The sequence below is a fragment of the Micromonospora wenchangensis genome (genome assembly GCF_002210435.1).
In the GTDB taxonomy this organism is placed as follows: Bacteria; Actinomycetota; Actinomycetes; order Mycobacteriales; family Micromonosporaceae; genus Micromonospora; species Micromonospora wenchangensis.
On the sequence record NZ_MZMV01000013.1, the window covers coordinates 1 to 56,517 of the forward strand.

The window sequence follows — 56,517 nt, forward strand, 5'->3', positions numbered from 1 at the left end:
ACCGACCCCAACTCCCCAGAAAATGATCACCAGCGACCCACACACCCAACACAAGACCCATAAATATGACTGCTGGGCATATCACTTCGCGCAGACATGTCGGCCGCCCCGCGACACGCCCGGCCACCGCAGAGATCGTGGAAGGGAACGGCCTCCAGAGGGGCCACTTCCGCCAGGGTCTCGCGGAGGGCGGCAGCGGGGTCAGTTGGCGCGGGTGAGGGAGGCGTAGATGGCCAGGTGCCGCTTGAGGACCACGTCGGGGTGGAACGTCTGCTCGTACCGCAGCCGGGCCGGAGCGGACAGCAGCGCGGCACCGGCCCGCGCGACCGGGAGCGCGGCGGCCAACGCGGCCGGGTCCGGCGGGACCACCCAGCCGGCGGTGCCGCCGAGCAGCCCGGCCGGGACCGCCGGCGGACCGGCCGGCGGCGGGGCGTGACCGGCGACCGCCGAGGCGACGGCGGCCGGGCCGGTGCCGGCGGGCTCGTGCGCGACGTCCGCGCCGACCAGGTACGGAATGCCGCCGAGCGCGGTACCGAGCACCGGCCGCCCACTGGCCAACGCCTCGATGATCACGGTGGGCAGCACGTCGTGCCACATCGAGGCGGCGATCACCACGGCGCTCGCCTCGACGGCGGCGCGTACCCCGGCCCGGTCGAGCTGGCCCAGGTAGACGACGTCGGCGCGCTCGGCGGCGGCGGCCTCGACCAGCGGGCGCAGCTCGCCGTCACCGGCCACCCGCAGCGTGCCGAGGCTGCCCACCGGGTGCCGCCGCCAGGCGTCCAACAGCAGGTCGAGGCCCTTCTCCGGGGTGAGCCGGGCCAGATAGAGGAAACCGTCGCCGAGCGGGGTAGGTGCACCCGGGTCGGGCACCGCGTTCGGCTTGACCACGATCCGCTCGGCCGGGATGCCGTAGTCGGTCAGGTGGTCGGCGATGGCCGAGGTGAGCGCGATGAACCGGTCCACCGAACGCCAGGTGCCCCGGTGCACGGCCAGGGTGGCCGCCATCAGCGCACTCTGCGCCCGGGAATCCCGGTAGCAGCGGTGCACGATCGACGGCACCGCCAGCGCCCGGCCCTTGCAGTCCTGGCAAATGACGCCGTCGCGGAAGTAGATCCCCGACGAGCAGACCTGCCGATAGTTGTGCACCGTCTGCACCACCGGCACCCCGTGCCTGTGCGCGGTCCGCACCACCCAGGGCGAGAGCAGCGGGTACGGGTTGTGCAGGTGCAGCACGTCCGGCCGGTGCTCGGTGAGCAGCCGGGACAGGTCCTGCTGGGCGCGCGGGGCGTAGATCGGTGAGATCGGCAGCAGCGCCTTGGCCGACTTCGGCATCGACGGGATCTCGTCCGAGCTGCGGATGAACGGCAGCACCTCGACCCCGGCCGCGGTGAGCTGCCCGATCTCCGAGTCGACCATCGTGTTCTCACCCGACGGCTGGGCTTCCCGGTACCGGTTGTGCGCCACCACGATTCTCACAGAGCTTGCCTTTCGATCGCGACTGCGGGACTCGCAAGCTCATTCCTCGCGCTCACGGGAACGAAGGCTACCGTGATGTGATGCCCGAACTACCGGAGGTGGAGGCGCTCGCGGGGTACCTGCGTGAGCGTGCCGTGGGGCGACGCGTCGACCGGGTCGAGGTCGCCGCGATCAGCGCCCTGAAGACGTACGACCCGGCGCCCACGGCGGTGTCGGGCCGGGCGGTGGCCGACGCCCGGCGGCACGGCAAGTTCCTCGACGTGATCTTCGACGGTGACCTGCACCTGGTGGTGCACCTGGCCCGCGCCGGCTGGCTGCACTACCGGGAGGCGTTCCCGTCCACCACTCCGCTGCGCCCCGGCAAGGGCCCGATCGCCCTGCGGGTACGCCTCGACGACGGCTCCGGGTTCGACCTCACCGAGGCGGGCACCCAGAAGAAACTCGCCGCCTACCTGGTGACCGACCCGGCGCAGGTCCCCGGGGTCGCCAAGCTCGGGCCGGACGCCCTCGACGCCGACCTGGCCACCTTCACCGAACGGCTGCGCAGCCGACGGGGGCAGGTCAAGGGCGTGCTGACCGATCAGGCGGTGCTCGCCGGAGTCGGCAACGCGTACTCCGACGAGATCCTGCACGCGGCGAAGCTGTCCCCGTTCGCGATCACCGACCGGCTCACCGACGACCAGCTCGCCACCCTACACGCCGCCACCCGGACGGTGCTGGGCGACGCGGTACGCCGCTCGGCCGGGCACCGGGCGGCGGAGCTGAAGGGGGAGAAACGTTCCGGGCTGAAGGTGCACGCCCGCACCGGGCTGCCCTGCCCGGTCTGTGGCGACACCGTACGCGAAGTCTCGTTCGCCGATTCGAGCCTCCAGTACTGTCCGACCTGCCAGACCGGCGGCAAACCGCTCGCTGACCGTCGGTTGTCCCGACTCGTACGGTGAGTCACATCGCGCCATTGTTACGGAGAGGTATCGTCCCTGGCGCGCGGAACGTCCCCGTCCGCGCTCTACCCCGGTGGCCGTCCATCGGTATAGTGGCTCGGTCCCCGGCTTCGAAAACTGACGTGAAGTCGGCCGGTTCCTCGTCGGCAACGCCAAACGCAAAGCCCCCCGGCTCCGCGTTTGACCCGCTGCCAGCGTGGGAGACTGGAACGGTGGGCGACCCGGGCCCCTCACGGCGAGTGAGCGGCGCGTGTCATGCGGGAGGACATGGGTTGAGGTGACGACAAGCCTCCAGCGCCCGGTAACCAACACAGGCCGGAGCAAACTCGTGCGGCACGTCGACAGCTTCGAGATCCAGCCGCCGACACCGCCGTCACACAACGGGGTGCCCCGGTCGGCATGGGCCCGCGCCCGACGCCGGGTCTCCACCTGGCACCGCCCGTACACGGCGGCGCTGCTGCTGCTCGACTTCGCCGCCGTGGTGCTGGCCGACTGGATCGCCCAGGAGGCGTTCGGTCAGGCACGGGCCGGCTTCTACAACGCGCAGGCGGACCCGACCTGGTTCTACACGGTGGTCTTCCTGCTGGTGCCCCTCGGCTGGCTGGCGGCCCTGTGGGGCAACCGGGCCTACGACAGGCGTTACCTCGGTCTCGGCCCGGAGGAGTACAAGCGGGTCATCCGGGGCGGCGTCGCGGTCACCGCCACCGTCTCCTTCATCGCCTTCGCCACCAAGACCGACCTGTCCCGGTACACGGTCGGTTTCGCCCTCGCCGGGGCGTTGGTGCTGGTCCTGTTCTTCCGGATCTCCGCGCGGTTCGTGCTGCACCGGGTCCGGGGTCGCGCCGGGCACGCCGGGCACCGGATGGTGCTGGTGGGCACCCTGCCGGAGTGCCTGGAGGTCTACGTCGCGGTCACCCGCAATCCGGCCGCCGGCCTGGTGCCGGTGGCCATCCACATCACCGACGGGTACGCCGCCGCCCGGGGCATCCAGACCCCCGTCCCGGTGTACGCCGGCCGGGACGTGCTGGCCCTGGTGCGGGAGGTCGGCGGGGACACCATCGCGGTCTGCGGCTCGGCCAGCGCGGAGCCGGGTGAGCTGCGCCGGCTGGCCTGGCAACTGGAGGGCTCCGGCGTCGACCTGGTGGTCGCCCCGCAGCTCACCGACATCGCCGGCCCCCGGGTGCACATCCGCCCGATCGAGGGTTTGCCGCTGCTGCACGTGGAGGAGCCGACCCTGTCCGGGCCGGCGCTGCTGGCCAAGAACCTGATGGACCGGGTCGCCGCCGGGCTGGGCCTGCTGCTGCTCGTCCCGGTCTTCCTCGCCATCGGGCTGGCCATCCGGCTGTCCGACCCCGGGCCGGTCTTCTTCCGCCAGCCCCGGGTGGGCCACGAGGGGCGGACCTTCCGGGTGTGGAAGTTCCGCACCATGTACGTCAACGCCGAGGAGCGGCTCGCCGGGCTGGTCGACCAGAACGAGACCGACGGCATGCTGTTCAAGATGAAGCAGGACCCCCGGGTGTTCCCGGTGGGCCGCTTCCTGCGGGCCTCCTCGCTCGACGAGCTGCCCCAGTTGATCAACGTGCTGTGGGGGGAGATGTCGCTGGTGGGGCCGCGTCCGCTGCCCGCCGACGACGGCGACTTCCTCGGTGACGTACGGCGGCGGCTGCTGGTCCGTCCCGGGATGACCGGCCTGTGGCAGGTGTCCGGCCGTTCCGACCTGTCCTGGGACGAGGCGGTCCGGCTCGACCTGTACTACGTCGACAACTGGTCGCTGGCGTACGACCTGAGCATCCTGTGGCGCACGGTCGGTGTGGTGCTGGCCCGCAAGGGCGCGTACTGAACCCCTTGGCGTGGCGGGCCGGACAGGCCAGGATCGCGGGGTGGGTGGCAACCTCTCCGCCGTGGCCGGCGTCGTCTCGCTGGTGACCGCGCTCGCCGCCGCGCTCTGGGCGGCGCTGCGGCTGCGCGGTCGACGGGGCATCGCCACCGCCACCCAACGGGCCACCTACGAGGTGCTGCACACCGCCGGTCTGGCCGCCGAGCCGCTGCGTACCGGGCTGCACCCGGCGGGCGCGGCGAAGGCCGTACGCCACCTGCGGGCCCTGGTGGGGGCGGCCGGGCTGGCGTTGACGGACGCCGACACGCTGCTCGCCCTCGACGGGCGCGGCGGGCACCACGGCGACCAACTGCTCGCGGCGGCCCGGCGGGTGGCCGAGACCGGCCGGTCGACCGTGCTGGGCGAGTCGGAGCTGCACTGCGACCGGGTGGACTGCCTGGTCCGGGGGGCGGTGGTGGCACCCCTGTCGGCCGACGGCCGGGTGGTCGGGGCACTCGTCGCGGTCGCCGACGGGCCGCCCGCGCCGGGCCTGGTGCAGGCCACCCTGGAGACCGCGCACTGGGCCGGCAACCAACTCTCGCTGGCCGAGCTGGACTCGTCCCGGGCGCGGCTGGCCCGCGCCGAGATCCGGGCGTTGCGGGCGCAGATCAGCCCGCACTTCATCTACAACGCGTTGACCGCGATCGGGTCGTTCGTGCGCACCGACCCGGAACGGGCCCGGGAGCTGATCCTGGAGTTCGCCGAGTTCACCAGGTACTCGTTCCGGGCGCACGGGGAGTTCACCACCCTCGCCGAGGAGTTGCGTTCCATCGATCGCTACCTGACCATCGAACGGGCCCGGTTCGGTGACCGGTTGCAGGTGCGGTTGCAGATCGCCCCGGAGGTGCTGCCGGTGACCCTGCCGTTCCTGTGCCTGCAACCGTTGGTGGAGAACGCGGTACGACACGGGTTGTCGCGCAAGCCCGGTACCGGCATGGTGAGCATCGAGGCCCGGGACGCGGGTGCCGAGTGTCACATCACGGTGGAGGACGACGGAGTGGGGATGGACCCGGCCACGCTGACCGCGGGGATCGCCGAGCTGACCCGGGCCGGCAGCGACCCGACCGACGACCCGGGCCAGCACGTCGGCCTCTCCAACGTCGACGAGCGGCTCCGGTCGGTCTTCGGCGACGGGTTCGGCCTGGTCGTCGAGACGGGCCCCGGCTCCGGTACGAAGGTGAGCCTGCGGATTCCGAAGTTCCACCCGGGCGTACGGGCCGGCGCGTGAGCGAGCGGACCGGCGCGGTGAACGCCTCCGGGTTCCTGCGGGTGCTGGCGGTCGACGACGAGCCACCGGCGCTCGACGAGTTGGCGTACCACCTGCGGGCCGATCCCCGGGTGGCCCGGCTGCACACGGCCGGTGACGCCACCGAGGCGCTGCGGGTGCTGCGGGACACCGACGTGGACGTGGTCTTCCTGGACATCCGGATGCCCGGCCTGGACGGGATGGAACTGGCCCGGGTGCTGCGCCGGTTCGCCCGGCCCCCCGCGATCGTCTTCGTCACCGCGTACGACGACGGCGCGGTCGACGCGTTCGACCTGGGTGCCACCGACTACGTCCGCAAGCCGGTACGCGCCGAACGGCTGGCCGAGTCGCTGCGCCGGGTGATGGGCTCCCGGGTGGTGCCGTCGCACCCGGCGGCGTTGGCCCGTGCCGAGGAGGACCCGACGATCCCGGTGGAGCTGGCCGGGACGACCCGGATGCTGCCCCGCTCGGCGGTGCGCTGGGTGGAGGCGCAGGGCGACTACGCGCGGCTGCACACCGCCGACGGGTCGCACCTGGTCCGGGTGTCGCTGGCCACCCTCGCCGAACGCTGGGCGGACGCGGGGTTCGTGCGCATCCACCGGTCGTACCTGGTGCAGTTGCGGCTGATCGCGGAGCTGCGCCTGGTCAACTCGGGGTACGTGGTGCTGATCGACGCCGCCGAGTTGCCGGTGAGCCGCCGGCACACCCGGGAGCTGAAGGACAAGCTGGTCCGCGCCGCCAAACAGGACTGGAACCGCTGAGCCGGGCGCGGCCATGATCGTCGCGGTGCCGGCGCGCTGGCGGTGCGTCGACGGTCATGACCGTCGCAGTGTCGGCGACGTTGCGGTGACCGGGCGTCCGGATGCCGCAACATCGGCCCCCCTGGCGCGGGAACGGCGAAGGGCGTCCCGGCCTCGGCCGGGACGCCCTTCGCCGCAGGTGGCGGGTCAGCGTGGGGAGGGGGTGCCCACGCCGGAGTCGATCACCTTGAGCCTGCTGCCGGGGGACGTGGCCCGGCCCGTGGGCGGGGCGGCCGTACCCGGGTAGACCCAGAGCGTGCCGACCACGTCGGCGACCACGTGGGTGTTACCCGAGTGGTTGTAGACGTTGAAGCCCTGGGTCGGGCCGAGGATGCCCAGCACCGCGTTGGAGACGGTCTGCCCGGCGGCCGGGTTGAGGTTGCTCGCCGTGGGCCGGGTCATCGCCGAGTCGGCCGGCCACACCGTGAGCACGGTGTTGCTGGTCGGGGTGACCGCGGTGACGTTCATCGCGAGCACCTGCGTGCTGGGGGTCAGCATGCTCGCCGGTGCGGTGACCTTGCCGACCGCGGTCGGCCCGAGCACGCTCGGCAGGCCCTGGCCGATCCGGCTGTCCGCGATCCGGGTCGGCGACATCGGGGTGAACCGCAGGCCGTCCGGAACCGTGCCGTCGTCGATCACACCCACCACGTCCACCACCAGGTGGGTGGTCTGCGAGGTGTAGATCGAGAACTCCGGGGCCCGCCTGCCGCCGCACTCGGTGCACTCGACGGTCTCCACGATGGCGAGGTTCGGCACCACCTTGCCCGCCGGGTAGTTGACCGTGGACGCGCTCGGGACGTTCCCCTGCCCGTTCCAGGCCGTCAGGTAGCCGGCCTTGCGGGGCGAGACGGCGGTGATGTTGACGACCAGCGCCTTGACGTGGGTGTTGAGGTCACCGAAGCTGAGCCAACTCCACATGATGTAGTCGGCCTTCAGGGGACCGCCCTCCTTCCGGGTGTCGTAGAGGCGGTACGGCTTGATCCACTGGTACTGACCGCCCTGTCCCCGGCTGGAGAGCGAGTTGTTCCCGGCCCAGACGCCCGCCACGTCGACCACGACGTCCGTCGACCCGGCGTGGTTGTAGACCGACACCTTGCCGCCGGAGCCCACCTTGACGGTGACGCTGTTCGAGCCGAGCCACGACTTCGCGAAGTTGACCGAGGACGCGGTCGGGCGGCTCTCACCGGCGGGGTAGAGGGTCAGGAAGCTCCCCGCCGTCGGGCCGACGACCGTCACGTTCAGCACGACGGAGCCGACACCGCTGCTCGGCACTCCACCCCGGCCGGTGACCTGGAGGTCAACCTTCTTACCCGGGCCGATCTTGGCCTTGGGCGCGCCCAGCCCGGAACGGGTGTCCATCAGCCGCTTCGGCGCCAGCGGGTAGTAGCTGCCGGTGACGCCCCGGAACCCCTCGACGGCCAACTGCACCCGGCGGGTGCCGGAGGCGCTGTCGTCGGCGAGTAGCAGACTCGCCTGCTGCACCCCCTCCCTGGTCGGGTTGGCCGCGACCGAGACCGTGCAGGTCTGCCCCGGGGTCAGCGTCCGGCCGGTGCAGTTCGAGCCGAGCAGCGCGAACGCCTCGGGCGTCGGGCCGCCGAGGCTGGCCGCCCCGAAGGTGACCGGGGCGCTGCCGACGGACCGGAAGGTCACCGTCCTGGCCGCGCTGGGCACCGCGATCTCCTGGTAGTTGAAGCTGACCGGGTTGGGCTCGCCGTGCGCGACCACGTAGTCCACTGACGAGTTCCAGCGCAGCTCACCGCTCACCGTGCCGGTGTAGTAGGTGCTGTCCCGGCAGCTGTACTCGTAGGCGGCGGCGAAGGCGTCGACCCGGCCGGTGTCGCTGTCCCGGTCGGCCTGCCGGACCTTGATCCAGCCGGTGACGTGGCCGCAGCCGCGCCCGTCGGAGGCCAGGTCCATGGCGGCGGTGCCGCCGTCGCCCTGCCAGGTCGCCTGGTAGGTCTGACCGGCAGCCCACTGCTCGCCGGCCGGTGGCTGGATGGTGAGCCGCACGTAGGAGCCGGACCGGTTGGTCTCGACCGCCAGCCGGTCGTTGCTCTGCGCGACGACCGAGACGGTGGAGTTGTCGCGGTCGAAGACGTCGGACCGGTAGATCGGATAGCCGCCGGTCTGGTCGCCGACGTCGACGGTGAGCACCGTGTACGGCGCGGTGGGCGCGGCCAGCGCCATCCCCGGCAGTACGGCCAGCGCACAGGCCCCGGCAACGCTCATGCCGAGTAGAGCGCGAAAAATGCGCATGCATTACCCCGTGAAGAAGGAAGAGTGATTGTGGACCACACACTATGAGCGGTGATCACGAGCGGCAAGGCCATATCGATGGAATGCCAAGAAAGGGCAATGCACCCTTACCGGATCGACGACCGGCACGTGAGCCGGGCCTCCGCCGGAACCACCGCTACCTTCGCGCAAACGCGAGAGCGCCCCGACCGCATGGTCGGGGCGCTCTGCGGTGACGACTGACGGTCAGCCGTCGTGGCGGTTGTCGGTCAGCTCCGGTTCGCGGCCGGAACCGCGCTCGGCTTGGCCTTGCCGCCCTTGAGCGACGTGGCCGACTTGGCCGTGGACGCCGGCGGGTAGTAGAACGTGCCCACCACGTCGGCGACCAGGTGCGTGGTGCCGGACAGGTTGTTGACGTTGAACGCGTAGTTCGGGCCGATGACACCCAGCACGCCGTTGGAGACGACCTGGCCCGCGTACGGGTTCAGGTTGCTGGTGGCGGGCTTGCCGACGCCGTCGAAGTCCGCCGGCCAGGTGGTGATGACCGTGTTGTTGGTCGGGGTGACGGCGGTGACGTTCATCGCCAGCACCTCGGTGTCGGGCGTGACCAGCGCGTCCGGGGTGGTGACCTTGCGGGTGCCGTTGGCCGGGATGGCCCCGGAGATGCCCAGGTTGGAGCGGCTGTCGACGATCCGGGTCGGGCTCAGCGGGGAGAACCGCATGCCGTACGGGGACTCGCCGTCGTCCACCACGCCGACCAGGTCGACCAGGACGTGCGCCGCCTGCGAGGTGTAGATGCTGAACTTCGGCGCACCCACGGTGCACCACCCGTTCAGCTCGGTGCCGGTGCAGGGGGTGGTCTGCACGAAGGTCAGGTTCGGCACGTTCTTGCCGGCGAGGTAGTTCACCGTCGACGCGGCCGGCCGGGTGCCCTTGCCGGACCACGCGGTGAGGAAGCCGGACTTGGCCGGCGACACCGCGGTGACGTTGAAGACGAACGACTTGACGTGCGGGTTGTAGTCGTCGCCGAAGTTGAGCGAGTATTCCAGCACCTGGCCGGCCGGGGGCTTGCCCTCCGGGTCCTCGCGGCTGTCCCACATGCGCTCCGGCAGGTACCACTCGTACTGGCCGCCGGCCCGGTTGGTGAGGCTGTTGTCGCCCGCGTAGAAGCCGACCACGTCGACGATCACGTCGGTCGAGCCGCTGTTGTTGTAGACCGAGACCTTGCCACCGGAGCCGAGCTTCACGGTGACGTTGTTGGAGCCCAGCCAGCCCTTGGCGAAGTTCACCGAGGAGGCGGTGGGGCGGGACTCGCCCGTCGGGTAGGCGGTGAGGAAGCTGGCGGCGCTGGGACCGGTGACGGTCACGTTCAGCACGACCGCGCCGACGCCGCTGGCCGGTACGCCACCACGGCCGGCGACCTGGAGGTCGACCTTCTTGCCGGCGCCGATCTTGCCGACCGGGGCGCCGGTGCCGTTGCGGGTGTCCAGCAGCCGGGCCGGGGAGACCGGGTAGTAGGCGCCGGTCACGTCGTCGAGGGCCGCCGCCTTCTGCAGCGGCGCGGAGACGGGAGCCGCGGAGGCCGTACCCGGCACCACGGCGAGTGCACATGCTCCGGCGAGACCGACGCCGAGGAGAGTGCGAATTTTGCGCATAGAAACCCCGTGTTCGAAGAGAAAGGGATTGGCTGCCCCAGCGTAGGGGCCTGGGTCAATGCCGGCAAGGCCGTTACAGATGATCTCCGGGTGACGTTCCGGTGAGGACGAATCAGACGTAACGCCATGGTGGTCATCAGGTCGCCCACCGTCGTCCACAGGCCGGTCGCCTTGTCCACAGGTTGTCCACACCCCCGGTGGACGACACTTGACATTCGGGTGGGGCGGACGAGACTGCCCGGGTGACCGCCGACCACGACCCCGAACCGCCACCGGTGGACCCGGGGCCGCCGGCCGTCCGGTCGACCGGACGGGTACGGATCGTGCTGGCCGGCGTCTCCCGCCGGGACACCCAGGCCGCCCACACCCGCACCGAGCTGACCCAGCAGACCCGGGTCGGTGAGGCGCTGGTCCGGGGCCTGGTCCGGGCGCAGCTCACCCTCGCCCTGCGGCTGAGCCTGCTGGTGCTCATCGGGTTGGGCGGGCTGCCCTGGCTGTTCGCCGTCGCGCCCCCGGTCGGCCGGGTCACCGTGCTCGGCGTCAACCTGCCCTGGCTGCTGCTCGGGGTGGTCTCGTTCCCCTTCCTCATCGCCGTCGGCTGGGCGTACGTGTGGCTCGCCGAACGCAACGAACAGGACTTCGTCGACCTCGTCCAGCGACCGGAACGCTGAGATGGGCAACGGGTACGTCGTACCGGCGATCGTCGCGGTCACCCTGATCACCGTCGGCATCGGCTTCTACGGACTGCGCCTGGCCCGGACCACGTCCGACTTCCTGGTGGCGTCCCGGACGGTCAGTCCGACCTGGAACGCCGCCGCGATCGGCGGGGAGTACCTGTCGGCGGCGAGCTTCCTCGGCATCGCCGGGCTGGTCCTCAAGTACGGCGTCGACGTGCTCTGGTACCCGGTCGGTTTCGCCGCCGGCTACCTGGCGCTGCTGCTCTTCGTCGCCGCGCCGCTGCGCCGCTCCGGGGCGTTCACCCTGCCCGACTTCTGCGAGCTGCGGCTCGGTTCCCGCCGGCTGCGCACCCTGGCCACCGTCTTCGTCATCTTCATCGGCTGGCTCTACCTGGTGCCGCAGTTGCAGGGCGCCGGGCTGACCCTGGCCACGGTGGCCGGCTCGCCGTACCCGGTGGGGGCGCTGCTGGTCGCCGCGGTGGTCACCGCCAACGTGGCGTTGGGCGGGATGCGGGCGATCACCTTCGTGCAGGCTTTCCAATACTGGCTGAAGTTGACCGCGCTCGCCGTACCCGCGATCTTCCTGGCCCTGCAGTGGCAGGCCGACGCCCGCCCGGCGGTGACCCCGCCCGACGGGCCGGCGTTCCGCACCGCCACCACCGTCGTGGTCGAGCACCGCGCGGCCCTCACCTTCCCCGACGGCACCACCCGTGAGGTACGCCCCGGCGACGAGCTGAGCTTCGCCGCCGGCGACCCGGTGCCCGAGGTGTCCGGGGTCGCCACCGGGGCCGCCGACTGGCTGCTGCCCAGCGCCGCCGGGGACGACGACCGGGGCCTGTTCGCCACCTACTCGCTGATCCTGGCGACCTTCCTCGGCACCATGGGACTGCCGCACGTGCTGGTGCGCTTCTACACCAACCCCGACGGCGCGGCGGCCCGGCGGACCACCCTGGTGGTGCTGGCCATGGTCGGCGTCTTCTATCTGCTGCCCACGCTGTACGGCGTGCTCGGCCGGATCTACACCCCGCAACTGCTGGTCAGCGGGCAGACCGACGCGGTGGTGGTACTGCTGCCCGAGGCGGCGCTCGGCGACGGCGTCACCGGGCGGCTGCTCTCCGCACTGGTCGCCGCCGGGGCGTTCGCCGCCTTCCTGTCCACCTCGTCCGGGCTGCTCACCAGCGTCGCCGGGGTGATCTCCACCGACGTGCTGGGGCACGGCTCGGTACGCGGCTTCCGGCTGGCCACGGTGATCGCCGGCGGGGTGCCGGCGGTGCTCGCCCTGAACGTCTCCGGGCTGGACGTCTCCCAGGTGGTCGGGCTGGCCTTCGCCGTCGCCGCGTCCAGCTTCTGCCCGCTGCTGGTGCTCGGCATCTGGTGGCGCGGCCTGACCGACCTCGGCGCGGCGGCCGGGGTGCTGGTCGGTGGCGGCGCGGCGATCGGCGCGGTGCTGGTCACCGTGCTCGGGCCGCCGCTGACCGGCTGGCCGGCGACCCTCACCACGCAGCCCGCCGCCTGGACGGTGCCGCTCGCCTTCACCGTGATGATCGCGGTGTCGATGGCGACCCGCCGCCGCACCCCGGTCGACGTCGGAGCCACCATGCTCCGCCTGCACGCACCCGAGTCGCTCCGTTCCTGACGGTTCGTCCCGATCGGTGGGCGTAATGGCCCACGTACTCCCGGAACCACCCCTGCCAGGTCGTCCGCCTGCGGGATGATCCGGGATCGTCCCCTGGCGGGAGCGGCCCCTCGCCCGGTCCGGATACGGTCGAGGCATGACTGGTGAACACCCTGCGCTGGCACTCCGTGGCCTGGCCAAGCAGTTCGACGGCAAGGTGGCGGTCGCCGGGGTGGACCTGGCCGTCCCCGCCGGCTCGTTCTACGGCCTGCTCGGCCCCAACGGCGCCGGTAAGACCACCACCCTGTCGATGGCCGTCGGGCTGCTGCGGCCCGACCACGGCAACGCGTGGGTGCTCGGGCACGACGTCTGGGGCGACCCGGTCGAGGCGAAACGGCTGCTCGGCGTCATGCCCGACGGCGTACGCCTGTTCGACCGGCTCAGCGGCGCGGAGCTGCTGGCGTACCACGGTCTGCTGCGCGGCATGGACCCGGCGGTGGTCGACCAGCGGGCGGCGGAACTGCTCGACGTGCTGGCCCTCACCGACGCCGGCCGGACACTGGTGGTCGACTACTCCGCCGGCATGAAGAAGAAGATCGGCCTGGCCTGTGCGCTACTGCACGGCCCCCGGCTGCTGGTGCTCGACGAGCCGTTCGAGGCGGTCGACCCGGTGTCGGCGGCGCTGATCCGCGACATCCTGCACCGGTACGTGGTCGGCGGCGGGACGGTCGTCTTCTCCAGCCACGTGATGGAGGTCGTCGAGCGGCTCTGCTCACACGTGGCGATCCTCGCCGAGGGCACCATCAAGCGGGTCGGCACCCTCGCCGAGGTGCGCGGCGACCGGTCCCTGGAGGACGTCTTCGTCGAGGTCGTCGGCGGCCGGACGGCGACCGGTGAGGAGCTGGCGTGGCTGTCCCGGTGACCGTGGCCGAGCCCGCCGCGCGGGTCCGCGCGGTCTCCCCGCGCCACTTCGTCCGGCTCAAGCTGCGGGTGATGGGCAACAACTTCCGGGGCCAGGGCTGGCGGGTCGCCCTGTTCGTGGTCGGGATCCTGGTCGGGCTCTGGTTCGCGGCCGGCGGTTTCCTCATGTTCGCCGCCCCCGGCTTCGCCGACGAACCCCGCTACGCGGTGATGGCCGCGGCCTTCGGCGGCGGGGTGCTCGTGCTCGGCTGGCTGCTGCTGCCGCTCGTCTTCTTCGGCGTCGACGAGACCCTCGACCCGGCCCGGTTCGCCCTGCTGCCGCTGTCCCGCCGCACCCTGGTCACCGGGCTGTTCGCGGCGGCCCTGGTCAGCGTCCCGGTGTTCGCGGTGCTGGTCGCGGTCACCGGCCTGGTGGTCAGCGCCGCCCTGCTCGGCGGCGCGGTAGCCGGGGTCGTCGCCGCCCTCGGCGTGGTCGCCGGGGTGCTGCTCTGCGTCGCCGCCAGCCGCGCGGTGACCAGCGCGTTCGCCACCATGCTGCGGTCCCGCCGGGTGCGCGACCTGGCGGCCGTGCTACTCGCCGTGGTCGCCGCGCTGCTCGGCCCGTTGCAACTCGTGGTGCTGGCTGCGGTACGCACCGCCGACTGGGACCGGCTCGTCGGGGTGGCCCGGATCGTCGGCTGGACCCCGTTCGGCGCGCCCTGGACGATCGGCCTTGACGTGGCCGAGGGTCGGGCCTGGGCGGTACCGGTCAAGCTGCTCATCACCGCGGTCACCATCGGGGCGCTGCTGCTCTGGTGGTCCCGGTCGCTGGAGTCGGCGATGGTCGGCGCGGCCAGCGCCGCCCCGGCCAAGGCCCGCCAGGCACCGACCGGCGGCGCGGTCGCCCAACTCTTCCCCCGGGCCGTCGGCTGGGCCCGTCGGGACCGGTTCGGCGCGCTGGTCGCCCGCGAGTGCCGCTACTGGTGGCGGGACGCCCGACGGCGGGCCAACCTGATCACCATCGCCGTGGTCGGGATCTTCGTACCGGTGATGGTCAACCTCGGTGGCGCGGGGTTCGCCGTCGGCGAGGAGGGCTTCGAGGCCACCGGCGACCCGTCACCGGTGCTGCTCAGCATCTCGATGCTCTTCGTCGGCGTGCTCGCCTCGGTGACCCTGGCCAACCAGTTCGGCTTCGACGGCAGCGCCTACGCGGCAAACGTCGTGGCCGGGGTGCCGGGTCGGCTGGAGCTGCGCGCCCGGATGACCGCCTTCTCCGTATACGTGGTGCCGATGCTCGGCGTCGTCTCCCTGATCATCAGCGGGGTGCTCGGCCGGCCGGAATGGTTCGGGGTCGCGGCGGGCGCGCTGCTCGCCTCGTACGGGGTGGGGTTGGCGATCAACGGGTTCATCTCGGTGCTCGGGGCGTACTCGCTGCCGGAGACGAGCAACCCGTTCGCGATGAACACCGGTTCGGGGATCGCCAAGAGCATGCTCACCCTGCTGTCCATGGTCGGCTCGGCGGCTGCCGCCGTCCCGATGGTGGTGGCCGCCGGGCTGCTCGGCGACGTGTGGCTCTGGCTGGCCCTGCCGGTCGGCGCGGCGTACGGGGTGGGGGCGGCGCTGCTCGGGGCGTACCTGGCCGGGGACGTGCTGGACCGCCGGATGCCGGAGCTGCTGTCGACCGTCACCCCCCGCCGCTGATGCCCGTCGTCGAGGCGGTGACCACCGTCGCGGTCCCGCCGGAGGTGGCGTTCGCGGTGTCGCAGACCGTCGCGCCGGTGCGCTACCGGTGGGACCCGTTCGTCCGCGAGCAGCACTTCGTCGACGGGGCCACCCGCCCCGGCAAGGGGGTGCGTACCTTCACCCGGTCCCGGCACGGCCTGGCGATGATCAGCGAGTACGTCTCCTTCGCCCCGCCGACGAACGTCGGGATGAAAATGGTGCGCGGCCCGTGGTTCTTCGAGATGTTCGCCGGTGGCTGGCGGTTCGCCCCCGCACCCGAGCCGGGCCACACGGTCGCCACCTGGCGGTACAGCTTCCGCTGCCGGCCGGCGTTCCTGCGCCCGGTCGCCGACCGGGTCGGCGTCTGGCTGCTCACCCGGGACATCCGCCGCCGGATCGCCGGTTACGCGACCGGGTGCGCCGACCCGGAGGTGCTGGCCGCCGCCCGCGCCACCCTGCCCGGCCCCACCGGCACGGGTACGGCATGACGCCGCGCCGCCGTCACGGGCCGCAGCGGTCCTTGCCGGCGTAGACGATCGTGGAAGCTCGGCCGACTCTCGCCCCGACCGGGCAACGCGGGACGGGGCGGGGGCCACAATGTTTCACGTGAATCCAGAACCGGGTGCCGAGATCCACCACACCGACCCGTTCGCGGTGCCGACCGGGCAACGCTCGCCGGCACGTCGGCTGCGGGGGCGGCTCGCCGCGCCGGTGACGCTCTGGACCGCTCCCGGCCCGGCCGGGCTGACCGTGTCGTCCACCCTGGTCGCCGAGGGGGAGCCGGACCGGCTGCTCGGCCTGATCGACCCCGAGGCCGACCTGTGGCCGGCGATCGAGGACGCCGGTCGGTTCGCGGTGGCCCCGCTCGGGCCGTCCCACCGGCAGCTCGCCGACCGGTTCGCCGGGCTCTTCCCCTCGCCGGGTGGGCTGTTCGCCACCGACGCGTGGACCGACACGCCCTACGGGCCGGTGCCCGCCGACGCCGGGAGCTGGGCCGGCTGCCGCCTGGACACCGCCCGGGAGTACGGCTGGGCCCTCCTCCTCGAGGCGACCATCGAGACGGTCGAGATCGTCGGCGACACCCCGCCCCTCCTGCACCACCGGGGCCGCTACCACCAGCTTCCCTGACCCGTCGGGGGTGGTCGGGTCGCAATGTCACCGAAATAGCGGTGTCCTGGACAGCGGATACCGCTATTTCGGCCGAGGCGGGTGGATCACCGCCCGGTCAGCCCGGTCCGCCCGGTCCGCCCGTCCGTGCCGCCCGGCCCGCCCGGTGAGCGGGTGACGTGGGTCACTGGGCGCAGGTGGGGGACCGTTCGGCGCAGGGGACTGCCGGGATCGATCTGCACCTTTTCTTGCCGGCGGGCCGCTCTCTACGGTGCGCGAAACTCCCGATGCCTGTGAAGGTGGTGATCCACAGATGTCCACGGACACACCCACGCCCGCCCCGGCCGACTCGGCGGCGGAGCGTTATCTGGCCGTACAACGGTCGGACGAGTTCGTCGGGTTGCGCCGCGCGCTGCGCAGCTTCGTCTTCCCGATGACCGTCGCGTTCTTCCTGTGGTACGCGCTCTACGTGATCCTCTCCGCCTACGCGCGGGACTTCATGGGCACGAAGCTGTTCGGCAGCAACATCAACGTGGCGTTGATCTTCGGGCTGCTCCAGTTCGTCTCGACGTTCCTCATCGCCTGGCTCTACTCCCGGTACGCCGACCGCAAGCTCGACCCGACCGCCGACCGCATCCGCGCCGAGATCGGGGAGGTGAACCGTGAACACGGTCCTCGCGGTTGAGGCGGGCGGCGGCACCGCCCGCAACCTGACCATCACCCTGTTCCTGGTGTTCGTGGCGGTGACGCTGGCGATCACGATCTGGGCCAGCCGGCAGACCAAGACGGCCACCGACTTCTACGCCGGCGGCCGGTCCTTCTCCGGTTTCCAGAACGGCATGGCGATCGGCGGCGACTACATGTCGGCCGCGTCGTTCCTCGGCATCGCCGGCATCATCGCCCTGTACGGCTACGACGGCTTCCTGTACTCCATCGGCTTCCTGGTCGCCTGGCTGGTGGCGCTGCTGCTGGTGGCGGAACTGCTGCGCAACTCGGGCCGCTACACGATGGCCGACGTGCTGGCGTTCCGGATGCGCCAGCGGCCGGTGCGTACCGCCGCGGCGGTCTCCACCATCACCGTGTCGATCTTCTACCTGCTGGCCCAGATGGTCGGCGCGGGCGCCCTGGTCGCGCTGCTGCTGGGGATCAAGCCGGGCACGACCTTCCTGGGCATGGACGCCGACACCGCCAAGGTGGCCACCATCATCATGGTCGGCGCCCTGATGATCATCTACGTGACCGTGGGTGGCATGAAGGGCACCACGTACGTCCAGATCGTCAAGGCGTTCCTGCTGATGACCGGCGCGCTGGTGATGACCGTGCTGGTGCTGGCGAAGTACAACTTCAACCTGTCGGCGCTGCTCGGTGACGCCGCCGCGACGTCGGGCAAGGGCAGCGCGTTCCTCGAACCCGGACTCCGGTACGGCGTCGAGGTGGCCGGCAACTCGACCCAGACCTTCTACAACAAGATGGACCTGCTGTCGCTGGGCATCGCCCTGGTGCTCGGCACCGCCGGCCTGCCGCACATCCTGATCCGCTTCTACACGGTGCCGACCGCCAAGGCGGCCCGCAAGAGCGTGCTTTGGGCGATCGGCATCATCGGCACCTTCTACCTGTTGACGCTGGCCCTGGGCTTCGGTGCGGCGGCGCTGGTCGGCGGCAAGGAGATCATCGCGCAGGACAAGGCCGGCAACACCGCCGCGCCGCAGCTCGCCGAGGAGCTGGGCAGGTCCTTCCTCGGCGGCGACCTGGGCGGGGCGACCCTGTTGGCGATCATCGCGGCGGTCGCGTTCGCCACCATCCTGGCGGTGGTCGCCGGCCTGACCCTGGCCTCGTCGTCCAGCCTGGCGCACGACTTCTACGCCAACGTGATCAAGAAGGGGCAGACCTCCGAACGTCAGGAGGTCCGGGTGGCCCGGATCTCGGCCCTGGTCATCGGCGCGGTCTCGATCGCCCTGTCGATCTACGCGCAGAGCCTCAACGTGGCCTTCCTGGTGGCGTTGGCGTTCGCGGTGGCCGCCTCGGGCAACCTGCCGGCGATTCTCTACAGCCTGTTCTGGAAGCGGTTCAACACCTCCGGCGCGGTCTGGGCGATCTACGGCGGCCTGGTCTCGGCCGTGTTCCTGGTGTTCTTCTCGCCGGTCGTCTCCGGCGCACCCACCTCGATGTTCCCGGACCACGACTGGCAGTGGTTCCCGCTGTCCAACCCGGGCCTGCTGTCCATCCCGTTCGGGTTCCTCTGCGGCTGGATCGGCACGGTGATCTCCAAGGAGCACGACGAGGACAAGTACGCCGAGTTGGAGGTGCGCGCCCTCACCGGCGCGGGCGCGCACTGAACGACCGGCACCACGGGCCCCCGACGCGACCGCTCGCGTCGGGGGCCCACCCGTCGGTCACCCCGCGGAGACGCCCACCGGGCAGGGACGGGCAGGGTACGGGCCACGCCGGGGCCTCGGGTCGACCGGACCCCGGCCGGCGGGGAGAAGTAGGCTGGCCGCCATGAAGGTTGCCCAGCGGTTCGGAAACGGTCACCGTGTCCTGGTCACCGGCGGTGCCGGGTTCGTGCCGTCGCACCTGGCGGACGCCCTGATCGAGCGCGGGTGCACGGTGGTCGCGCTGGACAACTTCGTCACCGGTTCCAAGGACAACGTCGCGCACCTGGCCGAGCATCCCCGGTTCACCCTGGTCGAGGCGGACATCTCCGACGGCCTGCCCAACCACCACCCGGCCCTGGCGCAGCGGTTCGACGCGATCATGCACATGGCCTCCCCGGCCAGCCCGACCGATTTCGAGAAGCTGCCGGTGGAGATCCTCCGGGTCGGTTCGGTGGGCACCCTGCACCTGCTCGACCGCGCGGTCGCCGACGACGCCCGGTTCCTGATGGCCTCCACCTCCGAGGCGTACGGGGACCCGAAGGAACACCCGCAGCGGGAAACGTACTGGGGCAACGTCAACCCGATCGGGGTGCGCAGCGTCTACGACGAGGCGAAGCGCTTCTCCGAGGCGGCGACCATGGGTTACCGCCGCAGCCGGGGGCTGGACGCGGCGATCGTCCGGATCTTCAACACGTACGGCCCGCGGATGCGCCCGGACGACGGCCGGGCGATCCCCACCTTCATCTCCCAGGCGTTGCGCGGCGAGCCGATCACCGTGCACGGCACCGGTGACCAGACCCGGTCGATCTGTTACGTCGACGACCTGGTGCGCGGCATCCTGCTGCTGCTCGACTCGACGCAGAGCGGCCCGATCAATTGCGGCACCGAACACGAGATGTCGATGCGGCAACTCGCCGAGACGATCGTGTCACTCTCCGGCAGCACGTCACAGGTGACCTACGTCACCCGCAGCGCGGACGACCCGGAGATGCGCCGCCCCGACCTGACCCTCGCCCGGGACCTGCTGGGATACCAGCCGGAGGTCTCGCCCGAGGAGGGCCTGCGACGCACCATCGACCATTTCCGCGACCGGCTAGGGTAGCTCCCCCGCGCCACGCGGGACGGCCGGCGGGCTTCACATTCAGCGAACGCTCGACCCGGCTACGTACGCTGAAACGCATGTCAGCGACCTCGTCAGCCGGCGCCTCGCTCCCTTACCTGCACCGCAGCGCGGGCCGGGCCTCGGTGCCCGGTGCCGACCGGGCCCCCACCGGGCGCGCCCGGCAGTCCGACGCGCAGTGGTACCCGTCGCACCAGGAGAGCCAGCCCCGCTCGGGCGGACCGGGCGGCCCCGGCACACCGTCGGGGCCGGGCGGGCCGGGGAACTACGGCCGGCGCGGGCCGCGCCCGCGCTGGGGGCGGATCGCCCTGGTGGCGGGCGTGACGGTGCTGGTGGTGGCGCTGCTCGGCGGGATCGGGGCCTGGTTCTACACCCGCAACCTCAACGAGGACCTGGCCCGCACCGACCCGTTCTCGGAGATCACCGGTGGCCGGCCGGCGAAGGCGGTCGACGGGGCGCTCAACATCCTGCTCGTCGGCACGGACTCGCGGGACCCGGACGCGGCGGTCGACAAGCCGGGCGAGTGGCGGGCGGACACGCTGATCGTCATGCACATCCCGGCCGACCACAAGTCGGCCTACCTGGTCTCCGTCCCGCGTGACCTGTACGTGCCGATCCCCGAGAACGCGGGCGCGGCCTGCGACTCCGGTCAGCGTGCCAAGATCAACGCGGCGTTCGCCTTCGGTGGCCTGCCGCTGGCGGTACGCACCGTGGAGTGCTTCACCGACGTCCGGATCGACAACGTGATGGCGATCGACTTCGGCGGCTTCAAGGAGGTCACCGATGCGCTCGGCGGGGTCGACCTGAAGGTGGAGCAGAGCATCACCTCGATCCACAAGCCGTACCGGAAGTTCACCAAGGGCACCATGCACATGGACGGCGCGACGGCGCTGGACTGGATCCGGCAGCGCAAGCAGTTCCCCCAGGGTGACTTCGCCCGGATGCGCCACCAGCAGGAGTTCCTGCGGGCGCTGATGGACAAGGCGGCGAGCACTGGCACGCTGACCAACCCCAAGAAGCTGAACGCGTTCCTCCAGTCGGTGACCGACGCGGTGACCGTCGACAACGACTTCTCCCTCGGCGACATGGCGATCCAGTTCCGCAACCTGCGCGGGGAGAACCTGACGTTCCTGACCAGCCCGAACCTCGGCAGCGACACCATCAACGGCGAGTCGGTGGTGGTGTCCGACCGGGAGAAGGCGCTCGCGATGTTCAAGGCGATGTCGGCCGACACGATGGCGGACTGGGTGGCGGCCGACAAGAAGGCGGCCGCCGGCAACGGCAACTGAGACGTCGCCGGGGCGGGGGCGGGCCGGCGCGGTCCGCCCCCGTGTGTCAGGCAGATTTCGACGGACGTCATCAGAGGTCGTTTCCGGACCGCTTGATCATCGGACGCCAACAGCCGTCCGGTCGCATCGATTCGCCCGAACGGATGAATCATGGGGCTAAAGGTCAGGTTGTCTGGGATTTGTGCGTGTGACGACCTCGCCTTGCCGGGAAGCGGTACGTAAAGTGGTCCCGCCCCCCGATCACGCGAGCTGGAGCACGCATGCCGGTTCAGACCAGCCCCCGCCCATCGTCGCTGAGCGCCGACCCCTACCGGGCGTCGGCCGCCGTCCCGTCACCGGGCGGTCGCGGCGGTCGGCCCTCCGCCACGGCCCGCAAGCGCGCCCGGCGCAAGGACCCGCTCTGGGCGCGGCTGACCGTGGTCTTCGGCGCGGTGCTGATGCTGACCAGCGGCGTGGCGATCGTCGGCAGCAAGGCGCTGATCAGTCAGGCCACCGGCAACATCGCCCAGCGCAACCTGCTCGGCGGGGCGGGCAAGACCGAGGCCGAGGGCGGCGCCAACCTCGACGGCCCGATCGACATGCTGCTGCTCGGCGTGGACGCCCGGGAGCGCTGGGCCGCCGACGACGTCCGCTCGGACAGCATCATCGTGCTGCACATCCCGGCCAGCCACGACCAGGCGTACCTGGTCTCGATCCCCCGGGACACCGAGGCGCAGATCCCGCCGTTCAAGAAGAGCGGGTTCAAGGGCGGCACCGACAAGATCAACGCGGCGTTCCAGGCCGGCGCGCGCAACGGCGGCGGCTGGGAGGGCGGCGCGCAGCTGATGGCCCAGACCATCAAGAACATGACCGGGGTCAGCTTCGACGGGGCCGCGATCATCAACTTCGGTGGCTTCAAGAACGTCATCGACACCCTCGGCACGGTGCGCATCTGCGTCAGCCACGAGGTGAAGTCGCACCACATGATGATGGTCGACGGCAAGCAGATGTGGAACGCGGACGCCAAGAAGACCGGCCGGCCGATGACCCCGGTGGTCTACAAGAAGGGCTGCCGGGAGATGAACGGCCTCCAGGCGCTCGACTACTCGCGGCAGCGCTACGGCCTGCCGAACAGCGACTACGACCGGCAGCAGAACCAGCAGCAGCTGATCAAGGCGATGGCCCGCAAGGCCACCGACAAGGGCATGTTGACCAACCCGGTCAAGGTCAACCAGTTGATCAAGGCGGCCGGCAAGGCGTTCATCCTGGACACCGGCGGCGTGCCGGTGGCGGACCTGGTGTTCACCATGCGTGGGGTCACCGCCAACGAGTTGACCATGCTGCGGACCAACGGCGGCACGTTCAACGGCAACGCCAACAACCGTGAGGCGCTCAGCCAGCAGACGCTTGACATGTTCCAGGCGATCAAGGAAGACCGGCTGGGCGAGTTCGTGTACGCCAACCCGAGCGTGCTGTCCACCCGTAAGTGACCGGCCGGTAGTCGCGGCGAACCGGCCCGGGGGCCGGTCGGCCCGCCGTAGCCTGACGTGAGAACTGTTCACGTTACGGCCACGGGGAGGGCGTCACGGCCAGGTCAGCGCGATCCGACCGGGGGCGGGGCACACCGCCTTCCGGCCGGCGCAGGGCACGCTGGCCACGGGCCCTGCTCGGCGTCGGCCTCGCCCTGGTGCTGCTCGCCGGGTTCGCCGTGGTCGGCGTGCGGCTGCTCGCCCACCGCTACGAACGCACGGTCAGCAAGGAGCAACTGCTCGCCCCCGACGCCCGGCAGGCCCGCACCGAACTGGAGACCGGGCTCAACTACCTGATCGTCGGCTCCGACCGACGCCCCGACGCACCCGGACCGGACCAGCGGTCGGACACCATCCTGATCGTGCACGTCCCGCCCGGCCTGCGGGAGGCGTACCTGATTTCCGTCCCCCGGGACCTGCTGGTCGCCATCCCCCCCGACGGCGTCGGCTACGCCGGGGGCCAGGACAAGATCAACGCAGCGTACGAGCACGGCGGCGGCGGCGAGGGCGGCACCCGCCTGCTCTCGGCCACCCTGACCCGGCTCACCGGCATCCGCTTCGACGGGGCGGCCCTCATCGACTTCGCCGGCTTCCGACGCGTCATCGACCTGCTCGGCGGCATCCGGATGTGCGTCGACACCGAGGTCCGCTCGATCCACACCGGCGTCCTCTTCCCGGTCGGCTGCCAGCAGATGGACGGCGCACGGGCGCTCGACTACGCCCGGCAGCGCTACGACCTGCCCAACGGCGACTACGACCGGCAACGGCACCAGCAGCAGATGCTGCGCGCGATGATGGACCGCGCCGGCGAGACCCACCTGCGCACCGACCCGGTGCAACTCGACCGGGTGCTGCGGGCGGTCGGCAACGCGCTCACCGTCGACACCAACGGCGTACCCCTGGACGATCTGCTGTTCGCCCTGCGGTCGCTGCCCGCCGACGCGCTGCACGGGGTGCAGCTCCCGTCCTACCCGCAGACCATCAACGGCATCTCGTACGTGGTGCTCGACAACGGCGGCGGCGGGCTCTTCGACGCCGTCCGCACCGACCGGCTGCCCGACTGGTCCCGGGCCAACCCGCGCTGGGTCAACCGGCTCTGACCGTCGCGCCGTCCACCCGCCGCCAGACCGCCACGCCGAGCGCCGACGTGCCCTCGCCGGCACCGAGGATCTAGGCTTTCGACCGTGTTCGGATCCCAGGTTCCCAGTGTCCCCGTGACCGCGATCGACGACGACACCTACCTGCTCGACGTCCGCGAGGACGACGAGTGGGCGGCGGGCCACGCGCCCGGCGCGCACCACGTACCGATGATGGAGCTGCCGGCCCGGCTCGCCGAGGTGCCCACCGACCGCGACGTCGCGGTCATCTGCCGCTCCGGCGGACGCTCCGCCCAGGTCGTCGGCTACCTGCTCGGCAACGGCTGGGAGCAGGTCCGCAACGCCGACGGCGGGATGCGGCAGTGGGCGGCCGTCGGCAGGCCGGTCGTCACCGGGGACGGGCAGCCCGGCCAGGTCATCTGAGCAGCGGAGGATGGCTGATCCACTGGTCTTCGCGCACCGCGGCGCGTCGGCCGACCTGCCCGAGCACACCCTGGCGGCCTACCTGCGGGCCCTCGACGAGGGTGCCGACGGGCTGGAGTGCGACGTCCGGCTGACCCGCGACGGGCACCTGGTCTGCGTACACGACCGGCGGTTGAACCGGACCAGCAACGGTCACGGCCTGGTCAGCGCCCGCACCCTGGCTGAGCTGGAGACCCTGGACTTCGGCTCCTGGCACCCCGGGTGCGCACCGGCCGACGGCGACGCCGTACCGGACGACACGCGTACCCGGCTGCTCACCCTGGACCGGCTGCTGACCGCCGTGCGCGACGCCGGTCGCCCGGTCCGGCTGCTGGTGGAGACCAAACACCCGTCCCGCTACCGGGGTGACGTCGAGCGCCGGCTGGTGACCATGCTGCGTCGGCACGGGCTGGCCGAGCCGCGCCCGGACGACCCGGTGCAGGTCACCGTGATGTCGTTCTCCCCGCTGGCGGTACGCCGGGTCCGCGAACTGGCCCCGGCGCTGCCGACCGTGCTGCTGCTGGAGGTGCTGCCGCGCTGGTTGCGACTCGGCCGGCTGCCGTTCGGGGCGCGGATCGCCGGGCCGGGCATCGGCCTGGTCCGGGCCCGCCCGGCGCTGGTGCCCGCGCTGCGCGCCGCCGGCCACCCGGTGTACGTCTGGACGGTCAACGAACCCACCGACCTGGAGCTGGTCCTCGACGCGGGGGTGGACGGGGTGATCACCGACCGGCCCGCGTACACCCTGGCCCGGCTGGGCCGGTGACGCCCGGCTCACACCGGCCCCCGGCCGACGCCGGGGGTTGGGGCCGGCACCGGCTGCCGGAGCCGGGTGACCTGCGGGGGGTGCCCGAACCGCCCGGCACGGGGCAGACTCGGGGCATGCCGGAGCGCACCGACCTCGCCACCCTCATCGCCGACCACGGCGCGGTGATCGAGATGATCAACTCAGGTGAGGCCGGCCTGCCGGTGCTCACCTCGCTGCTCCGGGCGGCCCGCCCCACGCTCGGCGCGGCCTGCGTGGCCTTCGTCGAGTTCGCCCCGACCGGCGGCCGGGTGATCGCCGCCAGCGGCTGCGCCGAGTGGACCATCGGCCGCCCGCTGCCCGCCTCCGACCCGGCCACCGTCTGCCTGCTCACCGGGCCCCGGGTCCGGCAGGCCCGGCTCGACCGGCTGGACGGTCCGCTCGCCGCGGAACTGGTCGACGACGGCCTGCGTCGCATGATCGTCGCCCGCGCCGAACTCAACGGGCTCACCGTCGGCACCCTGCACGCCCTCTACCCCGACGACGACGAGACCGAGGACCGCGTCCAGCACGCCCTCCTCGGCTACCTCGCCTCCTGCATCGCCCACATGTACGGCGACCAGAGCGGCCTGCCGGTGCACGGCGACGGCCCGGTCGTCGCCGCGCTCGCCGACGGCCTGGCCGTGGTCGACCGGGACGGCCGGGTCCGGCTGTGGAACCCGGCCGCCACCCAGGTCACCGGGCGCAGCGCCGGTGACGCGATGAACCGGCCGCTGCCGTTCCCGCTCCCCGCGGCCGGCCAGGTGCTCGACCACCAGCTCCCGGACGGGCGGTGGCTGCGGGTCACCACCGGCGAGCTGGTCGGGCCGGGCACGCTGCGGGTGATCACCTTCCGGGACATCACCGACCAGCGACGCCGGGAGTCCGACCGCGACCTGTTCGTCGCGGTCACCAGCCACGAGCTGCGCACCCCGGTCACCGTCATCAAGGGGTACGCCGACACCCTCACCGACCACTGGGAGTCGCTGACCGACCACGACCGGCGGCAGGCGGCCCGGGTGATCGGTCAACGGGCCAACGAACTGGCCCGGCTGGTCGACCGGCTGCTCACCTCGGCCACCGACGTACGCTCCGACGGCGAGCCGGCCGTCCCGTTCGACCTCGGTGAGGCGCTGCGCGCGGCGGTCCTGGACCTCCCCGGCGACCTGCGCCGACGCCTGTTCCTGCACGCGCCGGCAGACCTGCCCAAGGCCCTCGGGGACCGGCGCAGCCTGACCACCGTGCTGACCGAACTGTGCACCAACGCGGGCAAGTGGGCGCCGGCGGACTCCCCGATCGAGGTGTTCGCGTCGGCCGACGGGCAGACCGTGTCGTTCCGGGTGACCGACCGGGGGGTGGGCATCCGGCCCGAGCACGTCGAACGCGCCTTCGACCGGTTCTGGCAGGGCGAGTCCGGCGACCGGCGGGCCTATCCGGGTGCCGGACTCGGCCTCTATCTCGTCCGCCGGATCGTTGAACAGCAGAATGGATGGGTATCCCTACGTCCACGCGACGGTGGCGGTACCGTCGCAGAGGTGCGGCTCCCCCGCGGGTGAGTCGCCGGTGGGCCGGACGACCCACCGCGGGCACGGGCCGAGAAGGAGCCGGGGTGTCGACGGGACGAGCCGAGCGTTCGTGGTGCGTGGTGGTCCCCCACCACGCCACCGGCGCGCGGCTGGCCCGGCACCGGCTCGCCGACGAACTCGCCGACCTGGTGCCCCCGCCGCTCCTCGCCGACCTGGTGGCCGTCCTGGCCGAACTGGTCGGCAACGCGGTCCGGCACGCCGACCCGCTGCCCGGCGGCGTGGTCCGGGTCGCCTGGCGGCTGCGTCCGACCCGGACCGGGCCTGGTGTGTCCGTCCGGGTGACCGACGGCGGCGCCGGGGCCGGCCCCCGGATGCGGGCCGCCGGCACCGACGCCGTCGACGGCCGGGGCCTGCACATCGTCGCCGGGCTGGCCAGCCGCTGGGGGGTCGACCGGGACGGCCTGGGGCAGAGCGTCTGGGCCGAGTTCGACCCCGCCGACTGCCGACCGGACCTGGTCGCCGCCGGCTGACCGGGGCGGGTCCTTCCCCCACCGACGCCCGCCGGGCTCTAGGCTGTCTCGCCGTGAGCAAGCGTCGAAAGAACCAGCGCGCCGAGGCCGCTCCCCGCCGGGAGAAGATCCGGGACGTGTTCGTCCCCCGTCCGTTCGAGGGGCTGGCGGACGAGCCGGAGTGGATCGCCCTGCGCGAACTCGTACCGGCCGCCTCGGCACCGCTGCGGCTCACCCCGGACCTGGTCGAGGAGCACGGCGACCGCCCGGTCACGCTGGCGACCGTGCTGCCGATGGCCGCCCCGGCGATGACCAAGCCGGACGGTCGGGTGTTCATCGGCCTCCAGCGGCACCAGCAGTCCGGCGACGTCTCCCGGGACCTGGCCGACGCGCTGCTCTGCGCGCTGCGGACCGAGCCGGGCGGGGCGGTGACGGTGCCGCCGCTGCCGGGCCCCGGCCCCCGCCTCCAGGACATCCTGGTGGACGGCCCGCTGGAGATCACGATGCACGACGGTTTCGAGTTCTGGCTCGACCCGGGCGCGGCCGACGACCCGACCGTGCAGGCGTCCCTGGAGCGGGCGAACGCGGCGATCTACCCGACCGTGAAGCTGGCCGCCGCGCGGGCCGCGTACTGGTGCCAGGTGCCGGAAAAGGCGCACGTGCGGTGGGTGCTCGGCGACGACGAGGACGCCGCGCTGGACGCGCTCTCCCGGCTCTCCGCCGCCGGTGCGCTCACCCTCGGCGAGGGCACGAAGTTCGCCGGCATGTTCCGGGCGCACGGCCGGCTGGCACCCGTGTGGGACCTGCCGGAGGACGTCCCGGCCGCCGAGTGGGAGGAGCCGGTGGCCGCGTTCGCCAAGCGGTACGCCGACGCGCTGGCCGAGAAGGAGCCGTTGGACGCCGCCGGCCGTCGGGCCCGTCAGGGCCTGCTCGGCCGCCAGCTCACCCTCCGCTAGGCCGCCGGGCGGGGCGGTTCAGCCGGCCGGCGGACGCAGCGGCTCGCGGACCAGCGGGCAGGACATGCAGCGGGGGCCGCCCCGGCCGGAGCCCAGCTCCGAACCGGCGATCGGGATGACCTCGATGCCGGCGCGCTCCAGCTGGGCGTTGGTCTCGACGTTGCGTTCGTAGCCGACGCAGAGCCTCGGGGCCAGGGCGAGGGTGTTGTTGCCGTCGTCCCACTGCTCGCGTTCGGCGGTCACCGGGTCCAGGCCGGTGTCGATCACCCGGAGCTGGTCGAGGTCCATCGCGTCGGCCGCCGCGCGCAGGAACGGCGCGGGGCCGTCCACCCGGGGCTCGCCGTCCGGCCCGGCGATCACCGTGTACGCGGACAGCGTGCTGGCCACGTTGGGATACATCAGCACCGCGTCGACGTCGACCATGGTGCACACGGTGTCGAGGTGCATGGTGGCCCGTTCCTGGGCGATCGGCACCACCAGCATGGTGTGCGCCAGGCCGGCGGCGAAGACCTGCCGGGCCAGCCGTTCGGCGCCGGCCGGGGTGGTCCGCTCACCCACCCCGACGGCGAGCACGCCGGGGGCGAGCAGCAGCACGTCGCCGCCTTCGAGGTGTTCCAGGCCGGGATGGTAGACGGTCCTGGTGCCGACGAAGCGCGGGTGGTGCCGGTAGATCGCGTCGGTCAGCGTGGTCTCCCGGCGGCGGGCCGGCATGGCGAGGCTGGTGACCCCGACCCGGTCGCCGATCCACAGTGACGAGTCCCGGGTGAAGAGCAGGTTGGGCAGCGGGTCGATGACGAACTCGTGCCGGTCCATCATCGTCCAGACCAGACCGCCGGGGCGTTCGGCGCTGATCCGCACCTCCTCGTGGGCGAGGCCGGCGATGAGCACGTCGGCGAGCGCGGCGGGGTCGAGGTAGGCGAGGTGGTCGGCGACCCGGCGGCGCAGGGTGTCGCCCAGCCGGGGTGACGCGAGCACCTGCTCGGTGAGGTCGGCGCGGGCGTCGGCGACGGCGAGCGTCTCGGCGAGCAGGGTGGCGAGGTAGAGCACCTCCACGCCGCGTCCGCGCAGCTCGGCGGCGAAGGCGTCGTGCTCCTCCTGGGCCCGGCCGACCCATGGGATAGCGTCGAAGAGCAACGAGTCGTTGTTGCGGGGGGTGAGGCGGGCCAGTTCCGGACCCGGTCGGTGCAACAGCACCGTGCCGAGTCGACCGACCTCGCTGTCCACGTAGTGGGTCACCCCCGCAGCGTAGGACAGTGATGAACGATGTTCAGCGGAAGAACTGCGGATGAATATGGCATTCATCCGCACTCATTCCGGCGTTCCAACTTGCCGTACCCCCACAGTGGCGACGTAGGGTAGTGAGAACATAACTTTCGAGGGACCTTTTGCCGGAGGTCGCGATGACTGTCTTTCCCGCTCGTCGAGCCGTACCCACCCGGGCACTGCCGCCCGTGACGGTGCCGCACCCCCGTCCCGACGGGTCCGCGGCTCTCGACCCGGCCCGTCCGACCCCCCTGGAGTGGGCACGTCGACGCCGGGCCGAGCGGGGCGCCCGCCGGCTGGAGGCCGCCGGTGCGCGGGCGCTCGGTCAGCTCGACCACCTGGGCCCCGCCTGGCACGTCATCGAGTGGCCGCGTACCGACGTCTCCGACGTCCTGCGCGACCACGGTCAGGACGAACGCGCCGGGTTCCTCGCCATCGGCCCCAGCGGGCTGTTCGCGGTCAGCATCGCCGACCACGGCCGGGCCCGCGTGCTGGTCGCCGGGGACGTGGTGCAGATCAACGGCAAGCGCCCGCCGTACGTGGCCGAGGCCCGGCGGGACGCCAAGCGGGCCAGCAAGGCGCTCACCGAGGCGGTCGGGCTGCCGATCCCGGTGACGCCGGTGCTGACCTTCGTCGGCTCCGGCGTCATCAGCGTCTACGGCCTGCCGAAGGACTGCATGATGGCGACCCACCGGGAGCTCGACCGGCTCCTCGTCGCCGGAGGCAACCGGATCAGCCCGGCCACCGCCGAGAAGCTGTCCCGGGTCGCCCAGGCCCCGCAGACCTGGCACAACGGCACGTACCGTCCCACCGGCGACTACCGGTGGTACGACGAGGGCCGAACGGCCGCTGACAAGCCGGCGGGTCGCCGGTAACGTCACCGGCGACGCCCCGCGGTACCGGTCCCCCCGACATGCCGGTCCGCGCCGTCGCCGGCCGCCCACCAGGGCACTTGATCCCTCCACCGGCGGCCGGTGGCTCCCGCGCGGTCGGCGACCGTCACGAAGACCGGCTAGCGTGGACAGACCGTCGGTGTACCTAGGAGGCGCGGTGGCCCACGTCGAACTCTCGCTCCCGGACGTGTTCGTGCCGGCGGCGCGGACGCCGACAGGGCCGGGGTGCGACAACGTCGGGAAGTGGTCGGCGAGCGTCTCGCACGCCGAGGAACCCTGCCTGCTGATCGACGCCGAAACCCTGGTGGTGGCCATCTCCGCCGCCGGCTGCGAACTGCTCTGCCTCGGTGCCCCCGAGGACGTGGTCGGCCTGCCGCTGCTCGAAGGGGGCCTGCGGCTGCTCGACTTCACCGCCGCCCGGCACGAGCTGCCCGAGCAGGAGACCGACAAGATCCCCCCGCTGCTCGCCCTGCACTCCGGTCGACTCGCCCGGGGTCTGCTGCGGGTGCAGCCCGCCGGCGACGCCAGCACCTACGCCACCGTCGACGCCGTCTCCACCCCGATGCTCACCGGCGGCTCGGTCACCGGTTCACTCACCTTCTTCTCCCCGATCTGACCGCACCCGCACCCGCGCCGGTCTGCCCCGCGCCGGGCGGCGGCGTCGGGCGTCGCGGCGGCCTTCACCGGGCGGGCGGTTTTTCCTACGATGGGTTCACCCCACCGGCCACACGACCGGCCCCCTCCCACGGTCCGTGACGGCCGCCCCCGTCGCGACGCCCCCGCGCCCGAATCCCCCGAGGACCGGCCCGTGCCGCCTGACCCCGCCCACCGCCCCCCGTACCGGCGGCCGGTCGCCGCCCGCCTCGCCGTGGCCCTGCTCGCCGTGTCGCCGTTCACCGGCTGCGCCGCCCCGCCCGAACGCCAGCTACCCGCCCCGGTCGTCCCGTCCACGCCGGCCGTGACCCTGCCGCCGCCGACGTCGCCCCCCGTCCTGCCGGTGACCCCCACCCTGCCGCCGACGTCGACGCTGCCGACCCCCACCGTCGCGGCGGTCGCGACGGCCTGCGCCGGCCGTCCCCCGGCCGACCGGGTGATCGGGTTGCTCCGCGGGAACGTGCTACCCCGCGACGTGCCGGTGCGGGCCGTCGACGGGCCGCTCTGCGCCGACGGCTGGCAGTACACCGTGCTGTCGGTCAGCGGGCACGAGGAACTCCAGGCGGTCAGCCGGGGGACGCCGGACGCCCTGCGGCTGGTCACCGCCGGTACCGACGTCTGCTCGATCGAGGTGAAGGCCGTCGCGCCGCCCGCCATCCGGACGTTGGCCTGCGACACCGGGGCCGGGCTGCCACCGGGTGCGTAGGCTGGGCGACATGCCCGGAACACCGCCGACCCGCTACGTCTACCTCGGCCCGGAGGGCACCTTCGCCGAGCAGGCGTTGCGTACCGTCCCGGCCGCCGAGCGCGGCAGCCGCACGCCCGCCCGCAGCGTCGGCGAGGCGCTGGAGAGCGTACGGGCCGGTGAGGCGGACGCGGCGCTGGTGCCGATGGAGAACTCGATCGGCGGTGCGGTCGGGGTGACCCTGGACGAGCTGGCCGAGGGGGACCCGCTGGTGATCACCCGGGAGGTGATCCTGCCGGTGGAGTTCGTGCTCGGTGCCCGCCCCGGCACCGACCCCGCCGGGGTACGCAGCGTGGCCGCCCACCCGCAGGCGTCCACCCAGTGCCGCAACTGGCTGCGCGCGCACCTGCCCGACGCCACCGTGGTCGACGTGCTGTCCAACGGCGCGGCGGCGGCCGGCGCGGCCAACGGCGAGTACGACGCGGCGATCTGCGCCCCGATCGGGGCGGCCCGGCACCGGCTGACCCTGCTCGCCGACAAGATCGCCGACCATCCGGACGCGGTGACCCGGTTCGCCCTGCTGTCCCGCCCCGGCCCGCCCCCGCCGCCCACCGGCGACGACCTCACCTCGCTGGCCGTCTACATCGCGCACGACCGGGTGGGCGCGCTGCTGTCGGTGCTGATGGAGCTGGCCGTGCGGGGGGTCAACCTGACCCGGATCGAGTCCCGCCCCACCGGGGAGGCGCTGGGCCGGTACGTCTTCTTCCTCGACTGCACCGGTCACGTCGCGGACGTCCGGCTCGGCGAGGCGTTGCAGGGGCTGCGGCGGGTCTGTGCCGAGGTGCGCTTCCTCGGGTCGTACCCCCGGCACCGGTGGGCCGACGCGGCGGGTGACCGGCCGGTGCCCGCGCCGGCCGGGCTCTCGGACACCGACTACACCGACGCGGCGGCCTGGCTGGCCCGGCTGCGCTCCGGCGAGCTGAGCTGAGCCCACGCCACCGTCCGCGCGGCAGCGGGGCACGGGTGCGGACCGCACCGATCGGCCCGACGGTCGCGCAGACGAACGGGGGCGGCCCCGGCCGGGACCGCCCCCACGTTTCGCCGAAGGTCAGCTCAGCAGGCCGCCGAGCAGACCCTGTTGCTGCTGCTGGCCGCCGCTGCCCTGGACCGGCGGCTCCTCCGACGGCTGGACCACGACGAAGCCCTGGCCGGCGAAGCTCATGGTGAACGCCTCACCGGTGCTGCGGCCGAGCAGGGTGCCCAGGCCGAGCTGCTCGGCCCGGTGGTAGCCGGTCTGGAGGTTGGCCGACCAGCACACCGCCGCCTGCGGGTCGACGTAGGTGGGCGCGTCGACGTTGAGCACGACCGGGGTGCCCTTGGTGGTGATGGCGATCCGGCCGTAGCCGCTGAACACGCAGTTGAACAGGCCCGACGAGGCCATTCCCGCGCCGCCGACCATCTTGATGTCGTACGACAGGGTGGAGTCGAAGGCCAGCACGCTGGACCCGTTGATCGACAGCGCGTCGCCCGGCTCCAGGTCGATGATGTGCACGTCCTTGGCCAGCTCGGCCAGGAAGACGTCGCCGTGGCCGCTGAGCTTCATCAACGGCACGCCCTCGCCGGTGAGCCGCTGCTTGATGAACTTGCCGATGCCGCCCGAGCCCAACGCCTGGAACTGCACCTGCCCCTGGTAGGCGACCATCGACCCGACCCGGGCCATCGCCTCACCGTTGAGTTCGATCTTCAACATCTTGGAGTTCTGCAGCCGCATGCCGGGCTGGGCGGACTCCTTCTCCAGGTTCTCCGCGGAGAACAGCGCGCTGCGCATTGGGTCTTCCTCCTGATTGGGGGTGTGCTCACCACACGGTAGGCAGCCCCCGCAAGCCGCCGCATCGGCCGAGCGGCGCGCCGGCCCGGCTCCGCGCACGGAACCGGTCAGGAACACGCAGACGACCGGCCGCAGGGGGCGGGCGGCGGGCTCAGCCCCAGCCCAACGCGTGCAGCCGCTCGTCGTCGATGCCGAAGTGGTGGGCGATCTCGTGCACCACGGTCACCGCCACCTCGTCGACCACGTCGTCCTCGGTGGTGCAGATCCGCAGGATCGGCCGGCGGTAGATGAAGATCCGGTCGGGCAGCACACCCGAGTAGTTCCAGCCGCGTTCGGTCAGCGCGTGCCCCTCGTAGAGGCCGAGCAGGTCCTCGCCGGGCGGTGGGTCGTCCTCGACCAGGATGACCACGTTGCTCATCAGCCGGAGCAACTCCTCGGGCACCTCGTCGAGGGCCTCGCCGACCAGCTCCTCGAAGCGTTCACGGCTCATCTCCACGGGCACCCCACCCATTGTGCCCGACCTGCCGCCCGCCCACCGGTCCCGCCGGAGCACCGCCCGTACCCCGTCCGCCGTCCGGCCCGCGCGGGCCGGACGGCGGACGGGACGGATCAGGCGAGGCGGGCGGTGAGGCTGATCTGCGCGCCGGGGGAGAGCAGCCGGGAGATCGGGCAGCCCTCCTTGGCGGCCTCAGCCAGCTTGGTGAACTGGGCCTCGTCGAGGCCCGGGGCCTGGCCGACGGTCTCCAGGTCGATCCGGGTGACGGTCATCCCCGCGTCGGTCTTGTCGAAGTGCACCTTCGCGGTGGTCTCCACCGAGGTGCCGGACACCCCGGCGTCGGCGAGCTGCTTGGAGAGCGCCATCGAGAAGCAGCCCGCGTGGGCGGCCCCGATCAGCTCCTCCGGATTGGTCCCCTCGCCCTCCTCGAAGCGCGACTTGAAGGAGTAGTTCCCCTCCAGGCCACCCTTGCCGGTGCGGACGGTCCCGGCGCCCTCGGTGAGGTTGCCCTGCCAACGTGCGGATGCGGTACGGATAGGCATACCCGAACGCTAGTCGAAAGCCCCGCCCGCGGCGACCGACCCGGCGAGCCCGGCAGCGGCCGACGTACGGCGTTCCGAGGCGTCGGCGCTGCCGGGTCGGGGCGTACCGGCGTGGGATGATGCGGGTCAGGCCCGCGACGCGGAAGGTGGCCGATGTCCCAGGATCTCCCCATCCCGAGACAGGACGACCGCTCGGACGACACCCCCGTGCCGGAGTGGGGTGACCCCGGGCGACCGGCGGGCGGACGGTTCGGGCACTGGCCCGCCACGCTGCGCCGGGACCGGCGGCTGCCCCCGGTGCTGGCCCTGCTCGGCGCGGTCGCCGCCACGGCCTCGATGACCGGGGAGTGGCTGGTGATGACCGTGCCGAACGGTGGCCCGGAGGGCAGCGGCACCATCCGGGTGCCCGGTGGGGTGGCCGAGGTGGGCGGCTTCGGGATCGCCTACCTGGTGGGGCTCCTGTTGCTCAGCGTCGCGGTGGCGCTGAGCCTGCGCGGGCGGCCGGCGGTCCGGCACGACGCCCGGGTGGCCGGGCTGGCCGTGGCGGGCACCCTGGTGATCCTGCTCACCGTCACCGCCTTCTCGTTGGACGACTCGGGCCAACGGGCGCTGTTCTACTCCCCGGAGGACGGGTTCCGGGTCGACTACGGCCGGGGCCTGGTGATGGCCTTCGTCGCCGTCGCGCTGGTCGGGGCGGCGCTGCTCACCACCGTCGGGCAGCCGGAGGGTCCGCCGGTCGACGCCACCGGGTCGCAGGCCGACCCGGACGGGGTCGACCCGGACGGGGACGACGGGCGGCCGGCCGCGCCCACCGGCCTGACCGTCACCCCGACGGTCCCGTTCGCCCGCCGCGAACCGCACCCCTGAGCCGGCCGGGGCGGACGCCGGACCGCCGCACGGCGGTCACCGGTCGTTGCCTGCTGATTCGCCCGGAAGCCGTGGTTGCGACCCGGACGGCGAGGTACGGTTGCTGCCCGCCGTCACACCGGGTCGGACGACCGGTACGGACGGCGGCGGGCAAGGAGGAACGATGACCCGCCCGGGACTGCCCAAACTCATCGCCACCGACCTCGACGGCACCCTCGTGCGCAGCGACGACACCGTCTCGGCGTACACCCACGGGGTGCTCGCCCGGGTGCGGGCCGCCGGTATCCCGGTGGTCGGCGCGACCGGCCGTGGCCCCCGGTTGAAGGAACTCACCCGCAACGACATCCGGGCCGCCGACTTCCTGGTGATGGCCGGTGGTGGCTGCGTGGTCGACCAGAGCGACCCGGCCGGCCCGGTGGTGCTGCGCGACGAGCGCCTCTCCGCCGGGGTGCTGGCCGCCCTGCTGACCGACCTGGAGGCCGCCGTCGGCCCGCTGACCGTCATGGTCGAGGGCTCCGACGAGCACGACGCGCCGCTCTGGGGCGACTACCACCCGTCCTGGCCCTACCCCGAACTGTTCGAGGCGCGCAGCCGGGCGGAGTGTCTCGCCCTCGACGTGATCAAGGCGTTCGTCCGGACCGCCGACCACGACGTGGACGAGTTGCTGGCCACCGTCCGCCGGATCGTCCCGCCGCAGGTCGCCACCCTCACCCAGGCCGGTCTCGGCTTCGTCGAGATCACCCCGGCCGGGGTGGACAAGGCCAGCGGCCTGAGCGTGGTCGCCGAGCGGCTCGGCGTCGACCCGGCCGACGTGCTGGTCTTCGGGGACATGCCCAACGACCTGCCGATGTTCGCCTGGGCCGGCTGGTCCCGGGTGGCGGTGTCCAACGCGCACCCGCTGGTGCGGGCCGCCGCCGACGAGGTGACCCTGCGCAACGACGACGACGGGGTGGCGGTCTACCTCGACCGGCTACTCTCCCGGTGATGGCAGAGACACCAAGGCTGGTCGCCACCGACATCGACGGCACCCTGCTCGGCGACGAGCGCCGGCTCAGCGCCCGTACGGCGGCGGTGCTGGAGCGGATCTCCGCGGCGGGCACGCCCGTCGTGCTGGTCACCGGCCGCCCGATCCGCTGGCTCCAACTGGTGTACGACCAGCTCGCAGCCCCGCTGCCGGCGGTCTGCGCCAACGGCGCGGTGGTGTACGACCCGGACACCGACCAGGTGCTGCGGGCCGACCCGCTGGCCCCGGAACTGCTCGCCGAGGTGGCCCGCCGGCTGCGGGCGGCGGTGCCGGAGGTCAGCTTCGCGGTGGAGATCGTGGACAGCCGGCAGATGCGGCACGAGGCGCACTACCCGCTGCGCTGGGACGCCGACCACGAGGCCATCCGGGCCGTCGAGTCGCCTGAGGAGTTGGCCTCGGTGCCGGCGGTGAAGCTGCTGGCCCGCGCCGGCACCCAGGACCCGGACGCCTTCGTGCAGGTGGTGGCGGGGGCCCTGGAGGGGCTGGCCGAGGCGACCCACTCGTCGTACAGCGGGCTGGTGGAGATCTCCGCCGCCGGGGTGACCAAGGCCGCCGGGCTGGCCTGGTACGCGGCCCGGGTCGGGGTGGCGCAGGCCGACGTGCTCGCCTTCGGCGACATGCCCAACGACGTGCCGATGCTGACCTGGGCGGGGCGGGCGGTGGCGGTGGCCAACGCCCACCCCGCCGTGCTGGAGATCGCCGACGAGGTGACCGGGGCGAACACCGCCGACGGGGTGGCGGCGTACCTGGAGAAGGTCTTCGGGGTGGGCTGAGGTCAGAGGTACTGGCCGGTGTTGTGGCCCTCGCCACCGGGCTGGCCCATGCCGGGCATGCCGGGGATCATTCCCCCGCCGGGGCCGCTGGGCAGGGCGGGACGGCCACCGGAGCGCATCTGCTCAAGCTGCATCCGGGCGGCCATCTGCTGGGCCACCAGGGTGGCCTGGATGCCGTGGAAGAGCCCTTCCAGCCAGCCGACGAGCTGGGCGTGGGCGATCCGCAGCTCGCCCTCGCTGGGCGCCTGGTCCTCGGCGAACGGCAGCGAGAGCCGTTCCAGCTCCTCGCGCAGCTCGGGGGCGAGGCCCTCCTTCAGCTCGACGATCGACCGCTGGTGGATCTCCCGCAACCGGTGCCGGCTGGCGTCGTCGAGCGGGGCGGCCTTGACCTCCTCCAACAGCTGCTTGATCATGCTGCCGATCCGCATCACCTTGGCCGGCTGCTCGACCAGGCGGGTCGGGTCCTCGCCGGCCTCGTCGGTCTGCACGGTGCCGACCGGGCGGCCGTCCGGGCCGACCACGACCACGGTGCCCGACTGCCCGTCGGGGCGGCCCGGCTCGTCAGCTTGTCCAGTGGGGTGCGCTTCGGTCATGGCCCCATCTTTACCCACCCGATCCCGTCGCACCCACCCGGACCTCCACCAGCCGCGCTACCGTCGCCGGCATGTCCCACGACCCCCGGGCGGTGCTCAGCCGGCCCGCCCCGCCGCCGGACCTGACCGTCGCCTACGGCGACCAGCCGGAGCAGCTCGTCGACCTGCGCCGGCCGGCCGGTGGTGGTCCGGTCCGGCCGCTGGTGGCGGTGGTGCACGGGGGCTTCTGGCGGGCCGAGTACGACCGCACCCACACCGGCCCGCTCGCCGCCGCTCTGGCCGAGGCGGGTTGGCCGGTGGCCCAGCTGGAGTACCGGCGCACCGGCCAGCCCGGCGGTGGCTGGCCGAACACGCTCACCGACATCCGGGCCGGGGTGGCAGCGCTGCCCGGGGTGGCGGCGCAGGCCCTGCCGGGGGTGGTCGCGCCGGGGCCGCCGCTGCTGCTGGGGCACTCGGCGGGTGGGCAGCTCGCGCTGCACGTGGCGGCACACGCCCCGCAGGACGTGGCCGGGGTGCTGGCGCTGGCCCCGGTCGCCGACCTCGCCGAGGCGTACCGGCTGGGGTTGGATTCGGGGGCGGTGGCCGCGCTGCTCGGTGGCGGCCCGGCCGAGCACCCGCAGCGGTACGCGGCAGCCGACCCCCGCCTTTCGGTGTCGGGGCAGACACGGACGGTGATCCTGCACGGGGGTCGGGACCGCCAGGTGCCGGTCGCCCTGAGCAGGTCATATGCTGCCACCGCACGGGCCACCGGCACCCCGGTCACCCTCATTGAGCTGCCGGAATGCGAGCACTTCGGGTTGATCGACCCGCTCTCGGCGGCCTGGCCGCAGGTAAGGGCTGCGTTGCAGTCGTTGCTTGAAGATCAAGATCCATTGACGCAGGGTCGCCCACCAGGTAGAACGCCGGAGGGGCGGTGACGCCCGGCAATGCTCCCGGAAGGATTTCGGTGTCGCAGATGAACCGCAGGCGGGCCCTTCAACTGCTGGCCGCGCTCGGCACGACCGGACTCGTCGCCGCCTGCGGCACGGACGACACCGAGACGCCGGCCCCGGGCAAGCCGATCAGGATCGGGCTGATCCGGCCGGAGAGCGGCGACGGCAAGACGATCGGCATCGACATCGAGAACGGCTTCCAGCTCTTCCTGGCGATGAACGGCCAGCAGCTCGGCGGCCATCCGGCGACGGTGGTGGCCGTCGACGAGGGCGACAACGCCAAGAGCGGCCAGGCCGCCGTCGACAAGCTGCTCGCCCAGAACGTGCTCGCCATGACCGGCGTGGTCAGCTCGACGGTGATGTCGGGCATCCGGGACGCGGTGGAGAAGGCCCGGGTGCCGCTGATCGGGTCCAACGCCTCCCCGCCCAGCCTGCAGAGCGTCGTCTACATCTGGCGGACGTCGTACGTGCTGGACGAGCCCGGTCGGGCACTCGGGTCGTACCTGCGGCGAACACTTCCCACCGGAAGCCGGCTCGCCATCGTCGCCCCCGAGGGCACCGCCAGCCAGGACGTGATCAACGGCTTCCGGGACGGCTTCGGCACCGACGACCCCCGGATCATCGGTGACCCCATCCTCACCACCGCCAACCCCACCCCCGGCGACAACGAGTTCGGCGCACAGATCAGCGAGGCGCTCAGCCGCCAGCCGGAGGGGATCTTCTGCTTCTACTCCGGCACCGCCGGTGAGCAGTTCATCAGGCAACTGCGTCGCAGCCGCTGGTTCGGTGACATCTACGCGCCCGGCTTCCTGACCGAGGGCAACATCCTCACCGACCTGCGCTCGACCCTGGTCAACGCGGACGAGAGCCTCAAGGCCGGCACCATCCAGACCGCACTGAACTACTCGGCCGACCTGAACAACAACGCCAACCGGATCTTCGCCTCGGCCTACCGGAAGACCTACAACGTCTCGCCCACCACCTACGCGATGGCCTCGTACGACGCCGCGCAGGTGCTCGACAAGGCGATCCGGCTGGCCGGTGCCGAGCCGACCGCGCAGCAGGTCAACCTGGCGCTGGGCAAGATCGGTCAGATCGACAGCCCACGCGGCCCGTGGCAGTTCAACCAGCCGCGTACCCCGCAGCAGAAGTGGTACCTGCGCAAGGTGCAGTTCGACGGCCGGCTGCTGTCCAACGTCCTGATCAACGAGATCGCCACGCTGGGCTGAGCCGTGCGGCACCCGGCCGGCCCCGGCGGGACCGGCCGTCCGTGGTGCCGGGAGCGGTCAGGGGCGCAGCTCGGCGATGCAGCACTTGACGCTGCCGCCGCCCTTCTTCAGCTCGGCCAGCTCCACCGGCACCGGGGTGTAGCCGGCCGCCTTGAGCTTGCCGGCCAACCGGGTCGCGTCGCTGTTGAGCACCACGTTCGCCCCGTCGCTGACCAGGTTCAGGCCGAAGGCCAGCGCGTCCTCGTCGTCGGCGAGCACCGCGTCGGGGAAGAGCTGGGCGAGCACCCGCTGGCTGGCCGCCGAGAACGCCCCCGGGAAGTACGCGACGTTGCCGTCGTCGATCGAGGCGAGCGCCACGTCCAGGTGGTAGAAACGCGGGTCGACCAGGCGCAGCGACACCACCGGCCGCCCCAGCGCCTCCTGCGCCTCGGCGTGCGCCGGCAGCTCGGTGCGGAACCCGTGCCCGGCGAGGATCAGCCCACCGTGCGCCTCGGGCAGGTAGGCGAAGTCGCCCTCACCCTCGTTGGTCTCGCTCGGCGCGATGAAGTGCCAGCCGTGCTTCTGGTAGAACTCCCGGTGCGCGGCGGCCTCGGCGGCCCGCTGCTCGTGCTTGAACTGCGCACCGTAGACCGTCCCGTCCACCACGAAGGCGCCGTTGGCCGCGAAGACCATGTCCGGCAGCCCCGCCTGCGGGGTGAGCACGTGCACGTCGTGACCGAGGCCCACCAGCGTGTCCCGCAGCCGGTCCCACTGATCGACCGCCAGCGCCACGTCGACGCCGACGGTGAGGTCCATCCACGGGTTGATGGCGTACTCGACCGCGAAGTGCTCCGGGGCACACATGAGATATGTCCGCTTTCGCGGCACACGCTGCTGGTTCACGGTCACCAAGGGTAGGTAGCGTAGAACTTTGGTAACAGCCAGAACCGTTGCTTCCCCGAGGCGGAACGTTGCAGATAGACGCGGTCGACCAGCGAATCATTGCGTTGCTCGTGGCGGACGCCCGAACCTCGTACGCGGACATCGGCGCCCGGGTGTCACTCTCCGCTCCGGCGGTCAAGCGACGGGTGGACCGGCTACGGGCCAGCGGGGTGATCCGGGGCTTCACCGCCGTGGTCGACCCGGCCGCCGTCGGCTGGACCACCGAGGCGTTCGTCGAGCTGTTCTGCGCCGGCCGGACCACACCCACCCAGCTCGGGGTGGCCGCCCGCCGGCACCCCGAGGTGGTCGGCGCGTACACCGTCTCCGGCGAGGCCGACGCGCTCGTGCACCTGCGCGCCGCCGACATCTCCCACCTGGAGGAGGCGCTCGAACGGCTCCGGGCGGAGTCGTTCGTCACCTCCACCCGGAGCACCATCGTGCTGTCCCGGCTGGTCGAGTCGCCGGGCGTCGGCCCGTCCACCCCCTGACACCGGTCGGGGGCGGCGGGCCGGTGCTCCCGGCGACGGGTCAGAGGTACATGCCGGTGCGATGCCCGCTGTCGCCCCGGCTCGGCTTGTCGCCCTCACCGAAGAACCGCTTCCCGCCGAACTCGCCGTGCAACCGGTCGTCGAGTTCGTCGGCGAGCCCGGTCATCACCTGCACGGCCAGCATCAGGTGGGTGGCCTGGAAGTTGCGCCCGAAGACCGGGATGGACGCCCACACCGTGTCGTCGGCGCAGTACAACCGGCCGATCGGCATCCGGTTGGTCAGCTCGGAGAGCTTCACGTACAACCGTTCCGTCGGCTCGACCTCGGTCAGCACCGGCGAGAAGACGTCCACCAGGGGCGGATTGTCCCGCACCCGGACGAAGACCATCGCCGACCCGGCCCGGATGTTGATGTCCCCGTCGGAGTCGATCTGAAGGTGCTCGGAGGTCGACTTGAGCATCGTCGACACCACCGTCCGGACCCGTTCGGGCAGGTCCAGCACCTCCTGCTCGGCGCTCTGGGCGCTCGCCGCGGCGGCCAGCGCCTCGTCCAGGTCGGCCTCGACGTCCCGGTCGGGGCCGAACTCGCTGCGCGCGGTGCCGAGCGCCTCGATCGGCAACGGCTCCCCCTCGGCGTCCTGGCTGAGATAGACCAGGAAGGCCGGGTGCGGTGCGCCGTACACGTCGCGCAGGGTGCGGGAGAGCAGGCCGGCCAGCCTGCTGGCGTCCCCGGTCGACCCGTCCAGGCCGAAGTGCTCGCCGGAGCCCGCCACCACGCCGGGCGGCGACCAGCCGAGCGCGATCATGTCGGCCACCGCGGCACGGTCCAGCCGGAAGCCCTGCGGCAGGGTGGCGTTGCCGACCGCCCGCGCGGAGAGCCGGCCCCCCTCACCCACGGCCACGCTGATCGAGTAGACGGCGTCGCCGGTGCCGGAGGCGGTCGGGTCCAGGGTCACTTCGAGCTGAGCCCCGGCGGGCAGCTCGCGCAGCCGTTCGGCGAGCGCCCGGGCGAACTCCCGCCACGCCTCGGTGACCTTGGCCCGCAGGTCGGCCGTGCTCGGCTCGTCCAGCAGGACCGACTCGTGGTGGTCGTGGTGCGCCGGCGAGGTGCCGGGCTGGTCACCGGTCGGCTTCGAGGGGTCGTCCGCCGTCATGATCGCCTCCGTCCGTCAAGGTCACCCTACCCAGGCGGGCCGGAGAACGAATCCACCGCGACCGGCATCGGACAACCCCGCCCGTCCCCGTCGCCCTTCCCCCGCCCGGGGCACGGCGTACCGGATCGTGCGCCGGTGTCCGCCGTCAGGAGGCGGGGCGCTCGCCGCCCAGTTCCACCGGCCACTGGGCGGCCAGCCCGGTGAGCCGGGCCGCCGCCGCTGCCGGGTCCGCGCCGCGTCCGACCGCCACCCCCAGCAGGTACGCGGTGACCGGCGCGCCCGGCCGCAGCACCTGGTGCGCGACGTCCCTGGCCAGATCCAGCACCGTCGGCACCGGCACCTCGGCCGGGTCGAGACCCAGCTCGGCGCAGGCCGCCGTCACCCAGTCGTCCAGCACGGTCATCGCGTCCACTCCTCCGCCCGGCGTACGTCGGAGTCAGTGTCGCAGTCGAACCACGGTGGCGGGCCGGCAGCGGACCAGGCCAGCTCGCGTACCGTCAACTCGCCCAGCAGCTCCCGCATGGACGCCCCGGCCAGCGCACCGGCCTCGGTTCGGCGGGTGGCGACCCGGTCCAGCGCGGCGCGCAACGCCGGCACCCGCCACACCCCGCACAGCGGCTGGCGTCGCCCCCGGTCGTCGACCAGGCAGACGCCGTCCGCCGCCGGGCCGGATTCGGCGGCGAGCGCGTCGAGCAGCACGCCGACGACCGGGCGGGTGAGCAACGGCAGGTCGGCGGCGAGCAGGGCGACGACCGCCGTACCGGGACCGAGCAGGGCCAGCCCGGCGGACGCGGCGGCCACCGGCCCACCACCGGCCGGCTCCTCCCGGGTCACCAGAACATCGGCCGGGAGCGCCCCACCCGGGCCGACCAGCACCCGGGGTACGGCGTCGGCGACGGCGGCGAGCACCAGGTCCCGCATCGGCCGGCCGTGCACGGGCACCGCCGGCTTGTCCCGCCCACCCATCCGGCGGGCCGCCCCACCGGCCAGCACCACCGCCGCGTACGCCGTCACCCGGCCACGGTAGCCGCCGGGCCCGGCCCGCGTGCTCCGGTCGCACAGCCTCCCGGTTCCGTCCCGTCCCCGCTGCCGGGCCGACGCCCGCTGCCGGCGGCCGGGGACTATCGGGCGGTGCCGGCGGCCGGGGACGGCCGGGTGGGCGCGGTGGGGCCGCAGCCAGGGTGGTCAGCGTGCGGGGGGCCGGGCGGGCGGGGCAGGATGGCGGGATGGGACGGGCCACTGACCGGCGGAGCGTGCTCCGGATCGACCTCGACGCGGCGGACGACACCCGGGTGGCGCTGCGCCGGCCGGACACGCTCGCCGTGGAGGAACCGCTGGAGATCCGGGTCGGCCCCGGCGGGCCGGGTCGACGCCGCCCGCTGGCGGTGACCATGCGTACCCCCGGGGACGACCTCGACCTGGCCATCGGCTTCCTGCTGACCGAGGGGCTGATCCGCAGCGACGCCGACGTGCACACCGCCCAGCTCTGCTCCGGGGCGGAGACACCCAACACGTACAACGTGGTCGACGTGGTGCTCTCCCCCGGCGTGCCGGCACCAACGACGGACCCGGCGCGCAACTTCTACACCACCAGCTCCTGCGGGGTGTGCGGGAAGGCCAGCATCGACGCGATTCGTACCCGGTCCCGGTTCACCGTCGCCGACGACCCACTCACCGTGCCGGCGAAGCTGCTGGCGGAGCTGCCCGACCGGCTGCGCGCCGCGCAGCGCGCCTTCGACCGCACCGGCGGCCTGCACGCGGCGGGCCTGTTCAGCCCCGACGGGGAACTGGTGGTGCTGCGCGAGGACGTCGGCCGGCACAACGCGGTGGACAAGGTGGTCGGCTGGGCGGTCCGGCAGCGGCGGCTGCCGCTGTCCGGCCATCTGTTGTTGGTGTCCGGCCGGGCGAGCTTCGAGCTGACCCAGAAGGCGTGGATGGCGGGCCTGCCGCTGCTGGCGGCGGTCTCCGCGCCGAGCACCCTCGCCGCCGATCTGGCCGACGAGGCCGGGCTGACCCTGGTCGGCTTCCTCCGTGGCCGGACCATGAACGTCTACACCGGCACCCACCGCGTCACCCCCTGACCCGCCTGCGGTCGGCGCGGAGTCGTCAGGCGTGGGGCGTGATCGTGGAGACTTCTTGTCGCCGGGGCCGCAACAACTCTCCACAGTCGACCGGCGACCGCGACCGCTGCCGATTCCGGCGGCCGGGAGGGATCAGCGGTCCGGCGGGCGGACCCAGGTGAGGAAGCGGTCGGTCACGTCGATCCGGCGACCGCTGTCGAGCTGCGTCAGGTGTTCGGTCGCCTTTGCCGACAACCCGGTGAGCAGGGCGAGCAGTCCGGGCAGGTCGTCGCCGTACCGCGCGAGGAGGGCGAGTTTCGCCTCCCCGCACGGCCACGGGTTCGCGTCGACCCGGCACAGCCAGATCGGCCGCAGCGGCGTGTGCCGGCCGGGCAGCGCCCCGGTCACCGCGTCCCCACCGACCTGAGCCGCCGCCCCCGGCCACCCTGCGGGAGCGCCGCGCCTGCCGGCCGGTCCGGCTGCGCGAGCCGGCGCGCGCCCGCCGGCATCAGGAACAGGGTCCGCCGCCGGACCGCGTCGCCTGCGGCATTCAGCTCGTACGCGTCGATCCAGACCCAACCGTGGTACGTGTGCCAGTCGGCCAGCACCCGGATGACCCGGACCGTGATCGGCCGGATGAACTGCACACTGGCGGTACGCGACAGGTGCAGCACGTCTCCCGACCTGACCTCCGGGCCGGTCACCGGGGCCCCTGGTTCCGGCCGTACGCCCAGCGGTGTGCCGGCACGACGCCGGCCATCCGCCCCGGCCCCCGGTACGGCGGCACGAGCGGCCCGATCGGGCCAGGGACGATCGGGCGCGCGGGTGGCCCGGGATCGGATACGGGTTCGGGGCGGGGTGCGGGCTTCGGGCCCCGGTCGGGCTTCGGCTTCTCCCTGGGCACGGCGTCTCCTCTGTGTCGGTGCGTCCGCGTCGGTGCGTCCGCGTGGGTGTGTCTTCGTCGGTGTGGAGGAGGGGCCGGCCGCCCTTCCACGGCCGGCCTCTCCGGCAGACGCCGCCGCCAGCTCTCGACCACTACCGACAGCGCCGCCCCGGTGACACTCTGGTGTGGAGGTCACTAGGCTCGGAAGGTGCGACGAACGTTCGGGCTGAGCCGGATGAGGAACCGCCGACGAGGTGGCGGCATGAATAGTCGATCTTCAGATTGGGGCGCCGTGCATGGCTGACGTACCAGATCCGCTCGCCGATTTCGTCGTTGCCGAGATCCGCCGTGCCCGGGGTGCCGCCGGTATGACGCAGGAGGCGTTCGGGCGGGGTGCCGGCTTCAGCGCGTCGCACGTCAGTGCCGTCGAGGGGGGCACCCGGGCGCTGACCCTGGATTTCATCAAGGGAGCTGACCGGGCGCTCAGCACCGGTGGGCTCTTCGAGCGGCTGGTGAGCAAGCTCGGCACACCGTCGTGGTTCCTGCCGTGGCTCGACGCCGAACGCAACGCGACCCAACTCAGGTACTTCGAGCCGAACCTGATTCCCGGCCTACTACAAACCGAGGCCTACGCCCGCGCGGTGCTTCGAACTGTCGACAGCCTCACCGACGACGAGGTGGAACAGCGGGTGTCGGCACGAATCGACCGACAGAGAATTCTGACCGGCGCGCATCCTCCGCAATTGGTGGCGGTGCTCGACGAAAGGGCGGTGCGCCTAGCCGGCGAGGGCTTCGGTGTCGTCATGGGGCAGCAGATCACGCAACTCATCGCCAGGGCAGAACTGCCGCATGTTCATGTGCACGTCATCCCGGCAGTCACCGGGCTGCATGTCGGACTGTCCGGGCCGTTCGCTCTGGCGCGCTCCGGCGGTGGGGTGTGGGTCGGGCACCTTGAGAACCAGCTTGGCGGCGTTGTGGTCGACAAGGATGATGAGTTGGCTACGCTCCAAGCGCGGTGGGAGAACGTCCGGAACGAGGCCCTTCCGCGTCGGCAGTCCATCGATCTGTTGAAGGAAGTTGGGAGCCAACATGGACCTCAGTAACGCCACGTGGCGGAAGTCCACCCGCAGCGGTGCGAGCGGTGGGAACTGTGTCGAGGTTGCCGACAACCTTCCCGGTGCGGTCGCCGTGCGGGACTCCAAGGACCCGGACGGGCCGGCCCTGACCTTCGCCCCGGCCTCGTGGCGTGCGTTCGTCGCCGGGCTGGCCGCCCGCGCCTGACCGACCTGCACGGTGAGGTGCCTGCTCCGAGTTCCGGGGCAGCCACCTCACGCCAGCGGCCAGGAAGGCGTAGACGTTCGGCGGTCCACCGCTTCCCTCGCGGCACCGGAACACTGTCTACGCGACGCTGAAGACGTTCCTGAATGGGGAATCTGAGCCACCAGTCCAGACACCGGCATCTAACCGAAAGGCTGCGAGAGGGGACAACCCGTGAGACTGATTGATGCGCGTTGGCGGAAGTCCACCCGAAGTGGCACCAGCGGCGGTAACTGTGTCGAGGTTGCCGACAACCTTTCCGGCGCGGTCGCCGTGCGGGACTCCAAGGACCCGGACGGGCCGGCCCTGACCTTCGCCCCGACCTCGTGGCGTGCGTTCGTCACCGGGCTGGCCGCCCGCGCCTGACCGACCTGCTCGGTGAAATGCCTGCCCCGAGGTCCGGGGCAGGCATTTCACGTCAGGGAGCGACCTGGCATTCCATCGCTGACGTGCCCGACCCGGCCGTTGGAGAGCATGGGCTGCTATCACTCCGGCCAGCTGCCGTGTCCGCCCCGACACCATGCCACTGACAGCCGTATGCCTGTCAGGCATGAATATGACTGCCAGGAATACTCCTCTCCGAGACCACATAGCCCCGACCATCCTCACCGACAGTGACCCTGCTGCCGCCCGCATCAGCGGGGCGGCGGGTCAGCGGGAGCGGCGGGGCCGGCGACGACGGCGGCGCAGCACCTCCGGCTCGGTCACGGCCGGCCATCCGTCCAGGTCGGACGGCGGAACACCGCGCCGCAGCAGATCGTCGAGGAGCCGGGCGAGGGTGTAGTCGGGGCGGACGGTCAGCGCCCGTTCCAGGGCCACGGCGGCGAGCGCGCCCTGGCCGGCCCGCCAGGCGGCGAAGGCGAGCAGGCAGGCGGGGGCGGGCACCAACTCCTCCTCGCTGCGGCGAAGCACCTCGCTCCACAGGGCGATGTCCTCCTCCCGGCCGTCGGTGCGTTCCCACGCGTGGTCGCGTACCGGCAGGTGGGTCAGGAGCAGGGTCAGCCAGGCCACCTCGTCGTCGGTGAGCCGGTCGCCGCGCCGGTGCCGGCGTTGCGCCTGGCGTACCGCCGTGGTGCCGGCCCTGCGGATGGCCCGCTCGCCGGACTCGTCGGTGTCGGGGGCCGTCTCCAGCAGGCCCAGCAGGCGGCGTTCGGCCCGGTCACCGGCCCGGCGCAGGGCGGCCCGGTCGACGCCCTCGGTGGGGGCGACCTGCGCGGCGAGTGCCGCCCGGTCGGGGAGCGCCACCTGACCGGCGTAGACCGCGGCGGCGGCGACCTGGCTGGCGTCCGGGTCGTACGAGGTGCCGTCGGCTGGGCAGCAGTCCGGCGCTTCGCAGAGGTAGGACCAGTAGCGGCGACCGGTCACCCGCAGCGCGTCGAGCACGGGCAGGCCGAGGTCGGCCAGCGCGGACCGGACGGCGTCCACCGCCGGGGTGACCCGTTCGGGCGGGCCGAACCCGACGACGGTGGTGGCTTCGGCGTCCTGCCGGCCGATCACGTCGCCGAGATGTCGCGCCGGCAGGGCCGGGTCGGTGCCCGGTCCGGGCAGGTCGGCGCGGGCGGCGAAGACGATCCGCCGGCCCCGCATCGCCACCACCACGATGCTGTCGACGGGGTGGAAGCCGATCAGGTACGGCACGGCGGTGATCAGGTCGGCGGGCGAGCGGACGGTGAGCCGGGGGCGGTCGGTCGCGTTCATGTCCGGCAGCGTGCGGCGGGCGGCCCCAGCGCCGACAGGCCCTGTGGACGACACGCAAGTTATCCACAGATACGGAGAGTGTTCATGCAGGTCGACGCGATTCGGCAGGCGACGCGGCCCACCGGGGTCGGTCCGAGCGGCTACCTTGCGCTCATGGACCTGGCGTACCTGCGGGCGCACCCGGAGCACCTGCCCACCTTCCTGACCCACCAGCGCATCCGGGAGACCCCGGTGGCGGGCGGGGACAGTTGCGTGGCCTCCCGGCTGACCCTGGACGACGGCCACTCGGTCTTCACCAAGACCTGGCCGGAGCGGGCCGGTCGAGCGGTGCCGGCGGGCTTCTTCGACACCGAGGCCGCCGGGCTGCGCTGGCTGCGGGAGGCCGGCGCGGTGGCCGTACCGGAGGTGGTGGTGGCGCTGCCGGAGCTGTTGGCGCTCGACTGGGTCGACCCCGGCGAGCCGACGCCCGGGGCGGCCGAGCGGTTCGGCCGGGAGCTGGCCGGCACGCACCGGGCCGGCGCCGACCGGTTCGGGGCGGTGTGGCCCGGGTTCATCGGCACCCTCGCGCAGGACAACACCCCCGACGAGGGGCCGTGGCCGGACTGGTTCGCCAGGCGACGGCTCCTGCCGTACCTGCGGATGTCGGTCGACGGCGGTGCCCTCGACGGCCCGGACGCCGCGCTGGTCGAGCAGGTGGTGGCGCGGATCGGCGAGTTCGGCGGCGACGAGCCGCCGGCCCGGCTGCACGGCGACCTGTGGCCGGGCAACCTGCTCTGGGGTGCGGACGAGCGGGTGTGGCTGGTCGACCCGGCGGCGCACGGCGGGCACCGGGAGACGGACCTGGCCCAGCTCGCGCTGTTCGGCGGCCCGCCGCACCACGACCGGATCATGGCCGGCTACCGGGAGGCGTGGCCGCTGGCCGACGGGTGGCGGGAACGGGTGCCACTGCACCAACTGCACCTGCTGCTCGTGCACACCGCCCTGTTCGGTAGGGCTTACCGCGATGCGGTCGTCGGTGCCGCCCGAGCGGCGCTGCGGGGTGCCGGCCGCGCTACGGTCGACGGGTGACCGCCGCCCCGACGACCGCCGGCGTCCTCGTCGACCGGTACGGCCGGATCGCCCGGGACCTGCGCGTGTCGCTGACCGACAAGTGCAACCTGCGCTGCACCTACTGCATGCCCGCCGAAGGGCTGCCCTGGCTGGCCGGGCCGCAACTGCTCACCGACGAGGAGATCGTGCGGCTGGTCCGGGTCGCGGTGCAGCGGCTCGGGGTGACCGAGGTGCGGTTCACCGGGGGAGAGCCGCTGATCCGGCCGGGGCTGGTCGGCATCGTCGCCGCCGTGGCCGCGCTCACCCCCCGGCCCCGGATCTCGTTGACCACCAACGGTCTCGGCCTGGACCGGCTCGCCCCGGCGCTGCGCGACGCCGGGCTGGACCGGGTGAACGTGTCGCTGGACACCCTCGACGCGGCCCGGTTCGCCGCGTTGACCCGCCGGGACCGGCTCGGCGACGTGCTCGGCGGGCTGGCCGGGGCCGCCGCCGCCGGGCTCGCCCCGGTGAAGGTCAACGCGGTGCTGATGCGCGGGGTCAACGAGGACGAGGCACCGGCGTTGCTGCGGTTCGCCCTCGACCACGGCTACGAGCTGCGGTTCATCGAGCAGATGCCGTTGGACGCCCAGCACGGCTGGGACCGGGCCACGATGGTCACCGCCGAGGAGATCCTCGCGTCGCTGGCCGCCGGGTTCGCCCTCACCCCCGACCCGGCGCACCGGGGCGCCGCCCCGGCCGAGACCTGGCTGGTCGACGGCGGCCCGGCCCGGGTCGGCGTGATCGGCACGGTGACCCGGCCGTTCTGCGGCGACTGCGACCGGACCCGGCTCACCGCCGACGGCCAGGTGCGCAACTGCCTGTTCGCCACCGAGGAGTCCGACCTGCGTGGCGCGCTGCGGGCCGGCGCGGACGACGCCGACATCGCCCGCCGCTGGCAGGCCGCCACGGTCATCAAACGGGCCGGGCACGGCATCGACGACCCGACGTTCCTGCAACCCGTCCGGCCCATGTCGGCGATCGGAGGCTGAGGGTGGACCTCACCGTCCGGTACTTCGCCGGGGCGCGGGCCGCCGCCGGTCGCAGCGAGGAGACCGCATCCGCCGGCCGCCCGCTGGACGAACTGCTCGGTGAACTCGCGCACCGGCACGGCCCCCGGCTGGCCGCGGTGCTCCAGGTGGCGAGTTTCCTGGTCGACGGAGTGGCCTGCCATGATCGTCAGACACCGTTGCCGGCCGGGGCCACGATCGACGTGCTGCCTCCCTTCGCGGGCGGCTGAGGAAGGGCTGCCGTGTTGGCGATTCTGGGGTTCGTGGGCACACTCGCCCTGATCACCGGCCTGATCCACTTCTACCTGTGGAAGCGGCTGGTCAAGGACACCACCGGGCCGGGCCGGTGGCGGCGGGTCGGCACGGTCGTCGCGCTGGTGCTGGCGGTGCTCGTCCCCGCGACGATGGCGGGCACCCAGATCGCCGGGGCGTTCTGGCTGGCCTGGCCCGGTTACCTCTGGCTCGCGGTCATGTTCTACCTGCTGATCGTGCTGCTGGTGCTGGAGGTGCCGATGGCGGTGGCCCGGCTGGTGCTGCGCCGCCGCAGCGCCGCCGCCGAGGCGACCACCGCCGCCCCGGAGCCGGCGCTGGTCGGTGCGGCCGGCGGCGCCGACCCGCCGGCCGCCGAGGCGGTGGACCGCCCCGACCACGACGAGTCCCGCCGGTTGCTGCTCGCCCGGGGGGCCGCCATCTTCGCCGGGCTCACCGCCGCCGGCATCACCGGGTACGGGGTCCGCACCGCGCTGGGCCCGCCGCAGCTCGACCGGGTACGCATCCCGCTGGCGAAGCTCCCCCGCAGCATGGACGGGCTGCGGATCGCCACCGTCTCGGACATCCACCTCGGGCCACTGCGCGGCCGGGCACACACCGAGCGGATCGTCGAAATGATCAACCGGCTGGACGCCGACCTGGTCGCGGTCGTCGGTGACCTGGTCGACGGGTCGGTCGCCGAACTGGGCGAGGCCGCCGAGCCGCTGCGTGACCTGCGGTCCCGCTACGGCAGCTTCTTCGTCACCGGCAACCACGAGTACTACTCGGGGGTCGAGGAGTGGGTGGCCGAGGTCGACCGGCTCGGTCTGCGGGTCCTCCAGAACGAGCGGCAGGAGATCCGGGCCCGGGGCGGGGTGCTCGACCTGGCCGGGATCAACGACGTCACCGCCGACGGCACCGGCGTCGCCGGCCCCGCCGACTTCACCGCCGCGCTCGGCGGCCGCGACGTCAGCCGCCCCGTGGTGCTGCTCGCCCACCAGCCGGTCGCCGCCCGCGAGGCGGCGAAGTTCGGCGTCGACCTGCAACTCTCCGGGCACACCCACGGCGGGCAACTCGCACCGTTCAACCTGGCCGTCAAGCTCCAGCAGCCGGTGGTCTCCGGCCTCGGCGAGGTCGACGGCACCAAGGTCTACGTCACGAACGGGGCTGGTTTCTGGGGCCCTCCGGTCCGCGTCGGCGCACCGCCACAGGTGACCCTGGTGGAGCTGCGTGCCCCGTGACCTGCCCGGACGGGCCGGGGCCGCGCACATAGCGCGTCCGGGCGGCGGAGTCCAGCACCGGATTGCTCAGGTCACGCGTACGCGTGGCGGCAGGCGGGTAGTGGACCAGCCGTGACAGGATGCGGCGTGCCTCCGTTCAACGCCGCTCCCCCTGGTGGCGTCCCGCCGTTCGTCGCGGACCTGCACATCCACTCGAAGTACTCCCGCGCGTGCAGCCGCGATCTCACCCTGCCCAACCTCGGTTGGTGGGCCCGACGCAAGGGCATCGGGGTGCTCGGCACCGGGGACTTCACCCATCCCGCCTGGTACGACCACCTGCGGGAGACCCTGCAACCGGCCGAACCCGGCCTGTACCGGCTCGGCCCGGAGGCCGAGGCGGACATCGCCAGGCGACTGCCGCCCCGGCTGGCCGACGCGGCGGAGGCCGACCCGGTCCGGTTCATGCTGAGCGTGGAGATCTCCACCATCTACAAGCGGGACGACCGGACCCGCAAGGTGCACCACCTGATCTACCTGCCCGACCTGGACGCGGTGGCCCGGTTCAACACCGCGCTGGGCCGGATCGGCAACCTCGGCTCGGACGGCCGGCCGATCCTCGGCCTGGACTCCCGGGACCTGCTGGAGATCACCCTCGACGCCAGCGAAGACGGCTACCTGGTGCCGGCGCACATCTGGACGCCGTGGTTCTCCGCGCTCGGCTCGAAGTCGGGCTTCGACGCGATCGCCGACTGCTACGCCGACCTGGCCGAGCACGTCTTCGCGGTGGAGACCGGGCTCTCCTCCGACCCGGCGATGAACTGGCGGGTCGGCAGCCTGGACCGCTACCGGCTGGTCTCCAACTCCGACGCGCACTCCCCGCCGGCCCTGGCCCGGGAGGCCACCGTCTTCTCGTCGGCCCGTGACTACTTCGCCATCCGCGACGCCCTGCGGACCGGCGACGGGCTGGCCGGGACGATCGAGTTCTTCCCCGAGGAGGGCAAGTACCACGCCGACGGGCACCGGCTCTGCGGCGTCAACTGGGCGCCGGAGCGCACCCGGGCGGCCGGCGGGCGCTGCCCGGAGTGCGGCAAGCCGCTGACCGTCGGGGTGCTCAGCCGGGTCGAGGAGCTGGCCGACCGCCCCGACGGGCACCGCCCGGAGCACGCCCGCGAGGTGACCCACCTGGTGCCGCTGGCCGAGATCCTCGGTGAGATCAACAAGGTGGGGCCCCGGTCCAAGAAGGTCGAGGGGAAGCTCAACGAGCTGGTCGCCGCGCTCGGCCCGGAGCTGGAGATCCTCACCCGTACCCCGGTCGACGAGATCGGCCGGGTCGGCGGGGAACTGCTCGCCGAGGGCATCGGCCGGTTGCGCCGGGGCGACGTGCGCCGAGTCCCCGGCTACGACGGCGAGTACGGCGTGATCACCCTCTTCGACCCCGCCGAGCTGGGCGGGGCCGCCGGAGCGGGGCAGGAGACGCTGTTCGACGTACCGGTGCCGGCGCAGCGCAGGCCGACGGAGCCGGCGGCGAAACCGAAGGCCAAGCGGCCGGCGGCGGCGAAGGCCGAGCCGAAGCCGAAGCCCGCGCCGACCCCGCCACCGCCACCGATCGCCTCGGCCCCTTCGCCGCACGAGCCGTTCGAGCCGATGCTCGCCGGGATGGAGGAGGTCGGCACCGGCCTGCTCGACCGGTTGGACGCGATGCAGCGGGTGGCCGCCTCCGCGCCCGGCGGCCCGCTGCTGATCGTGGCCGGGCCGGGCACCGGCAAGACCCGCACGCTGACCCACCGGATCGCCTACCTCTGCGCCGAGCTGAACGTCTTCCCCGAGCAGTGCCTGGCGATCACCTTCACCCGGCGGGCCGCCGAGGAGCTGCGGCACCGGCTCGACGGGCTGCTCGGCCCGGTCGCCGAGGACGTCACCGTCGGCACCTTCCACTCGCTCGGGCTGGCCATCCTGCGGGAGAACGCCGCCGCGGCCGGCCTGCCGGAGGGGTTCCGGATCGCCGACGACGCCGAGCGTGCCGCCGCCCGGACGGAGGCCGGCGACGACCCCGCCCGCTACACGGCGCTGCTGCGCAAGCAGGACCTGGTCGACCTGGACGAGCTGCTGACCCTGCCGGTCGCGCTGCTCAAGGGCGACAAGAAGCTGGTCCGGGACTACCGGGAACGCTGGCGGTGGATCTTCGTCGACGAGTACCAGGACGTCGACGCCGTGCAGTACGACCTGCTGCGGCTGCTCAGCCCCGCCGACGGCAACCTCTGCGCGATCGGCGACCCGGACCAGGCGATCTACTCGTTCCGGGGTGCCGACGTCGGCTACTTCCTGCGCTTCTCCGAGGATTTCACCGACGCCCGGCTGGTCCGGCTCAACCGCAACTACCGCTCGTCCGCGCCGATCCTGGCTGCCGCCGTCCAGGCCATCGCGCCGTCGTCGCTGGTCCGGGGCCGCCGGCTCGACCCGGCCCGGCTCGACCCGGAGGCCCCGCTGGTCGGCCGCTACCCGGCGGCGTCCGTCGCCGACGAGGCCGACTTCGTGGTACGCACCGTCGACGACCTGGTCGGCGGCCTCTCCCACCGGTCGTTGGACTCCGGACGCATCGACGGCCGGTCCACCAGCCTGTCCTTCTCCGACATCGCGGTGCTGTACCGCACCGACGCGCAGGCCGCCCCGATCGTGGACGCCCTGGCCCGAGCCAACATCCCGGTGCAGAAGCGGTCGCACGACCGGCTCCGGGACCGGCCCGGTGTCCTGGCGATCGCCCGGGAACTGCGGCACACCGACGGCTCCACCGGTGGGCTGCCCGCCCGGGTCCGGGCCGCCGGCCAGGTGCTCGCCGAACGGTTCGCCGCCCCCACGCTGGACGCCGCCGGCACCGTACGCCCCGAGGACGTGCGGACCGCCGTCGACCTGCTCACCCCACTGGCCCGGCGCTGCGGCGACGACCTGGAACTCTTCCTCTCCCAGCTCGCCACCGGGGCCGAGGTGGACGCGCTGGACCCGCGCGCCGAGGCGGTCACCCTGCTCACCCTGCACGCCGCGAAGGGGCTGGAGTTCCCGGTGGTCTTCCTGGTCGGCGTCGAGGACGGGCTGCTGCCGCTGCGCTGGCCCGGTTCGACACCCGACGACGACGCGATCGCCGAGGAGCGGCGGCTCTTCTTCGTCGGGCTGACCCGCGCCCAGGACCGCCTCTACGTCAGCCACGCCGCCCGCCGGGTCCGGCACGGAACGGAACGCGACTGCCGGCCGTCGCCGTTCCTCGACGTCGTCGACCCGGGCCTGTTCGAACGGTTCGGCGAGGCCGAACCGCGCCGCCCCAAGGACCGTCAGCTCCGCCTGATCTAACGACCTGTCGACCGACCTACGGGGTCGAGGTAGCGGTATCCGCCCGCGCTGTTACCGCTCGGTGCGCGACGTTGCTGCCCACCCGTCCCGGGGGCGCGGGTCAGGCGAGGAGGACAGCGAGCCAGGCACCGGTGAGCAGGGCCGGGCCGAACGGCAGGGCGGTGTCCCGGCGTACCCGGCCGGCGACCAGCAGCGCCAGCACCAGCACCCCGTTGAGCAGGTGCGGCAGCAGCAGGCCGAGCCAGAGGGTGGGCCAACCCAGCCAGCCCAACGGCAGGCCGAGCACCGCCGCCAGCTTCACGTCACCGAAGCCGAGCCGGGACCGGGGCAGCAGCGCCAGCACCACGTACAGGAGGAAGGAGAGCGCGGCACCGGCCAGCGCGAGCGCCAGACGGCCGGGGCTGCCCGCGGCGACGGCGGCCACGGTCAGTGCGGTGCCGCCGCCGAGCGCGGCCGCACCGACCAGCGGGTCGGGCAGGCGGAGGCTGGCCAGATCCACCACCGCCAGCACCACCCCCACGGCCGCCACCAGCAGGAACGCCGGCAGTGCCGGCTCCGGGCCACGCGCGACGGCCAACCCGGCGCAGACCACCGCCCCCACCACGGCCGGAGGCACGCCGTGCCCGGGTTGCCCGGTCGGTCGGGGAGCGGCGTGCCCGGCCCGCGACGGTCGCGGGGGCTCGGGCGGCGGGAAGGCGCGGGCGATGCGGGGGGCGGCGAGGCCGGCCAGCGCACCGAGCGTCGCCGCCGCGGTCACCAGCATCCCGGTCATCGCGGCTCCGGGCGGCAGGCCGCCGCGCCACGCACGACCGGCGGCAGGCCGGGCAGTGGGCTCGGGGTCGGCTGGCCGGGCCGCGCGTTCGGGGTCGGCGGGCCGAGGGGCACGGCCGTCGACGTTACCGGCGGGACGGCTCCGAGACCGCCCCGTCGACGACCGGTCGGCGGGGCCGCTCGGTCGTCACCACCAGCGCCACACCCGCCACGATCACCGCGCCACCGAGCAGCACCTGACCGGTCACCGGCTCGGCGACCAGCAGCGCGCCGAGCGCCACCGCCACCACCGGATTGACGTACGCGTAGGTGGCGGCCAGCGAGATGGGGGCGTTCGCCAGCAACCAGACGTACGCGGTGAAGGCCACCAGCGACCCGGCCACCAGCAGGTACGCCAGCGCCAGCCAGGACCGGGTGGTCACCTGGGCCGGGGAGAACCCGCGCAGCTCACCCCGGGCCAGCGACAGCACGGACAGGGCCACCGCCCCGGCGACCATCTCGTAGACGGTGGCGACGAACGGATCGGCGGGCATCCGCAGCCGGTTGGACAGGAACGACCCCACCGACCAGCAGACCGCCCCCGCGACCACGGTCAACGCCCCGAACAGCGGCACCGCACCGGACCCGCCCCGGGGAAGCACCAACAGCACCAGCCCGAGGAAGCCCA

At 72.9% G+C, this 56,517-nt stretch carries 57 protein-coding genes (1 of these 57 only partly in view); 40 read left to right on the plus strand and 17 right to left on the minus strand.

Annotated features, from left to right (window positions below; translation table 11 throughout):
* Positions 1-201: 201 nt before the first annotated feature.
* Positions 202-1,476, minus strand: a complete 1,275-nt coding sequence (locus tag B5D80_RS10155; RefSeq protein WP_088643572.1) for a glycosyltransferase — start codon at positions 1,474-1,476, stop codon at positions 202-204.
* Positions 1,477-1,556: 80 nt separating this feature from the next.
* On the opposite strand from B5D80_RS10155, the gene B5D80_RS10160 reads away from it, so the two are divergent.
* The 4 genes from B5D80_RS10160 to B5D80_RS10175 all read left to right on the plus strand — a co-directional run bounded on the left by B5D80_RS10160 (position 1,557) and on the right by B5D80_RS10175 (position 6,300).
* A complete protein-coding gene (locus tag B5D80_RS10160) occupies positions 1,557-2,417 on the plus strand; it encodes an Fpg/Nei family DNA glycosylase (RefSeq protein ID WP_088643573.1) in 861 nt (286 codons plus the stop codon).
* 328 nt (positions 2,418-2,745) lie between these two features.
* Positions 2,746-4,257, plus strand: coding sequence for a sugar transferase (locus B5D80_RS10165; protein ID WP_088643574.1), 1,512 nt, complete (start codon positions 2,746-2,748; stop codon positions 4,255-4,257).
* 40 nt (positions 4,258-4,297) lie between these two features.
* Positions 4,298-5,521 (plus strand): sensor histidine kinase, encoded by a 1,224-nt coding sequence (locus B5D80_RS10170; RefSeq protein WP_088643575.1) that lies wholly within the window; start codon positions 4,298-4,300, stop codon positions 5,519-5,521.
* A 17-nt stretch (positions 5,522-5,538) separates the two neighbouring features.
* Positions 5,539-6,300 (plus strand): LytR/AlgR family response regulator transcription factor, encoded by a 762-nt coding sequence (locus B5D80_RS10175; protein WP_088643667.1) that lies wholly within the window; start codon positions 5,539-5,541, stop codon positions 6,298-6,300.
* Positions 6,301-6,486: 186 nt separating this feature from the next.
* Here B5D80_RS10175 and B5D80_RS10180 read toward each other — a convergent pair whose 3' ends face one another.
* Positions 6,487-8,568: a choice-of-anchor D domain-containing protein gene (locus B5D80_RS10180; RefSeq protein WP_158224159.1), complete on the minus strand. Its 2,082-nt coding sequence runs from the start codon at positions 8,566-8,568 to the stop codon at positions 6,487-6,489.
* Positions 8,569-8,843: 275 nt separating this feature from the next.
* Positions 8,844-10,229, minus strand: coding sequence for a hypothetical protein (locus B5D80_RS10185; RefSeq protein ID WP_144081632.1), 1,386 nt, complete (start codon positions 10,227-10,229; stop codon positions 8,844-8,846).
* A gap of 275 nt (positions 10,230-10,504) precedes the next feature.
* Between B5D80_RS10185 and B5D80_RS10190 the strand changes: the two genes are divergently transcribed.
* The 17 genes from B5D80_RS10190 to B5D80_RS10270 all read left to right on the plus strand — a co-directional run bounded on the left by B5D80_RS10190 (position 10,505) and on the right by B5D80_RS10270 (position 27,873).
* The gene (locus tag B5D80_RS10190; RefSeq protein ID WP_088643668.1) at positions 10,505-10,900 is read left to right on the plus strand and encodes a hypothetical protein; all 396 of its coding nucleotides are present in this window, start codon (positions 10,505-10,507) and stop codon (positions 10,898-10,900) included.
* Position 10,901: 1 nt separating this feature from the next.
* A complete protein-coding gene (locus B5D80_RS10195; RefSeq protein ID WP_088643578.1) occupies positions 10,902-12,542 on the plus strand; it encodes a sodium/solute symporter in 1,641 nt (546 codons plus the stop codon).
* A 136-nt stretch (positions 12,543-12,678) separates the two neighbouring features.
* Positions 12,679-13,443, plus strand: a complete 765-nt coding sequence (locus B5D80_RS10200; RefSeq protein ID WP_088643579.1) for an ABC transporter ATP-binding protein — start codon at positions 12,679-12,681, stop codon at positions 13,441-13,443.
* Positions 13,428-15,122 (plus strand): ABC transporter permease, encoded by a 1,695-nt coding sequence (locus tag B5D80_RS10205; RefSeq protein WP_088643580.1) that lies wholly within the window; start codon positions 13,428-13,430, stop codon positions 15,120-15,122. Before B5D80_RS10200 ends, B5D80_RS10205 begins: the two co-directional genes overlap by 16 nt.
* Positions 15,122-15,631, plus strand: coding sequence for an SRPBCC family protein (locus B5D80_RS10210; RefSeq protein ID WP_088643581.1), 510 nt, complete (start codon positions 15,122-15,124; stop codon positions 15,629-15,631). Before B5D80_RS10205 ends, B5D80_RS10210 begins: the two co-directional genes overlap by 1 nt.
* Before the next feature lie 109 nt (positions 15,632-15,740).
* The gene (locus tag B5D80_RS35090) at positions 15,741-16,271 is read left to right on the plus strand and encodes a flavin reductase family protein (RefSeq protein WP_088643582.1); all 531 of its coding nucleotides are present in this window, start codon (positions 15,741-15,743) and stop codon (positions 16,269-16,271) included.
* 292 nt (positions 16,272-16,563) lie between these two features.
* The gene (locus tag B5D80_RS10220) at positions 16,564-16,935 is read left to right on the plus strand and encodes a DUF485 domain-containing protein (protein WP_088643583.1); all 372 of its coding nucleotides are present in this window, start codon (positions 16,564-16,566) and stop codon (positions 16,933-16,935) included.
* Positions 16,913-18,586 (plus strand): solute symporter family protein, encoded by a 1,674-nt coding sequence (locus B5D80_RS10225; protein ID WP_088643584.1) that lies wholly within the window; start codon positions 16,913-16,915, stop codon positions 18,584-18,586. The genes B5D80_RS10220 and B5D80_RS10225 overlap by 23 nt, the downstream gene beginning before the upstream one ends.
* A 163-nt stretch (positions 18,587-18,749) precedes the next feature.
* On the plus strand, positions 18,750-19,727 hold the full coding sequence (locus tag B5D80_RS10230; protein WP_088643585.1) for a GDP-mannose 4,6-dehydratase: 978 nt from the start codon (positions 18,750-18,752) through the stop codon (positions 19,725-19,727).
* A gap of 77 nt (positions 19,728-19,804) precedes the next feature.
* Positions 19,805-21,034, plus strand: a complete 1,230-nt coding sequence (locus B5D80_RS10235) for an LCP family protein (protein WP_088643586.1) — start codon at positions 19,805-19,807, stop codon at positions 21,032-21,034.
* 260 nt (positions 21,035-21,294) lie between these two features.
* Positions 21,295-22,503, plus strand: coding sequence for an LCP family protein (locus B5D80_RS10240; RefSeq protein WP_088643587.1), 1,209 nt, complete (start codon positions 21,295-21,297; stop codon positions 22,501-22,503).
* A gap of 197 nt (positions 22,504-22,700) precedes the next feature.
* Entirely contained in the window at positions 22,701-23,642 is a 942-nt protein-coding gene (locus tag B5D80_RS10245; RefSeq protein ID WP_088643588.1) for an LCP family protein, read from the plus strand.
* Positions 23,643-23,726: 84 nt separating this feature from the next.
* Entirely contained in the window at positions 23,727-24,062 is a 336-nt protein-coding gene (locus B5D80_RS10250; RefSeq protein ID WP_088643589.1) for a rhodanese-like domain-containing protein, read from the plus strand.
* A gap of 10 nt (positions 24,063-24,072) precedes the next feature.
* Positions 24,073-24,864, plus strand: coding sequence for a glycerophosphodiester phosphodiesterase (locus tag B5D80_RS10255; RefSeq protein ID WP_088643590.1), 792 nt, complete (start codon positions 24,073-24,075; stop codon positions 24,862-24,864).
* Between the two features lie 116 nt (positions 24,865-24,980).
* Positions 24,981-26,438, plus strand: coding sequence for a sensor histidine kinase (locus B5D80_RS10260; protein WP_088643669.1), 1,458 nt, complete (start codon positions 24,981-24,983; stop codon positions 26,436-26,438).
* A 53-nt stretch (positions 26,439-26,491) separates the two neighbouring features.
* Complete coding sequence (locus B5D80_RS10265) at positions 26,492-26,938, plus strand: ATP-binding protein (RefSeq protein WP_088643591.1); 447 nt, start codon at positions 26,492-26,494, stop codon at positions 26,936-26,938.
* 53 nt (positions 26,939-26,991) lie between these two features.
* Positions 26,992-27,873: a DUF5926 family protein gene (locus B5D80_RS10270; RefSeq protein WP_088643592.1), complete on the plus strand. Its 882-nt coding sequence runs from the start codon at positions 26,992-26,994 to the stop codon at positions 27,871-27,873.
* An 18-nt stretch (positions 27,874-27,891) separates the two neighbouring features.
* Here B5D80_RS10270 and B5D80_RS10275 read toward each other — a convergent pair whose 3' ends face one another.
* Positions 27,892-29,109, minus strand: coding sequence for an arginine deiminase (locus B5D80_RS10275; RefSeq protein WP_088643593.1), 1,218 nt, complete (start codon positions 29,107-29,109; stop codon positions 27,892-27,894).
* 164 nt (positions 29,110-29,273) lie between these two features.
* On the opposite strand from B5D80_RS10275, the gene B5D80_RS10280 reads away from it, so the two are divergent.
* From B5D80_RS10280 to pheA, 4 genes are all read left to right on the plus strand, one after another.
* Entirely contained in the window at positions 29,274-30,011 is a 738-nt protein-coding gene (locus tag B5D80_RS10280) for a hypothetical protein (RefSeq protein WP_088643594.1), read from the plus strand.
* A gap of 175 nt (positions 30,012-30,186) precedes the next feature.
* The gene (locus B5D80_RS10285; protein ID WP_088643595.1) at positions 30,187-30,645 is read left to right on the plus strand and encodes a hypothetical protein; all 459 of its coding nucleotides are present in this window, start codon (positions 30,187-30,189) and stop codon (positions 30,643-30,645) included.
* Positions 30,646-30,897: 252 nt separating this feature from the next.
* Positions 30,898-31,389 carry a hypothetical protein gene (locus B5D80_RS10290; protein ID WP_425437186.1) on the plus strand — a complete coding sequence of 164 codons (492 nt, stop codon included), beginning with the start codon at positions 30,898-30,900 and terminating at the stop codon, positions 31,387-31,389.
* 10 nt (positions 31,390-31,399) lie between these two features.
* Entirely contained in the window at positions 31,400-32,356 is a 957-nt protein-coding gene (gene pheA / locus B5D80_RS10295) for a prephenate dehydratase (protein WP_088643670.1), read from the plus strand.
* A 120-nt stretch (positions 32,357-32,476) separates the two neighbouring features.
* Here pheA and B5D80_RS10300 read toward each other — a convergent pair whose 3' ends face one another.
* The 3 genes from B5D80_RS10300 to B5D80_RS10310 form a co-directional block, all read right to left on the minus strand.
* Entirely contained in the window at positions 32,477-33,196 is a 720-nt protein-coding gene (locus B5D80_RS10300; protein ID WP_088643597.1) for an AIM24 family protein, read from the minus strand.
* Between the two features lie 151 nt (positions 33,197-33,347).
* Positions 33,348-33,692 (minus strand): metallopeptidase family protein, encoded by a 345-nt coding sequence (locus B5D80_RS10305; protein ID WP_194821738.1) that lies wholly within the window; start codon positions 33,690-33,692, stop codon positions 33,348-33,350.
* Positions 33,693-33,805: 113 nt separating this feature from the next.
* Entirely contained in the window at positions 33,806-34,234 is a 429-nt protein-coding gene (locus B5D80_RS10310; protein ID WP_088643598.1) for an OsmC family protein, read from the minus strand.
* A gap of 153 nt (positions 34,235-34,387) precedes the next feature.
* On the opposite strand from B5D80_RS10310, the gene B5D80_RS10315 reads away from it, so the two are divergent.
* From B5D80_RS10315 to B5D80_RS10325, 3 genes are all read left to right on the plus strand, one after another.
* Positions 34,388-35,101: a hypothetical protein gene (locus B5D80_RS10315; RefSeq protein WP_088643599.1), complete on the plus strand. Its 714-nt coding sequence runs from the start codon at positions 34,388-34,390 to the stop codon at positions 35,099-35,101.
* Between the two features lie 163 nt (positions 35,102-35,264).
* On the plus strand, positions 35,265-36,086 hold the full coding sequence (locus tag B5D80_RS10320) for an HAD family hydrolase (protein WP_088643600.1): 822 nt from the start codon (positions 35,265-35,267) through the stop codon (positions 36,084-36,086).
* Positions 36,086-36,898 carry an HAD family hydrolase gene (locus tag B5D80_RS10325; RefSeq protein ID WP_088643601.1) on the plus strand — a complete coding sequence of 271 codons (813 nt, stop codon included), beginning with the start codon at positions 36,086-36,088 and terminating at the stop codon, positions 36,896-36,898. The genes B5D80_RS10320 and B5D80_RS10325 overlap by 1 nt, the downstream gene beginning before the upstream one ends.
* Before the next feature lie 2 nt (positions 36,899-36,900).
* On the opposite strand, the gene B5D80_RS10330 is transcribed toward B5D80_RS10325, so the two are convergent.
* Positions 36,901-37,491, minus strand: a complete 591-nt coding sequence (locus tag B5D80_RS10330) for a bacterial proteasome activator family protein (RefSeq protein WP_088643602.1) — start codon at positions 37,489-37,491, stop codon at positions 36,901-36,903.
* Between the two features lie 71 nt (positions 37,492-37,562).
* Between B5D80_RS10330 and B5D80_RS10335 the strand changes: the two genes are divergently transcribed.
* Both B5D80_RS10335 and B5D80_RS10340 read left to right on the plus strand, forming a co-directional pair.
* Positions 37,563-38,408: an alpha/beta hydrolase family protein gene (locus tag B5D80_RS10335; protein WP_088643603.1), complete on the plus strand. Its 846-nt coding sequence runs from the start codon at positions 37,563-37,565 to the stop codon at positions 38,406-38,408.
* Between the two features lie 29 nt (positions 38,409-38,437).
* Entirely contained in the window at positions 38,438-39,652 is a 1,215-nt protein-coding gene (locus B5D80_RS10340) for an ABC transporter substrate-binding protein (RefSeq protein WP_088643604.1), read from the plus strand.
* Positions 39,653-39,709: 57 nt separating this feature from the next.
* Here B5D80_RS10340 and ddaH read toward each other — a convergent pair whose 3' ends face one another.
* Entirely contained in the window at positions 39,710-40,543 is an 834-nt protein-coding gene (gene ddaH, locus B5D80_RS10345) for a dimethylargininase (protein WP_342747099.1), read from the minus strand.
* A gap of 59 nt (positions 40,544-40,602) precedes the next feature.
* On the opposite strand from ddaH, the gene B5D80_RS10350 reads away from it, so the two are divergent.
* Entirely contained in the window at positions 40,603-41,061 is a 459-nt protein-coding gene (locus B5D80_RS10350) for an Lrp/AsnC family transcriptional regulator (protein WP_088643606.1), read from the plus strand.
* Positions 41,062-41,101: 40 nt separating this feature from the next.
* Here B5D80_RS10350 and B5D80_RS10355 read toward each other — a convergent pair whose 3' ends face one another.
* The 3 genes from B5D80_RS10355 to mobA all read right to left on the minus strand — a co-directional run bounded on the left by B5D80_RS10355 (position 41,102) and on the right by mobA (position 43,228).
* Positions 41,102-42,214, minus strand: coding sequence for a T3SS (YopN, CesT) and YbjN peptide-binding chaperone 1 (locus B5D80_RS10355; RefSeq protein WP_088643607.1), 1,113 nt, complete (start codon positions 42,212-42,214; stop codon positions 41,102-41,104).
* Positions 42,215-42,359: 145 nt separating this feature from the next.
* Positions 42,360-42,617: a DUF6457 domain-containing protein gene (locus B5D80_RS10360; RefSeq protein ID WP_088643673.1), complete on the minus strand. Its 258-nt coding sequence runs from the start codon at positions 42,615-42,617 to the stop codon at positions 42,360-42,362.
* Positions 42,614-43,228: a molybdenum cofactor guanylyltransferase gene (mobA, locus tag B5D80_RS10365; protein WP_425437185.1), complete on the minus strand. Its 615-nt coding sequence runs from the start codon at positions 43,226-43,228 to the stop codon at positions 42,614-42,616. Before mobA ends, B5D80_RS10360 begins: the two co-directional genes overlap by 4 nt.
* A gap of 212 nt (positions 43,229-43,440) precedes the next feature.
* On the opposite strand from mobA, the gene fdhD reads away from it, so the two are divergent.
* A complete protein-coding gene (gene fdhD / locus B5D80_RS10370) occupies positions 43,441-44,295 on the plus strand; it encodes a formate dehydrogenase accessory sulfurtransferase FdhD (protein WP_088643608.1) in 855 nt (284 codons plus the stop codon).
* A 132-nt stretch (positions 44,296-44,427) separates the two neighbouring features.
* Here fdhD and B5D80_RS10375 read toward each other — a convergent pair whose 3' ends face one another.
* Both B5D80_RS10375 and B5D80_RS10380 read right to left on the minus strand, forming a co-directional pair.
* The gene (locus B5D80_RS10375) at positions 44,428-44,682 is read right to left on the minus strand and encodes a flavin reductase (RefSeq protein WP_245854413.1); all 255 of its coding nucleotides are present in this window, start codon (positions 44,680-44,682) and stop codon (positions 44,428-44,430) included.
* On the minus strand, positions 44,679-44,978 hold the full coding sequence (locus tag B5D80_RS10380) for a hypothetical protein (protein ID WP_245854416.1): 300 nt from the start codon (positions 44,976-44,978) through the stop codon (positions 44,679-44,681). Before B5D80_RS10380 ends, B5D80_RS10375 begins: the two co-directional genes overlap by 4 nt.
* Before the next feature lie 475 nt (positions 44,979-45,453).
* Here B5D80_RS10380 and B5D80_RS10385 point away from each other — a divergent pair, with 475 nt between their 5' ends.
* From B5D80_RS10385 to B5D80_RS10395, 3 genes are all read left to right on the plus strand, one after another.
* On the plus strand, positions 45,454-46,260 hold the full coding sequence (locus B5D80_RS10385; protein ID WP_088643609.1) for a helix-turn-helix domain-containing protein: 807 nt from the start codon (positions 45,454-45,456) through the stop codon (positions 46,258-46,260).
* On the plus strand, positions 46,247-46,438 hold the full coding sequence (locus B5D80_RS10390) for a DUF397 domain-containing protein (protein WP_088643610.1): 192 nt from the start codon (positions 46,247-46,249) through the stop codon (positions 46,436-46,438). The genes B5D80_RS10385 and B5D80_RS10390 overlap by 14 nt, the downstream gene beginning before the upstream one ends.
* A gap of 210 nt (positions 46,439-46,648) precedes the next feature.
* Positions 46,649-46,840, plus strand: a complete 192-nt coding sequence (locus B5D80_RS10395) for a DUF397 domain-containing protein (RefSeq protein ID WP_088643611.1) — start codon at positions 46,649-46,651, stop codon at positions 46,838-46,840.
* 285 nt (positions 46,841-47,125) lie between these two features.
* Here B5D80_RS10395 and B5D80_RS10400 read toward each other — a convergent pair whose 3' ends face one another.
* The gene (locus B5D80_RS10400; RefSeq protein WP_088643612.1) at positions 47,126-48,172 is read right to left on the minus strand and encodes a DUF4192 domain-containing protein; all 1,047 of its coding nucleotides are present in this window, start codon (positions 48,170-48,172) and stop codon (positions 47,126-47,128) included.
* A gap of 153 nt (positions 48,173-48,325) precedes the next feature.
* On the opposite strand from B5D80_RS10400, the gene B5D80_RS10405 reads away from it, so the two are divergent.
* From B5D80_RS10405 to B5D80_RS10425, 5 genes are all read left to right on the plus strand, one after another.
* Entirely contained in the window at positions 48,326-49,240 is a 915-nt protein-coding gene (locus B5D80_RS10405) for a fructosamine kinase family protein (RefSeq protein ID WP_088643675.1), read from the plus strand.
* Positions 49,237-50,250 carry a GTP 3',8-cyclase MoaA gene (gene moaA / locus B5D80_RS10410; RefSeq protein ID WP_088643613.1) on the plus strand — a complete coding sequence of 338 codons (1,014 nt, stop codon included), beginning with the start codon at positions 49,237-49,239 and terminating at the stop codon, positions 50,248-50,250. Before B5D80_RS10405 ends, moaA begins: the two co-directional genes overlap by 4 nt.
* Positions 50,251-50,252: 2 nt before the next feature.
* On the plus strand, positions 50,253-50,498 hold the full coding sequence (locus B5D80_RS10415) for a MoaD/ThiS family protein (RefSeq protein WP_088643614.1): 246 nt from the start codon (positions 50,253-50,255) through the stop codon (positions 50,496-50,498).
* A 12-nt stretch (positions 50,499-50,510) separates the two neighbouring features.
* On the plus strand, positions 50,511-51,758 hold the full coding sequence (locus tag B5D80_RS10420; protein WP_088643615.1) for a metallophosphoesterase: 1,248 nt from the start codon (positions 50,511-50,513) through the stop codon (positions 51,756-51,758).
* A 126-nt stretch (positions 51,759-51,884) separates the two neighbouring features.
* Complete coding sequence (locus B5D80_RS10425; RefSeq protein ID WP_088643616.1) at positions 51,885-55,079, plus strand: UvrD-helicase domain-containing protein; 3,195 nt, start codon at positions 51,885-51,887, stop codon at positions 55,077-55,079.
* 100 nt (positions 55,080-55,179) lie between these two features.
* On the opposite strand, the gene B5D80_RS10430 is transcribed toward B5D80_RS10425, so the two are convergent.
* Both B5D80_RS10430 and B5D80_RS10435 read right to left on the minus strand, forming a co-directional pair.
* A complete protein-coding gene (locus B5D80_RS10430) occupies positions 55,180-55,851 on the minus strand; it encodes a prepilin peptidase (protein ID WP_088643617.1) in 672 nt (223 codons plus the stop codon).
* Between the two features lie 124 nt (positions 55,852-55,975).
* Positions 55,976-56,517, minus strand: the 3' portion of a protein-coding gene (locus B5D80_RS10435; protein ID WP_211291453.1) for an EamA family transporter. Its footprint extends 433 nt past the window's final position; 542 of the gene's 975 nt are visible here — the last part of the coding sequence; its start codon lies off the right edge, out of view — the gene reads right to left on this strand; its stop codon occupies positions 55,976-55,978.

Coding starts and splice junctions, on each gene's coding strand:
- B5D80_RS10160 (WP_088643573.1), top strand. CDS start 1,557: ATGCCCGAACTACCGGAGGTGGAGGCGCTCGCGGGGTACCTGCGTGAG.
- B5D80_RS10180 (WP_158224159.1), bottom strand. CDS start 8,568: ATGAGCGTTGCCGGGGCCTGTGCGCTGGCCGTACTGCCGGGGATGGCG.
- B5D80_RS10185 (WP_144081632.1), bottom strand. CDS start 10,229: ATGCGCAAAATTCGCACTCTCCTCGGCGTCGGTCTCGCCGGAGCATGT.
- B5D80_RS10195 (WP_088643578.1), top strand. CDS start 10,902: ATGGGCAACGGGTACGTCGTACCGGCGATCGTCGCGGTCACCCTGATC.
- B5D80_RS10200 (WP_088643579.1), top strand. CDS start 12,679: ATGACTGGTGAACACCCTGCGCTGGCACTCCGTGGCCTGGCCAAGCAG.
- B5D80_RS10210 (WP_088643581.1), top strand. CDS start 15,122: ATGCCCGTCGTCGAGGCGGTGACCACCGTCGCGGTCCCGCCGGAGGTG.
- B5D80_RS35090 (WP_088643582.1), top strand. CDS start 15,741: ATGTTTCACGTGAATCCAGAACCGGGTGCCGAGATCCACCACACCGAC.
- B5D80_RS10220 (WP_088643583.1), top strand. CDS start 16,564: ATGTCCACGGACACACCCACGCCCGCCCCGGCCGACTCGGCGGCGGAG.
- B5D80_RS10230 (WP_088643585.1), top strand. CDS start 18,750: ATGAAGGTTGCCCAGCGGTTCGGAAACGGTCACCGTGTCCTGGTCACC.
- B5D80_RS10235 (WP_088643586.1), top strand. CDS start 19,805: ATGTCAGCGACCTCGTCAGCCGGCGCCTCGCTCCCTTACCTGCACCGC.
- B5D80_RS10240 (WP_088643587.1), top strand. CDS start 21,295: ATGCCGGTTCAGACCAGCCCCCGCCCATCGTCGCTGAGCGCCGACCCC.
- B5D80_RS10255 (WP_088643590.1), top strand. CDS start 24,073: ATGGCTGATCCACTGGTCTTCGCGCACCGCGGCGCGTCGGCCGACCTG.
- B5D80_RS10260 (WP_088643669.1), top strand. CDS start 24,981: ATGCCGGAGCGCACCGACCTCGCCACCCTCATCGCCGACCACGGCGCG.
- B5D80_RS10280 (WP_088643594.1), top strand. CDS start 29,274: ATGACTGTCTTTCCCGCTCGTCGAGCCGTACCCACCCGGGCACTGCCG.
- pheA (WP_088643670.1), top strand. CDS start 31,400: ATGCCCGGAACACCGCCGACCCGCTACGTCTACCTCGGCCCGGAGGGC.
- B5D80_RS10300 (WP_088643597.1), bottom strand. CDS start 33,196: ATGCGCAGCGCGCTGTTCTCCGCGGAGAACCTGGAGAAGGAGTCCGCC.
- B5D80_RS10310 (WP_088643598.1), bottom strand. CDS start 34,234: ATGCCTATCCGTACCGCATCCGCACGTTGGCAGGGCAACCTCACCGAG.
- B5D80_RS10315 (WP_088643599.1), top strand. CDS start 34,388: ATGTCCCAGGATCTCCCCATCCCGAGACAGGACGACCGCTCGGACGAC.
- B5D80_RS10320 (WP_088643600.1), top strand. CDS start 35,265: ATGACCCGCCCGGGACTGCCCAAACTCATCGCCACCGACCTCGACGGC.
- B5D80_RS10325 (WP_088643601.1), top strand. CDS start 36,086: ATGGCAGAGACACCAAGGCTGGTCGCCACCGACATCGACGGCACCCTG.
- B5D80_RS10330 (WP_088643602.1), bottom strand. CDS start 37,491: ATGACCGAAGCGCACCCCACTGGACAAGCTGACGAGCCGGGCCGCCCC.
- B5D80_RS10335 (WP_088643603.1), top strand. CDS start 37,563: ATGTCCCACGACCCCCGGGCGGTGCTCAGCCGGCCCGCCCCGCCGCCG.
- B5D80_RS10355 (WP_088643607.1), bottom strand. CDS start 42,214: ATGACGGCGGACGACCCCTCGAAGCCGACCGGTGACCAGCCCGGCACC.
- B5D80_RS10360 (WP_088643673.1), bottom strand. CDS start 42,617: ATGACCGTGCTGGACGACTGGGTGACGGCGGCCTGCGCCGAGCTGGGT.
- fdhD (WP_088643608.1), top strand. CDS start 43,441: ATGGGACGGGCCACTGACCGGCGGAGCGTGCTCCGGATCGACCTCGAC.
- B5D80_RS10385 (WP_088643609.1), top strand. CDS start 45,454: ATGGCTGACGTACCAGATCCGCTCGCCGATTTCGTCGTTGCCGAGATC.
- B5D80_RS10390 (WP_088643610.1), top strand. CDS start 46,247: ATGGACCTCAGTAACGCCACGTGGCGGAAGTCCACCCGCAGCGGTGCG.
- B5D80_RS10400 (WP_088643612.1), bottom strand. CDS start 48,172: ATGAACGCGACCGACCGCCCCCGGCTCACCGTCCGCTCGCCCGCCGAC.
- B5D80_RS10405 (WP_088643675.1), top strand. CDS start 48,326: ATGGACCTGGCGTACCTGCGGGCGCACCCGGAGCACCTGCCCACCTTC.
- B5D80_RS10430 (WP_088643617.1), bottom strand. CDS start 55,851: ATGACCGGGATGCTGGTGACCGCGGCGGCGACGCTCGGTGCGCTGGCC.